Raw genomic sequence first — 49526 nt, 5'->3', positions numbered from 1 at the left:
AGTATACGGGCTGACGCCTGCCCGGTGCTGGAAGGTTAAGGGGAGTGGTAAGTCCTTCGGGGCGAAGCTATGAACCGAAGCCCCAGTAAACGGCGGCCGTAACTATAACGGTCCTAAGGTAGCGAAATTCCTTGTCAGGTAAATTCTGACCCGCACGAATGGCGTAACGACTTGGGCGCTGTCTCAACGAGAGATCCGGTGAAATTTTAATACCTGTGAAGATGCAGGTTACCCGCGACAAGACGGAAAGACCCCATGGAGCTTTACTGCAGCTTGATATTGAATTTGGGTACGATCTGTACAGGATAGGTGGGAGCCTAAGAGACTTGAGCGCCAGCTTGAGAGGAGGCATCCTTGGGATACCACCCTGATCGTATCTAGGTTCTAACTTGGTACCGTGATCCGGTACGAGGACAGTGTCAGGTGGGCAGTTTGACTGGGGCGGTCGCCTCCTAAAGAGTAACGGAGGCGCCCCAAGGTTCCCTCAGAATGGTTGGAAATCATTCGAAGAGTGCAAAGGCAGAAGGGAGCTTGACTGCGAGACCTACAAGTCGAGCAGGGACGAAAGTCGGGCTTAGTGATCCGGTGGTACCGCATGGAAGGGCCATCGCTCAACGGATAAAAGCTACCCTGGGGATAACAGGCTTATCTCCCCCAAGAGTCCACATCGACGGGGAGGTTTGGCACCTCGATGTCGGCTCATCGCATCCTGGGGCTGAAGTAGGTCCCAAGGGTTGGGCTGTTCGCCCATTAAAGCGGTACGCGAGCTGGGTTCAGAACGTCGTGAGACAGTTCGGTCCCTATCTGTCGTGGGCGTAGGAAATTTGAGAGGAGCTGTCCTTAGTACGAGAGGACCGGGATGGACGTACCGCTGGTGTACCAGTTGTTCCGCCAGGAGCACCGCTGGGTAGCTATGTACGGAAGGGATAAGCGCTGAAAGCATCTAAGCGTGAAGCCCCCCTCAAGATGAGATTTCCCAGTATGTAAGACCCCTTGAAGACGACGAGGTAGATAGGTTGGGGGTGGAAGTGCAGTAATGCATGGAGCTGACCAATACTAATCGGTCGAGGGCTTATCCTAAGATAAGACGCAATGGAGTTTCGGATCCAGTTTTCAGGGTGTAACACCTTGAAGGTATGTAGAAGATGCATACGACAAGCGCATGGCTATTCATTCACACAATAGGTGATGAAGCGAATAACCCTACGGTAGAATTTGCACAGCAAATTCATGTTTGGTGGCGATAGCGGAGGGGTTCCACACGTACCCATCCCGAACACGACCGTTAAGCCCTCCAGCGCCGATGGTACTTGGACCGCAGGGTCCTGGGAGAGTAGGACGTCGCCAAGCAAAAGCAAGAAGGACCATGATCTCCTTGAGATTGTGGTCCTTTTTTTGTACATTTTTACTATAACTATCTGTTCCTAAGGTTGACAGAGAACCAAGGCTTTGCGACACTCTAAAGGTGTGATCTTTTTGTGGAAGTCCAAGTATGCGAGCGAGGTGACAAACTTATGGAAATCAGGCAATTACAACGTGAGGAATTTGAAGCCGCTATTGAGTTGTCTCAATATGCGTTTCAGTTCACATTATCCCCGGAGGATCTGGAGAAATCGAAGAAGAAATTCAAACCAGAACAAACTTGGGGGATATTCGACGGAACGGACTTGAATGCGAAGCTGACTTTGTTACCGCTACAGGTATACATACAAGGTCAGGTTTTTGACATGGGGGGCATCGCTGGTGTGGCAACGTGGCCGGAAAAACGGCGCGGGGGTCTGGTTTCACGCCTTTTAACGCATGCGCTTGAAGAGATGAAGGATGCGGGGCAGAGTCTTTCTTTTTTACATCCTTTCTCCTTTGCCTTCTATCGTAAATTTGGATGGGAAACGTATATTGAATACAAAAAGTATATCATTCCGATCGATAAATTCCCTGCCAAGCTTAAAACTGAAGGTACGGTCAAACGGGATGTGAAGGATATTTCTGAGCTGGACCAAGTGTATCAAGCCTACGCTTCGCGTTATAATGGTACACTGGTACGAAACAAGGAATGGTGGCAAGAGCGGACATTAAATAAAAACTACCGGACCGCAGTGTACTACTCTGAAGCAGGCGATCCTCAGGGATATGCTTTATACAAAATTGAAGATAAGCAATTGAATTGCGACGAACTGGTATATATTAATGAAACGGCACGGCGGGCGTTGTGGACGTATTTTGCCAATCATGATTCGATGATAACCCAAGGTAAATTTATTTACATTCCGGCCGATGATAATCTGCCATTTCTACTGGATGATCCACGAATTCAGCAGGAAACAGTGCCTTATTTTATGGGCCGCATTGTAGATGCTGCTGCTTTTGTGGAGAAATATCCTTTTGAGGCCATTGGAGAGGAAACACGTTTGACCTTACATCTAACAGATCATTATGCTCCATGGAATGAAGGAATATGGACATTGACGGTTAACGTGGAAGGGCAAGGACATCTGGACAGAGTGGATTCAAGCAGTTCTTCCGAGGACCGTATAGAAACTGACTTGAGTGTGAGTATCCAATCGCTGACCACCCTGATGCTTGGCTATCAGCGGCCTGATGCTCTGTATAAGTGGAGTCGTATTAAAGGGCGCGGCGAGTCTGTATCTGCATTAGAACGTGTAATACCGGTAGCACAAACATTTTTGCTGGATTTTTTCTAATTGTAACGCTCTTAAATGCTCTTGAATCTTCATTTTTTAGGGAATTTAGCTTTAAATACCTATTATAAGGTGTGGATGATTTTACGATATTTTTCAGAACTCTTTCCGTAAAGGGAAGAGTTTTTCTTATATTGTATAAAATGTAATTAGATTGCGAAAAATGATATTGACCCCTTGGCAAAAATATATTTTGTGCTATAATGTGATTATAGTCAAAGAAAGTCAAAGTCAATGGAGCCTGTAGTGCTTCATTAGAATGGTGTGAATACGCTGAGTTTTTAGTCGTATATAATACATTGACACCAACACAGCATGAAAAGATAGACCTGATTTGTTGATAAACATTCACTGTAATCTCATGAGCGTGAGGAAAGGTGTATGGTCTATTACGATTAAAGGTCACACTAGAAGCTAAACGGGATGTTTTTAGGTGAGGACGGAGGGTGAATTAGCTCTGCTACTGGCTTAGATTCGTGACTTTACCGTTTGGTTAAGTTCAATATACGGCGGACTCTGTGGAGCGTGAAATGTACTGAATATTTGCGTTTCCGTTAGTGGAGGATGATGAAATGCGCAATGTTTCCGATATTATTGAACAATATTTGAAGAGCATATTGCTGGAAAGTCCCAAAGGCTTAGTGGAAATTCAGCGTAATGATTTGGCTGACCGCTTTTCCTGCGTGCCGTCGCAAATTAATTATGTAATCAGTACCCGTTTTACGCTGGAAAAAGGCTATGTGGTGGAAAGTAAGCGCGGTGGTGGGGGGTACATTCGCATTCAGCGAATTCAACTGCCCGCACAGCATGCGATCCACACCCATCTCCATCAAAGCATTGGAGAGGAAATTAGTCAATCGGCAGCGGAAGGGCTGATTTATCAGCTGGAGGAAGCTCATTTTTTAAGCAAAAGGGAAGCTGTTTTAATGAAGGCTGCTTTATCAAGGGACACATTATTGCTGAAACTTCCCTATCGTGACCAGCTACGGGCAAGGCTGCTTAAGGCTATGCTGATTTCGTTGCTGGTGGCCAGATAGCGTGTGATTCAAGATTTGGATGTAGGGATTTGTAAAAATCCTGACGCTGAAGGAGGTGCTTTTATGCTGTGCCAAGAATGTAATAAACGGCCGGCAACTTTGCATTTCACCAAAATTGTGAATGGCGAAAAGACAGAGTTTCATATTTGTGAGACGTGTGCGAAGGAAAAAGGGGAGATGATCCCTGGTACACCTAATGGCTTTTCAATTCATAGCCTATTGTCGGGTATGCTGGATTTCGAATCCAGTACAAAGAGCCAGTCGCCAGGCCATAGCGGTCCGCAGAACCTGCAATGCAAGGAGTGTGGCATGACCTATGCACAGTTCAGTAAGCTGGGGCGCTTTGGGTGCCCGTCGTGCTATCAATATTTTGACAGCCGTCTGGACCCGTTGTTCAAGCGTGTGCATGGCAGTACGAGCCATGTGGGCAAGGTTCCAGTTCGCACCGGAGGTCGATTGAAGGTTAAACGGCAAATTGACGATCTGAAAAAAGAGATGCAACAACATATTGTACAGGAAGAATTCGAATCAGCCGCTGAGCTTAGGGATCAAATCAGAGAGCTTGAAAAAGAAATGACTGAAGAGTAAAGTTTGTGAAGAGTAGGAGGGGATGCGTAATGCCTAATATCCGGTTTACGGAAAAGCCGCTAAGTGATTGGATGCGTGGTGATGCTGCGGATTCAGAGATTGTCATTAGCAGCCGGGTGAGAATTGCGCGTAACTTGCAGCATCTGCCTTTTCCCATGCTTGCTACCAACCAGCAGTCGGAAGAAGCACTTCAACGCTTGACGGATATCCTTCAGTATGATGATTTAGGACGCTTTGGTACCTTTCATACCCTGAAAATATCCGAGTTGGATGAGATCGACAAGCAGGTGCTGGTTGAGAAGCATTTGATTAGCCCTAATTTGGCGAACGAATCTCGTAACGGTGCTGTTTTGATTAGCGATGATGAATCGGTTAGTGTTATGATAAACGAAGAGGATCATCTGCGTATCCAGTGCTTATATCCGGGATGTCAGGTTAGAGAAGCTTGGGAACGTGCTATGGTTATTGATGATGCATTTGAGGCGCATGTCGATTATGCATTTGATGATCGTAGAGGCTTTCTGACCAGCTGTCCGACGAATGTTGGCACAGGGATGAGAGCTTCAGTGATGATGCATCTGCCCGCACTGGTCATGACTCATCAGATTAACCGCATTTTGTCTGCTGTTTCACAGGTAGGTCTTACCGTTCGCGGTATTTATGGTGAAGGCAGCGAAGCGGTCGGCAATCTGTTTCAGGTATCCAATCAGATTACATTGGGACAAACCGAAGCGGAAATTATCGAAAATCTGCATGGCGTCGTGCTGCAAATTATAGAGCACGAACGTTCCGCCAGGGAACGGCTGATGAATGAGTCCATGCTGCGGATTACGGATCGGGTGATGCGTTCATTCGGTATTTTGTCATATGCAGCGGTACTGGATTCCAAGGAGGCCGCACAGCGATTGTCGGATGTACGTCTTGGCGTGGACTTGGGGATTTTGGAGCGTCCATCCACCGCAGCGATGAATGAGCTGAATGTGATGACACAACCCGGATTTCTGCAAAAAAGCTTTGGAGATAAAATGAATACCGACGAGCGCGATATGTACCGGGCGAAGCTGATCCGGCAAAAATTAGGCACAACCCTTTAATATATAGAATGATCTGAAATACACACTGTGGAGGTGCAGGATATATGATGTTTGGAAGATTTACGGAACGCGCACAAAAAGTGCTTGCCTTGGCTCAGGAAGAAGCTGTTCGATTGGGACACAACAACATTGGCACGGAGCACATTTTGCTCGGCCTCATTCGTGAAGGTGAAGGAATTGCAGCGAAAGCCTTGATTGGTTTAGGGCTGGGACTGGAAAAAATTCAGGATGAAGTGGAAACGCTGATTGGACGCGGTCAAGAACAACCGACGAACATTGCCTATACTCCACGCGCCAAAAAGGTTATCGAGCTGTCTATGGATGAAGCTCGTAAGCTGGGCCATACCTATGTAGGTACAGAGCATATTTTGCTCGGTCTTATCCGTGAAGGCGAAGGTGTAGCAGCCCGTGTACTGAATAACCTGGGTATCAGTCTGAATAAAGCACGTCAGCAAGTGCTTCAATTGCTCGGCAGCAGCGAGGCTGTTTCCAGCCATCACGGTGCTCCGGCTAATGTCAGCACACCAACGCTGGACAGCTTGGCACGTGATTTGACGGCATCTGCGAAGGAAAACAACCTGGACCCTGTCATTGGGCGTAGTAAGGAAATTGAGCGTGTAATTCAGGTACTCAGCCGCCGTACGAAGAACAATCCGGTTCTGATCGGTGAGCCAGGGGTAGGTAAAACGGCAATTGCCGAAGGACTGGCGCAAAAGATTATTGCCAATGAGATTCCCGAAACGCTGCGTGACAAGCGTGTTATGACACTGGATATGGGTTCTGTGGTAGCAGGCACCAAATATCGTGGTGAATTCGAGGATCGCCTGAAAAAGATTATGGACGAGATTCGTCAGGCTGGAAATATCGTATTGTTCATTGATGAGCTGCATACGCTGATCGGTGCTGGTGGAGCGGAAGGTGCAATTGATGCTTCCAATATCCTGAAGCCTGCTCTGGCACGTGGTGAGCTGCAATGCATCGGTGCAACAACGCTGGACGAATACCGCAAATATATTGAGAAGGACGCCGCTTTGGAACGTCGCTTCCAGCCGATAACGGTAGATCAGCCTTCTCCAGAAGAAGCTATTCAAATTCTGTACGGTCTGCGTGACCGTTATGAAGCGCATCATCGTGTGAAAATTACGGATGAAGCCATTGAAGCAGCAGTAAAATTGTCGGATCGTTATATCACCGACCGCTTCCTGCCGGATAAAGCAATTGACCTTATTGATGAAGCGGGTTCCAAGGTAAGGCTGAATTCCTACACGGTACCGCCAGACCTGAAACAGCTGGAAAACCGTCTGGAAGATATCCGTAAGGAAAAGGATTCGGCTGTACAAAGCCAAGAGTTCGAAAAGGCGGCTGCACTGCGTGATACAGAGCAGAAAATTCGTGAAGAGCTGGATGTTACGAAAAACCAATGGAAAGAGCAACAGGGACGTACAGATTCCGAAGTAACACCGGAGGATATTGCTCAGGTCGTTGCGATCTGGACAGGTGTTCCGGTCAGCAAGCTGAAAGAGGAAGAAACGCATCGCTTGCTGAACATGGAAGAGTTGTTGCATGAGCGGGTCATTGGGCAGGATGAAGCAGTTAAGGCAGTTAGCCGGGCTATTCGCCGGGCACGTGCCGGACTGAAAGATCCGAAGCGTCCAATCGGCTCCTTTATTTTCCTCGGTCCAACCGGGGTTGGTAAAACCGAACTGGCACGCGCGTTGGCTGAATCCATGTTCGGAGATGAAAATGCGGTTATCCGAATCGATATGTCCGAATACATGGAGAAGCATTCCACGTCCCGTCTGGTAGGAGCGCCTCCAGGATATGTTGGATATGAAGAAGGCGGTCAATTGACTGAGAAGGTACGTCGTAAACCTTACTCTGTCGTACTGTTGGATGAGATTGAAAAAGCACATCCAGAAGTGTTCAACATTCTCCTGCAAGTGCTGGAAGATGGACGTCTGACGGATTCCAAAGGTCGTGTCGTCGATTTCCGCAACACACTTATCATCCTGACATCCAATGTGGGTGCACAGGCGATCAAACGCAACTCAACGCTGGGCTTTACAGCTGTTGTGGACGCTGGAGCGGATTACGATAACATGAAGGGCAAAGTGATGGATGAACTGAAGAAAAGCTTCCGTCCCGAGTTCTTGAACCGGATTGATGAAATTATCGTTTTCCATTCTCTCGAAGAAAAACATATCGCCGAAATCGTGTCGCTCATGTCCGAAGAGCTGCGTAAGCGTCTGAATGAGTACGAGGTTGATTTTGAGTTGACAGACAAGGCTAAGGCATTCCTTGCGAAGGAAGGCTTTGATCCGGCATATGGTGCGCGTCCATTGCGTCGTGCAATCCAGAAGCATATCGAGGATCGTCTGTCCGAGGAGCTGTTGTCGGGTAATATCACTAAAGGCGATTCTCTCTTTATTGATGAGAAGAATGGTGCGTTGACCGTTACGAAAAAGGATAACGTATCCGCGAAGTCCTGAACATTGTACTGAGCAGGCAATAAAAGTTAATGATAATCATCGGCTTTTGCCCAAAAAGGACAGAGGTACGATAGGTTAGCACAATAAAAGTGGTTAGAAAGGGTGTCTCGCAGGCTGAAAAGCTGTGGCGAGGGCACCCTTTTTGCGTATAAAGCACTGTGGAGTGGTCGGATAAGTGCTTTGGAAAAGTTTGTGATATCGCTTTACGTCCGCCAAGCTTCAATGGTAAACTTTTATTATTACAGCTCTTTCCGGGCTGTGTGATGATAAATCCGACATTGATCGTTGTCATATAAGGAGCCAAGGAATAAAGTATGGCTAAAGTGAAAACTAAATTTTCCTGTACGGAGTGCGGTTATGAATCGCCCAAATGGTATGGAAAATGTCCCGGATGCCAGGCATGGAATTCCATGGTGGAGGAAACGGAAAGCGTTGTTAAAACTCAAGGACTGGGTTCTTCCCTTCTTACTCATAGCACAAAAGATAAACCGCTCCCTATTATCGAGGTGGAGAGTGGCAAAGAAGCACGAATTTTGACGGGAATTGGCGAATTGAATCGCGTGCTTGGAGGAGGCGTGGTGCCGGGTTCACTCGTTCTGGTGGGCGGTGATCCGGGGATTGGAAAGTCTACCCTTATGCTACAGACATCAAATGAGCTGGCTTTAACCGGTTTAAAGGTGCTTTATGTGTCAGGTGAGGAATCCGTTCGTCAGACGAAGCTGCGTGCTGACCGTCTCGGTGCCTTGTCCCCCAACCTATACGTATTATGTGAGACGAATTTGGAGACGATTGAAGAAGCGGTAGACAGCTTGAAACCGGAGTTTCTGGTGATTGACTCTATCCAGACTGTATATTTGCCTGAGGTGACGAGTGCGCCGGGGAGTGTAGCACAGGTACGGGAATGTACTTCACGTTTTATGCGGATTGCCAAGGGATTAGGGATTGCAACGGTGCTGGTTGGACATGTGACAAAGGAAGGGGCCATTGCAGGCCCGCGTCTGTTGGAGCATATGGTCGATTGCGTGCTTTATTTTGAAGGAGAGCGCCATCATACGTATCGGCTGTTGCGTGCGGTTAAGAATCGTTTTGGCTCTACGAATGAAATTGGTATTTTTGAAATGGCTGAAAGCGGCTTGCGTGAGGTGTCGAATCCTTCCGAGCTGTTCTTGTCCGAACGACCTCTGGGGGTGGCTGGTTCCACAGTCGTCGCCAGTATGGAAGGGACCCGACCTGTATTAGTTGAGCTGCAAGCGCTGATTGCGACTACACATTTTCCTTCTCCGCGTCGAATGGGTACAGGGGTTGACCATCACCGAATGGGATTGATTATAGCCGTGTTGGAAAAGCGGATGGGTATGTTTTTGCAAAATCAGGATGCGTATCTAAATGTGGCCGGGGGCGTAAAACTGGATGAACCAGCGGTGGACCTGGCTATAGCGGTGAGTATTGCTTCCAGCTTTCGGGATGCGCCTACCAAGCCGTACGATGTGATTTTTGGCGAGGTGGGGCTGACGGGTGAGGTGCGTGCTGTATCCAGAGCGGAGCAGCGTGTGCGTGAAGCAGAGAAGCTCGGTTTTAAACGGGTGATTATGCCGGAGAAGAGTCTGAAGGGCTGGACGCATCCGAAAGGGATACAAATTGTAGGAGTAGGAACGGTGGCAGATGCATTGGCAGCCGCATTAGATTAGGGGGCAATGAGAATGAAAGAAGCGAGCCAACTGGATAAAATGAATGATTTGCTGCGGCTTGTGGCACCGGGAACTCCCTTTCGCGACGGACTGGAAAACGTGCTGCGCGCCAAAACGGGCGCTCTTCTGGTCGTTGGCTATAGCCCGGAGGTAATGGAGGTCGTGGACGGCGGCTTCTCGATTAACTGTGATTTTTCGCCGAACTATTTGTATGAACTGGCTAAGATGGACGGTGCCATCATACTGAGCGAGGATTTGAAACGGATTTTATACGCAAATACGCAATTGATTCCTGATTCTTCTATCTCATCGATTGAAACGGGTATTCGTCACCGGACAGCGGAGCGGGTTGCCAAGCAAACTGGCAAGTTAGTCGTATCTATTTCTCAGCGGCGTAATATTATTACATTGTATCAGGGAACGCTGAGATATGCGCTCAAGGAAATTGGAGTTATTTTAACCAAAGCCAATCAGGCCATTCAGACGCTGGAAAAGTATAGATCTGTGTTGGGGCAAGCCTCGACGAATTTGACGGCCTCCGAATTTGAAGAATTAGTGACCATGCCCGAAGTGGTAAATGTTATCCAACGGATCGAAATGGTGCTGCGCATCAAAATGGAAATCAAACGATTTATTAACGAGCTTGGGAATGAGGGCCGTTTAATTTGCATGCAGATGGATGAGCTTGTCAGTAATATCGAGGAAGAGGCTTGGCTACTGTATAAGGATTATGCCAAAGACGATAGCGATGAGAAAATTCGTGGCATCATATTGGGTCTCAAGCGTTCCACGGACGATGACCTGCTGGATGCAAATCATATTGTGCGTTTGCTGGGATACCCGTCTTCGGCTGCGACATCAGAAGAATATATCGTGGCGCGCGGTTATCGGGTGCTGAACAAGATACCACGTCTACCGAATGTGATCATTCACAATCTGGTGGAGCGGTTTGGACGTTTTCCGCATGTTATGACAGCGACGATTGAAGAACTGGATGAAGTAGATGGCATTGGAGAAGTCCGTGCGCGTACCATTAAAGAGGGACTCAAACGATTGCAGGAACAAGTTTTCATTGACAGGCAAATGTAAATGTAATACAGTGAAAGGATTATAATGGAACAATTCATACATTGAGGTGAAGAGATGATTACCAAATCAATTCCGAACATGTGTACCTTGGGTAACTTGTTTCTCGGAATGATCGCCATTTTATTGGCCGTAGACGGAAAATACAGTCTTGCCGCTATTATGGTTATTGTCGCCATGTTGTTGGACGGACTGGATGGACGAATGGCCCGGGCGCTAAATGCCCAGAGCGAATTCGGTAAAGAACTGGACTCCTTATCAGATATGATATCTTTTGGTGTAGCTCCCGCAGTTATTATGTACATGGTTGCTTTTCATGATGCTAATTCGGCTTTGGCCTGGACGGTTACGGCTATTTTTCCGATGTGCGGAGCGTTACGTTTGGCTCGTTTTAATGTACGTCCCGGTATACCGGGTTATTTTACAGGCTTGCCGATTCCGGCAGCAGGTGGAGTGCTGGCGACTTTATCTTTGTTTCATAATGATGTCTCCATGTTATACATGTCGGTTGCGATGCTACTTGTCTCTTATTTGATGGTCAGCTCGATGAAATATCCGAATTTAAAAAAGGTGGGCCTTCCGAAGAAAGCGATCTGGATCGCTCCATGGGTTGTGGTTGCTGCCGTTGTACTGGCAGTTAAATTCCCGGATCAATTATCGAAGCTGATTTTCGTACCGTTGGTGCTGTATGCATTGTATGGCATGAAACTTAATATCCGTAAGCTGTCACGTAGACGTGGGCGCGGACGGGGACGTTCCACTCAGGAAGAACAGGATGATCAATATCGTCATTCACAGCATTAGAATTAAGCGAGAAAACAAATGAGCATTTATTTCCTTGAATCATTTCAGGGAGATAGATGCTTTTTTTTATGCATAAAAAATCAAAAACATAGGGTTAGTTGCGTGAGAATTGGATCATACTGGTAAGGAAAGTGATGTATATCCAATAAATATCAGGATGTAAAAAGAAAACAAAGGAGGTATAGAGACTTGATGTGGAGAAAGGCTATTTTAACTTTTACAGGATTGTGCGGAGCATGGTTCGGCTATACGTTATACCATCGGGTAGGAGGTATCGTATCATGGCTGCCCGAGTGGTTGAGTGATGGTTCGTTACCGGGAATGGCTGTTTGGATGATTGCGGGAGCTGTGTTATTTATGGCTGGATGTTCGCTCGCCGGAACAGCTGTGGCGAATCGTTTACACCAGGGGATCGAAGGTTTGGTACGGATTCCAATGAATGAGATGATGGCAGGTGCGATTGGATTAGCGGTGGGCTTGATCCTTTCCTTAGCAGTTTACCCGCTCTTGTCATGGCTGGGGGCACCAGGTCAACTGATTCAAACGGCCGTCACCATCGTATGCGGATATGTGGGTGTGATGGTCGGACTGGAAAAGCGGGACGAGCTGTCCTCATTTTGGAGTTCGGGATTTTTTGGTCGAGGTACCGGTGTGGAAGAACGCAAGCTGGAGGAACATAAAATTTTGGACACCAGCGTTATTATAGACGGACGTATTGCGGATATTTGCAAGACGGGTTTTATCGAAGGAACGATTGTTATTCCCGAATTTGTGCTGGAGGAGCTTCAGCATATTGCAGATTCGTCGGATTTGCTCAAGCGTAACCGCGGGCGGCGAGGTCTGGATATTTTGAACAAGATTCAAAAAGAGTTGGATGTAAATGTATTGATTTATGAAGGCGATTTTGAGGAGATTTCAGAGGTCGACAGCAAGCTGGTCAAGCTGGCAAAGGTGCTACAGGGTAAGGTGGTAACGAACGATTTTAACCTGAATAAGGTGTGCGAGCTTCAAGGTGTATCGGTGCTGAATATTAATGACTTGGCAAATGCTGTAAAGCCTGTAGTGCTGCCTGGTGAGGAAATTATGGTGCAGATTATCAAAGACGGCAAGGAGCATGGGCAAGGTGTGGCCTATCTGGATGATGGTACAATGATCGTTGTGGAAGGCGGTCGAGACTACATTGGTTCTCTGATGGAGGTGTTGGTAACGAGCGTACTTCAGACCTCTGCGGGCCGTATGATTTTTGCCAAACCGAAATTATTGGAAAAAGCTCAATAAACGCGGTATGATGAAGTAGATGTGTAATCATACGGATCGTCCAGATGCGATCAAGGCAGGAGTCATTTCAATGAACAATCGGGTAGGAGTCGTCATTGTGGCGGCCGGGCGCGGCTCCCGTATGGGAACGCCGGAGAGCAAGCAATTTTTGCTTTTGCGGGACAAGCCCATCTTCATACATACACTTGAAATATTCGCAGCCATGCCCGAAGTGGATGAAATGGTGATGGTGACGGGGGCGGAAGATGTCGAGCGCTGCCAAGAGTGGATTCGTCAATACCGGATCGGCAAGGACGTACAGGTGGTGGCTGGAGGCAGTGAACGCCAGCATTCGGTATATCGCGGTCTGAGCCACCTGCAAGCAGATTGGGTGATGGTGCATGATGGTGTGCGTCCACTCATTCAGCCTGAGCTTATACGTTCATGCCTGGAGACAGCTATGCGTACCGGTGCTTCTGTAGCGGCGGTGCCTGTAAAGGATACAGTCAAGCAAGTGAACGGGGATGGTATCATTACAGCAACGCCGGATCGCCGAAGTCTGTGGAGTATTCAAACGCCACAGACTTTTCGTCTTTCCGATCTGCTGCGGGCCTATGAGAAAGCGGAGCAGGCAGGATTTTTGGGGACAGACGATTCTATGCTGGTGGAGCGATTGGGGATTCCGGTCACTGTGGTTCAGGGCAGCTACAAAAATATTAAAATTACCACGCCTGAGGATTTGGATATGGCGGCGTTATGGGTAAAGACAGAGGGAGAGGATATCAGATGATCAGAGTGGGACAAGGGTTTGACGTCCACCAGCTGGTGGAAGGAAGACCTTGCATTATCGGGGGCGTGAATATTCCTTATGAAAAGGGATTGCTGGGTCATTCCGATGCTGATGTGCTGCTGCATGCGATTAGCGATGCCATTCTGGGCGCGCTTGGTCTGGGGGACATCGGGAAGCACTTTCCGGATAACGACCCGGAATTCAAGGATGCCGACAGTCTCAAGCTGCTGGAGCATGTATGGAGTTTGGCCAAAGAGCGAGGATATCGATTGGGGAATATTGATTCTACGATTATTGCACAAAAGCCCAAAATGGCATCTTACATCCCGCAGATGAATGAAGTAATCGCTCGTGCGCTGGAAGCGGAGGACCCTTCCCAGGTGAACGTCAAGGCGACTACGACAGAGCAGCTCGGCTTTGCTGGGCGGGGTGAGGGGATCGCAGCTCAATCGGTTGTCTGTCTTGTTAAGGGTATGCTATCATCTTGAGAACTTAGATTTGGAGGAGATTTTATGAGCACGGAAGTTCGTGTACGTTATGCCCCAAGCCCAACAGGGCATCTGCATATTGGAAATGCCAGAACGGCATTATTTAATTATTTGTATGCTCGGAACCAAGGTGGCAAATTTATTATCCGTATTGAAGATACAGATGTGAAACGTAATATTGCAGGCGGGGAAGAAAGCCAGCTTAAATATCTGAAATGGTTGGGTATGGATTGGGATGAAAGCGTGGATGTCGGGGGCGAGTATGGACCTTACCGTCAGACCGAGCGCCTGGATATATACAAAACGTATTGGCAGGACCTGCTGGATCGTGGCTTGGCTTACCGCTGTTACTGCACCGAAGAAGAACTGGAACGCGAACGTGAAGAACAGACGGAACGCGGGGAAACACCACGCTACTCCGGGAAACACCGTGATCTGACGGAGGAACAGTGTCAGGCATTCGAAGCGGAGGGTCGTGTACCAAGTATCCGTTTCCGTGTACCAGAAGATCGCGAATATACGTTTAATGATATGGTCAAAGGCCAAATCACGTTTAATTCGAAGGAAAGCGGCGATTTTGTTATCGTCAAAAAAGACGGTATTCCGACATATAACTTCGCAGTGGCGGTTGACGATCATTTGATGAAAATATCGCATGTGCTGCGGGGCGAGGACCATGTCTCCAATACACCGCGACAATTGATGATCTTTGAAGCGCTTGGCTGGGAGCCTCCGATCTTCGGTCATATGACATTGATCGTGGGCGATGATCACAAAAAGCTTAGCAAACGCAACGAGTCCATTATTCAGTTCATGGAGCAGTACGACAAGTTGGGCTACTTGCCAGAAGCTATATTCAATTTTATTGCGCTGCTGGGCTGGTCCCCGGAAGGCGAAGAAGAAATTTATGACCGGGAGCAATTGATTTCGGTTTTCGATCCCAATCGTTTATCTAAAAGTCCGGCTGTCTTTGATACGCACAAGCTGGCTTACCTGAACAATCATTATATTAAAAAAGCCGATCCTGAGCGGATTGCTGGTATGGCGATTCCTCATTTGCAAGCAGCGGGGCTGTTACCGAATGAATTATCGGAGGAACAGCAGAATTGGGCTAAGGCTCTTGTTCGCTTATATCAGGAACAAATGACCTCTGCGTCCGACATTGTGGCTTTGTCTGAACTGTTTTTCCGTTCGCATCTGGAGCTTGATGCTGAAGCGGCAGCAGTGCTGGCCGAAGAGCAGGTTCCTGAAGTGCTTAAAGCCTTTGCTGGCAAGGTTGAAGTGAGCGAGGAATTTACCGCTCCACAAATGGCCAAGCTGATCAAGGAAGTTCAAAAGGAAACCGGTTTTAAAGGGAAACAGTTGTTCATGCCGATTCGTGTGGCCCTTACAGGTCAAACGCATGGACGCGATTTGAACGAAACGATCTTCCTGCTTGGACGTGACAAGGTGCTGGACCGTCTCAAGGCACAAATTAAAGGCTGATATTTCTTGTCAATTTGTTGTCTTTTCGCTATAATGACTCCATTGATACGGATTGATATTTACGTGTAAAGGCTGAGAACAGGAGAAGTACACTGCATAAGGGCATTTGCCAGAGAGGACGGCCGAGGGGAACCCCGGGGCTGGAAGCCGTCCAGATGACCTGCGGAGGAAATGCACCTGGGAGCCGTGCGCCTGAACCCTAATTAGCGTCGACTGCTGATATGGCAAGGGTGTGCCGAGTCGTTCTCGTTACCGGACGCCAAAGACAGGCTTTTCTGCTTATATGCAGCAGGTATGCCTGAAGCAGAGTGGGACCACGTTCATGCGTCTCTGCAGCTTAGGCTGCGGAGGCGCTTTTTCATTTTTATCAGACTCAAGCTCGTTAAAGGTGAAAAATGTCGAAGTGTGCTGACGAATGCGAAAATTGGCGAAACGCGGAGTGGTGTGGAGAGCGGCAAGGAAATGAAGGAAATAGGAGGGGCGACATGGTCAGACATATTAAATCCGACATTCAGACTGTTTTGGATAATGATCCGGCTGCCCGAAGCAAGCTGGAGGTTATTTTTACGTGTCCCGGTGTTCATGCACTTTGGGCACACCGAATCGCACATTGGCTTTATCTGCGAAATTGGTGTATTCTGGCCCGTGTTATATCTCATGTATCTAGGTTTATGACAGGAATTGAAATCCATCCCGGTGCTTCTATTGGAAAACGGCTGTTCATTGACCATGGCATGGGAGTTGTCATTGGGGAAACCTGTGAGATTGGTGATGATGTCGTATTATACCAGGGGGTCACTCTTGGAGGGACGGGTAAAGAGAAAGGGAAGCGTCACCCTACCATTGGGAATAATGTGGTTATAGGCTCCGGGGCCAAGATATTAGGCTCTTTTACGATTGGGGCGCATTCCAACATTGGCTCCAACTCGGTTGTGCTAAAAGAGGTACCGCCAAACAGTACGGTGGTGGGTATCCCGGGACGGGTTGTCAGACAGGACGGTAGACGTCCAGAACGGCTTAGTCACCAGCTACCCGATCCGGTCGTGGATTCTATACGGGAGCTTCAACTGGAAATAGAACGATTGCGTGCAGAAATATCTGATTTGAAGGATGGGCGATCCGCTCAGAAACATCAGGTGGCCCAAGAGAATAAAATACAAGGATGATTTTCATTAGGGAGGAACATAACGATGCCGCTTCAAATTTATAATACAATGACGAGAAGCCGGAACCCATTTGTGCCACTCGAGCCTGGAAAGGTTAAAATGTATGTATGCGGACCTACCGTGTATGATTACATTCATATCGGCAACGCACGACCTGTTATTGTGTTTGATGTGGTGCGCAGCTATCTGGAGTATTTGGGCTATGACGTGAATTATGTGGTGAATTTTACGGATGTCGATGATAAATTAATCCGCAAGGCTCGGGAACTGGGTATGGATGTTTCGGCCGTTGCCGAAAAATTTATTGCGGCCTATCATGAGGATTTGACGGGATTGAATGTCCCTGCAGCCAGCATGAATCCCCGTGTAACCGAGAGTATGGATCTGATTATTGATTTTATCAAAGAATTGGTAGATAAAGGCTATGCCTATGAAAATGATGGCGATGTGTTCTATCGGACCAAAAAATTCAAATGCTACGGTCAGCTGTCGGGTCAGAATCTGGAGGAGCTTCAGTTCGGGATTCGCATTCATGTGGATGAACGTAAGGAAAACGCTGAGGATTTTGTACTCTGGAAGGCTGCTAAGCCGGGAGAAATTTATTGGTCGAGTCCTTGGGGCAACGGTCGCCCGGGCTGGCACATCGAATGCTCTGCCATGGTCCGCCACTATCTGGGGGATACGCTGGATATTCACGGGGGCGGACAGGATTTGCAATTTCCGCATCATGAATGCGAATGCGCACAATCCGAGGTGATTACGGGTAAGCCATTAGCTCGCTACTGGATGCATAACGGATATATTCGCATTGATAATGAAAAAATGTCGAAATCACTCGGTAATGGTATTTTGGTAAAAGATTTGCGCGCTCGTCACAAGCCGGAGGCTGTACGCTATTTTATGCTTTCGACTCATTACCGGAATCCGTTGAATTACAACCAAGAGACTATGAGTCAGGCGGAGAATAGTGTCGAACGAATTGCCAATGCAGTTACCAACGTGAAGCATCGTTTAGCCAATGCGCTGGAAGGCAACAGGGAAGTGTCAGTGGAACTGCAAGCCAAGCTTGATGGGATCTTGCAGCAGTTTGGCGAAAAAATGGATGATGATTTCAATACACCTGACGCGATTACTGCTGTATTTGACTGGGTTAGCGAAGCGAATCATCTGTTGCAGCGCGATGTCGTAAATCAGGCGGAATTGAAGGCTGTATTGCATACCTTTCATACGATGAACAACGTACTTCGTATTTATGCGGAACGGAGAGAAGAATTGTTGGATGATGAAATTGAACAGTTGATTGCGGAACGTGTCGAGGCACGCAAAACCAAGAACTGGGGCAGAGCCGATGAAATTCGCGATCTGCTGGCTGCCAAAGGAATCGTGCTTGAGGATACAGCACAGGGTATGCGGTGGCGGCGAAAATGAGTGATAAGCCATTGCACGCGGGAGCTTCGGAAGGTGCGGGAAACTGGTTCCCGTATCCTGCGTCCAAGCCGGCCCGCCTGATGCCGCCGATTGCGCTGGCTTACATTGGCGATGCCGTGTATGAGGTCGCGGTGCGGCAATATTTGCTGGCGCAGCCCAATCTGCGCCCGAACCATTTACATCGGCGAGCCACAGGGCTAGTCTCTGCCAAGGCGCAGAGTCGTATGCTCACGCTGCTGGAGACGGTACTGACGGAGGAAGAACGTGATATTGTTAGACAAGGAAGAAATGCCAAGTCAGGAAGCCTGCCCAAAAATGCTGATGTGCTTGAGTATCGTCATGCTACTGCGCTGGAGGGACTGTTCGGTTTTCTTTATTGTGACGGACGTTTGGACAGAATGAGAGAATTGATTACGTACGGCATTGCACAAATGGAAAATACAGAAAAATCTTAATTGGGAACGAGCGGATCAAATGTATTGAGCATTGGCCGTTTTCCCGGGAGGAAGCTAGATATGGAAGAAGAATGGATTGCCGGTAAGCATTCGGTAACGGAGGCGCTTCGCTCAGGCAGAACGATAAATAAAATATGGATTGCGGATAATGCACAAAAGCACCTGACATTGCCCATTACGGCTGAGGCTAAAAAAGCGGGGATCATTGTGTTACAGGTGGACAAGCGTAAGCTTGATCAAATGGTTCCGGGAATACAGCATCAGGGAGTGGTTGCACAGGCTGCACCTTTTGCCTACGTTGAAGTGGAAGAACTGCTCGCAACTGCCCGTAGTAAGGGAGAAGAGCCGTTTTTGATCCTATTGGATGAGATTGAAGATCCGCATAATCTGGGGTCTATCCTTCGGACAGCAGACTGCACAGGGGCACATGGAGTAATCGTGCCGAAAAGACGTTCGGCGGCAGTAACTGTAACGGTGTCCAAAACATCGGCGGGGGCGGTTGAGTACGTTCCTGTGGCGCGTGTGAACAATTTGGGGCAAACCATCGACCGTCTCAAAGAGGAAGGCGTATGGGTAGTCGGCACAGATGTGACAGCTACGGACCCGGTTTTTGGAAATGGTGTATTCACAGGGCCAGTAGCTATCGTCATCGGTAACGAAAATAAAGGGATAGGCCGTTTGATCCGTGAGAAATGTGACGTACTCGTTAAGCTGCCGATGGCTGGGCAAATCAATTCCCTGAATGCTTCTGTAGCCGCAGGTGTCGTGATGTACGAAGTGTTGCGCGGACGACAGGCACGGGGCTGATGATATGGCTGACACGCGGGATGTTCTGCTTGTGGACGGTTACAACGTGATTGGAGCCTGGCCCGAACTTTCCGCACTGGTACAATCTGGTATGCAGGAAGCGAGGGACAGACTGCTTGAACGACTCGCGGATCATCAGGCGTATTCCGGCAGAAGAGTCATCGTCGTATTTGATGCTTACCGGGTGCCAGGATTGGGTAAAACGTATGCCCAAAGTAAAGTCCAGATTTATTTTACCAAAGAAAAAGAGACCGCTGACGAGTGTATCGAGCGATTGGTTCGGGAGCTAAGCAGCCGAAGAAGAAGCATTTATGTAGCAACAAGTGATCAGGTGGAACAACATGTCGCTTTTGGACAAGGAGCGCTCAGGGTGTCGGCGCGTGAACTTTTGATTGAGATTGAGGAATCTGAAAAGGAAGTGAAAAAGCGGATAGAGCAGGATAGCGCCAAATTGTCCCGCAATTCGCTGGATGCCAAGCTAAGCCCGGAGCTTCGAAAGCTGTTTGAGCGCTGGAGAAGAGAATAGTCTAGAGAAAAAAATCCAGTAATTGGACAGTTCTCCATTTTGAAACCATTGACAATTTTGTTAGTGCTCTTCTTTTTTAGGCTGTTGTGGTTGACGGTATCAGGTTGCATCGCGTATACTTGTCCTATATTTGAGAGAGTAACGGGTATCTTGCGTTGCAGCCGGAGGGATTGTTAGTGAGTGTGGACCTCAAGGATATCATGTTGTCAAAGTTTGATTACAAAATTGATGAAGACATTGTCGGAGCAGTCCATGAAGGTGATGGGGAGGCACTGGAGTTTCTGATTAATAAATATCGGAACTTCGTGCGGGCCAAGGCCAGATCCTACTTCCTGATCGGCGCTGATCGCGAGGATATTATTCAGGAGGGCATGATTGGTCTCTACAAATCTATTCGTGATTTTAAGGGAGACAAGCTTGCTTCGTTCAAGGCCTTCGCCGAGTTGTGCATTACAAGACAGATTATTACGGCAATCAAGACAGCCACACGACAAAAGCACATTCCTCTGAATTCCTACGTATCTCTGGACAAGCCCATTTATGATGAAGAGTCGGATCGGACGTTGCTGGACGTGATTTGCGGAACGCAGGTAAGTGATCCTGAAGAGCTGATTATTAATCAGGAAGAGTTTGTAGGCCTTGAGGACAAAATGTCCGAGATTCTGAGCGAGCTGGAACGGAAGGTACTTATGCTGTATCTGGACGGACGTTCATATCAGGAAATTGCCGAGGACCTTGACCGCCACGTGAAATCTATTGATAATGCGCTGCAACGGGTCAAGCGCAAACTTGAAAAGTATTTGGAAGTAAGGGATAGCTGAAAGTAGAGGCTGGCAGGGAAAAGGCTCGAGTCCGAGTCTTTTTTTATTCGTTAAGGGCAGGATATGCAGGTTTATATGTGTTAAGAATGATTTATACTGAAAAAGATGAATAATAGATATCGCATGGATCTTGGAGAGGTTTTTCAGAGATGATTTTTAAAGGATGAGCAGATGTTAAAATGCACCACAGCCGGGACTGCGAAATGTGTGCAAACATTCGTTGACATGGAAAACCGCGTGTGATAAAGTGTTTTAGGTAGGCCTAAATTCGCGGTTTTTTTTAGGATCAATTATGAGACTTCCGGTGTTGGATGTCTTCGGGAGGTGCACATCATGCGGGTAATTATTACTTTGGCTTGTACAACATGCAAACAAAGAAATTACACAACGACTAAAAACAAGCGTAATCACCCCGACCGCATGGAGATGAAGAAATTCTGTAAGTCCTGTAACGAACAGACTTCTCATCGGGAAACCAGATAGTTTTTTTGGAGGTGTAGTCGGCGTGAAACGCAGTTTCAAGTCTCTGTTTTCCTTTTTCTCTGAAAGCTGGGCTGAACTCAAGAAGGTTCGCTGGCCCAATCGTAAAGAACTGACCAACTATACGCTGATTGTCATTGGGACGATTGCGTTTGTCACGATTTATTTTTGGGTTCTCGATATCGGCATTTCCGCTGCGATCGAAGCGATTATCTAGGAAGGGTTCCAGGTGGCTTGATATGGAAAAAAGATGGTACGTCGTTCATACCTATTCAGGGTATGAGAACAAAGTCAAAGCCAATTTGGAGAAACGCGTTGAGTCCATGGGCATGGAGGACAAGATTTTCCGCGTTCTTGTTCCAATGGAAGAAGAACTGGTAACCAAGGACGGTAAGAAAAAGACCGTTATGCGTAAAGTTTACCCTGGTTATGTCTTGGTCGAAATGGTTCAAACCGACGACTCTTGGTATGTTGTGCGCAACACACCAGGTGTTACGGGATTTGTAGGATCAACAGGCTCGGGTTCCAAACCGACAGCTTTGCTTCCAGAAGAAGTTGAACAGATTCTGAAGCATATGGGCATGGTAGAGCCGAAACCGAAGATTGAATTCGATGTTAAGGAATCCGTGCGAATTAAAGTTGGTCCTTTTGCGAATTTTGTGGGCTCCGTGGAAGAAATTTTGGTTGAGAAGAGCAAGCTTAAGGTTCACGTCAACATGTTTGGACGGGAAACCCCGCTTGAGTTGGATTATACTCAGGTGGAGAAAATATAGATTTTTCTTACAGGTTTCTTGTGGGAGGATCATTAGGTCCGTCTACCACTATTGAGTCAAGGAGGTGTCATCCGTGGCAAAAAAGGTAATCAAAATGGTAAAACTGCAGATCCCTGCAGGTAAAGCTAATCCAGCGCCTCCAGTAGGTCCAGCTTTGGGTCAAGCAGGTGTCAACATCATGGCATTCTGTAAAGAGTTCAATGCTCGTACTGCTGATCAAGCAGGCCTGATCATCCCGGTTGAAATTTCGGTGTTTGAAGATCGTTCTTTTACGTTCATCACCAAAACTCCACCGGCTGCTGTGCTGTTGAAAGTTGCTGCTAAAATCGAAAAAGGTTCTGGTGAACCGAACAAAACGAAAGTTGCAACTGTAAATCGCGCTGCCGTTCGTCAAATTGCTGAGCAAAAAATGCCTGACCTTAACGCAGCTTCCGTAGAATCGGCAATGCGTATGGTTGAAGGTACTGCTCGTAGCATGGGTATCACCATCGTAGACTAATTTTTATTAGTCTTCGTGTGCCGGCAGTTTGACTGTCCGGCAAGTGTGGGAGGAATATCCGCTAATACCACATAAGGAGGAAAAGATTATGGCTAAACATGGTAAGAAGTACTTGGAAGCCGCTAAGCTGATCGACAGCGAAGCGACTTATGAGCCTTTGGAAGCCGTTGAATTGGTGAAAAAAGGCGCAACTGCTAAATTTGACGAAACTGTTGAAGCAGCAGTCCGTCTGGGCGTAGATTCCCGTAAACAAGACCAGGCTGTTCGTGGTGTTGTTGTCCTGCCACATGGTACGGGTAAAACACAACGCGTTCTGGTATTTGCAAAAGGTGACAAAGTGAAAGAAGCCGAAGCGGCTGGCGCTGATTTTGTTGGTGATCAAGATATGATCAACAAAATTCAACAAGGCTGGTTCGAATTCGACGTCTGCGTTGCGACACCTGATATGATGAGCGAGGTTGGTAAACTGGGTCGTTTGCTCGGTGGTAAAGGCTTAATGCCAAACCCTAAAGCAGGCACAGTTACTTTCGACGTTGCCAAGGCTGTTCAAGAAATTAAAGCCGGTAAAATCGAATACCGTCTCGACAAAGCGGGTCAAATTCATGCGCCAATCGGCAAAGCTTCTTTCAGTGCTGAACAACTGAACGAGAATCTTAAAGCTTTGATCGAAGCCTTGAACCGTGCGAAGCCAGCGGCTGCTAAAGGTATTTACCTGAAAAACATCGCTATTTCTTCGACTATGGGACCAAGTGCTCGTGTGAACGCATCTGTTTACAAATAATATTTTGATTGACACGTTCAATTGATTTTGTTATTCTGTAAAAGTTGTGAGTCCGTGTGACTGACCATTAAAGTTGAATATGCTTACCGTAGACAGTAGGTGCCTTCGGGCTTAATCTCCTACCGAGGTGTTATGATAGAACGTTTCATGTGGCGGGCTCGTCCCGTCCATGTAGATTTATCAAGCCTTCGTACTCTACGGAGGCTTTTTTCATGCTCATGAAGGTAGCTTTGAACGATCACCGGACAGGTTGGTCGAGCAAAGCGGATAAATTGATCAGGAGGTGTACAGTTTGGCAAATGCAAAAGTGATTCAAGCAAAACAAGAAGCTGTTGAAGTTGTAGCTGCAAAATTGCGCGAGAGCGTAACAACTGTGGTTGCTGACTATCGCGGTCTGAATGTTGCCCAAGTAACTGAGCTGCGTAAGCAGCTTCGCGAAGCCGGAATCGAATTTCAAGTGCTGAAAAACACGCTGCTCCGTCGTGCAACTGCGGCAGCAGAATTGACTGAACTGAACGCAGTATTGACAGGTCCTACTGCAATCGCGTTCGGCAAAGATGATGCAGTGTCTGCAGCTAAGATCTTGAATGATTTCGCTAAGAAAAACACTGCGCTGGAACTGAAAGGTGCAGTTGTAGAAGGCCGTGTTATCGGTGTTGAGGAAATCAAAGCGCTGGCAGAACTGCCATCCCGCGAAGGTCTCCTTTCCATGCTCCTCAGCGTGCTTCAAGCTCCTATGCGCAACTTCGCGCTTGCAGTTAAAGCTGTTGCAGAAAAAGAAGAGCAAAGCGCATAAGTTAGGGATTAAAGCTGCTGTATAGCAGATTGAAAACAAAAAATAAGAATTTAAATGGAGGTTCAACCATGAGTAAAGAGCAAATCTTGGAAGCAATTAAAGGTATGTCCGTATTGGAACTGAACGATCTCGTGAAAGCAATCGAAGAAGAATTCGGCGTAACTGCAGCAGCTCCAGTAGCTGTAGCAGGCGGCGCAGCAGGTGGCGCAGCAGAAGCTGAGCAATCCGAGTTCGACGTAATTTTGACAAGCGCTGGCGCTTCCAAAATCAACGTTATCAAAGCAGTTCGCGAAATCACGGGTCTTGGCCTGAAAGAAGCAAAAGAACTGGTTGACAACGCTCCAAAACCACTGAAAGAAAAAATCGCGAAAGAAGAAGCTGATTCCCTGAAAGCAAAATTGGAAGAAGCAGGCGCTTCCGTAGAAGTGAAATAATTGACTGCTATCTAGCAGACAATGCACTAAAACAAACCCCTTGAGGTGATCTTCAAGGGGTTTGTTGCTGTAAAACGGCAGTACAAGCATGTCTGAAACATTATAGTGAAGGCTATGATGGTATTACAAACCGAAGGAGGTGGTCATGAATGTCTGATCATTATTACTCCAAACGGCCAGAGACGGCGCACGAACGGCGGAGCCTGGAAACAGTGCTGCGGGGGCGGACATACCGTTTTGCCAGCGATTCAGGCGTTTTCTCCAAGCAGGGAATTGATTACGGTAGCCGTGTGTTAATTGAGGCGATGCAGCTTCCTGCGCAGGCTTCGGTGCTGGATGTAGGGTGCGGCTATGGACCGATTGGTTTGACGGCAGCTACGCTTGTACCGAATGGTCACGTTACAATGGTGGATATTAACGAGCGAGCCGTTCAACTGGCAATAGGGAATGCGGAACGGAATGGGATTACCAATGTGACCATAAAGCAAAGCGATCTGTTTGAGGAAGTGAAAGATGATCGTTTTGACGTGATTCTAACGAATCCACCTATACGTGCGGGTAAGGAAACGGTGCATACCATTTTCGAACTTGCTTATGAACATTTAAATGGAGGTGGAGCTTTGTGGGTAGTTATTCAGAAAAAGCAGGGTGCCCCTTCGGCAAGTGCTAAAATTGAGAGCCTTTTCGGACGTGTGGAGGAAGTTACGAAGGATAAAGGTTACCGTATTTTGAAGGCGGAAAAAAAGTTTTAGAAAAATGCAATAGGACCATTGACTTGAATCCTGGTCTGTGATATTATTATAAAATGTCAGTATTAGGATGCCCTCCATGGCTTTAGTTTGTTGAAATGTCAATAGGTTTATGCGTAGACGGGTATAGTATTTATGCCTATTACGTATAATACAATCATTTTGGGCAAATCTACAAGTGATGAAGATCTTCCGGTAAGAGGATTCTGCAGATACGTCGCTCTTTTTTCGAATGCATTCGAGTAAGGGCTTTTCTGTATTTGTGGATTGAATCTTCTGTCTGTGTCTTATTATAAGGTCACAAACAAAGGTTCGCAATGAATTTTTAAAGTGAGTAGACATGAGGGGTGAGTTTAAGTTGGCAGGACATCTTGTTCAATATGGTCGACGCACTCGGCGCAGTTATGCACGTATTAACGAGGTACTCGAGGTTCCGAACCTGATTGAGATCCAGCAAAAATCCTATGATTGGTTTTTGGAGGAAGGATTGCGGGAGATGTTTCGGGATATTTCGCCAATTCAGGATTTCACAGGAAATCTGATTTTGGAGTTTATCGATTATTCTCTCGGAGAACCCAAATATACCGTTGACGACGCAAAGGAACGCGACGTAACGTATGCAGCACCGCTTCGGGTAAAAGTCCGGCTTATTAATAAAGAGACCGGGGAAGTTAAAGAGCAGGAAGTATTTATGGGAGACTTCCCGCTGATGACTGATACGGGTACGTTTATTATTAACGGTGCGGAACGGGTTATTGTCAGCCAGTTGGTTCGCTCTCCCAGCGTCTATTTCAGCACAAAAGTCGACAAGAATGCGAAAACAACATACACCGCAACGGTAATTCCTAACCGGGGGGCTTGGCTCGAACTGGAGATGGATGCGAAGGACATTATCTATGTCCGGATTGACCGTACCCGTAAAATTCCGGTTACGGTGTTGCTGCGTGCGCTTGGCTTTGGCACTGATGCTGAGATTCTGGATTTGCTCGGCAATGACGAATATATCCGTAACACTCTTGATAAAGACAACACAGATTCTACGGAAAAAGCGCTGATTGAGATTTATGAGCGTCTTCGTCCGGGTGAGCCACCTACACTGGATAATGCAAAGAGCTTGCTCGTTGCACGTTTCTTTGATCCAAAACGTTATGATCTGGCCAACGTAGGCCGTTACAAAATCAATAAAAAGCTTCACATCAAAAACCGTCTTTTTAATCAACGGCTTGCTGAGACTTTGATTGATACGACAACCGGTGAAATCATCGCTGAAGCAGGACAAATGGTGGATCGTCGCCTGTTGGACGAGATTTTGGCCCAGCTTGAGGAATCGGTAGGACACCGAACGTATCATGTTGCTGCTGGCGTGCTGGAAAGCAATGATATTCCTCTTCAAACGATCGACATATTCTCGCCGATTGAGGATGGTAAAGTTGTAAAACTGATTGCCAACGGAAATATTGATAAATCGGTTAAAAATATTACGCCTGCCGATATTATTTCCTCCATCAGTTATTTTATTAACTTACTTCACGGAATCGGAAGCACGGACGATATTGACCATTTGGGCAACCGTCGTTTGCGCTCTGTAGGTGAATTGCTCCAGAACCAGTTCCGTATCGGTTTATCCCGTATGGAACGCGTGGTGCGCGAAAGAATGTCGATTCAGGATGCTAATGTGATTACGCCACAGGCGCTGATTAACATACGTCCGGTAATTGCTTCGATTAAGGAGTTCTTTGGTAGCTCCCAGCTCTCCCAGTTTATGGATCAGACGAATCCGCTTGCCGAATTGACACACAAACGTCGTTTGTCCGCACTCGGACCCGGCGGTTTGACACGCGAACGCGCGGGCATGGAAGTACGTGACGTCCATCCGAGTCACTACGGCCGTATGTGTCCTATCGAGACACCAGAGGGACCAAACATTGGTTTGATCAACTCCTTGTCTACCTTCGCGCGTATCAATGAGTACGGATTTATCGAAGCTCCTTATCGTTGGGTAGATCCGAAAACCGGAAAAGTTACAGACCAAATTGATTACCTGACGGCTGATGAAGAAGATAACTACATCGTAGCCCAGGCAAATGAGGAACTGACAGAGGACAGCACCTTTAAGGAAGAAGTCGTCATTGTCCGTTACAACAAGCAGTCTGATAACATCATTCCAATGGCAAGTAGCCGTGTTGACTATATGGACGTATCGCCTAAACAGGTCGTGTCCGTGGCAACTGCACTGATTCCGTTCCTGGAAAACGATGACTCCAACCGTGCGTTGATGGGTTCCAATATGCAGCGGCAGGCCGTTCCTTTGTTGATTCCGAAGTCTCCTTTGGTCGGAACAGGAATGGAGCACAAGGCTGCAAAAGATTCCGGGGTATGTATTGTATCCAAATACGACGGTGTGATCGAACGTTCTTCAGCTAACGAAATTTGGCTGCGCCGTATCGAAACAGTAGATGGTTCCGAAGTGAAGGGCGACATAGTTAAGCATAAATTACACAAATTTATGCGTTCGAACCAAGGAACATGCATTAACCAACGTCCAATCGTCAACAGAGGCGATGTGGTGAAAGCTGGCGATATTCTCGCAGATGGTCCTTCCACAGAGATGGGCGAATTGGCATTGGGACGTAACGTTGTCGTTGCCTTCATGACTTGGGAAGGTTACAACTACGAGGATGCGATCCTGCTGAGTGAGAAGCTGGTTAAGGAAGACGTATACACCTCCATTCATATTGAGGAATACGAATCCGAAGCTCGCGACACGAAGCTTGGACCGGAAGAAATCACCCGTGATATTCCGAATGTCGGTGAAGAAGCGCTCCGTAATCTGGATGAGCGTGGAATTATCCGCATTGGTGCCGAAATCGGCGCAGGTGACATTCTCGTTGGTAAAGTAACACCTAAGGGTGTAACGGAGCTGACAGCCGAAGAGCGCCTCTTGCATGCGATCTTTGGTGAGAAGGCACGCGAGGTTCGCGACACTTCTTTGAGAGTTCCTCACGGAACAGACGGGATTGTTGTGGACGTCAAAGTATTTACACGTGAGAATGGTGACGAACTGCCACCAGGCGTAAACCAACTGGTTCGTGTATATATTGCTCAAAAACGTAAAATTTCCGAAGGCGATAAAATGGCCGGACGTCACGGTAACAAGGGTGTCGTTGCCCGTATTTTGCCTGAAGAAGATATGCCGTTCCTGCCGGACGGTACACCAGTACAGGTCGTTCTTAATCCACTGGGCGTACCTTCACGGATGAACATCGGACAGGTGCTTGAAATTCATCTGGGTATGGCTGCAATGCGTCTTGGTATTCATGTGGCAACGCCGGTATTCGATGGTGCCAAAGAGTATGACGTTTTTGATACGATGGAAGAGGCAGGCATGCAGCGCAATGGTAAGACGGTGTTGTATGACGGACGTACAGGTGATCGTTTTGAACGTGAAGTTACTGTCGGTGTCATGCACATGATCAAACTGGCGCATATGGTTGACGATAAAATCCATGCTCGTTCTACAGGTCCTTACTCTCTCGTTACGCAACAGCCGTTGGGTGGTAAAGCTCAATTCGGTGGTCAGCGCTTCGGGGAGATGGAAGTATGGGCGCTGGAAGCCTACGGCGCGGCTTACACGCTTCAGGAAATTTTGACTGTCAAATCCGATGATGTGGTTGGACGTGTTAAAACATACGAATCCATCGTCAAAGGTGAAAATGTACCTGAACCGGGTGTGCCTGAATCATTCAAGGTCTTGATCAAAGAGCTGCAAAGCTTGGGTATGGACGTGAAGATTCTGTCCGGAGATGAACAAGAGATCGAAATGAGAGAGCTTGATGATGAAGATGATACAACCAGCGACAAGCTGAGTTTAAATCTGGAAGGCTCTGAGGTTGGCGTAGAGTAGTCTGTCTGCTGACTGAATCATATCAGCTTTGTTATATGCCTTGATCCATTCTCTACAGGATGGATCGGGCTTCTTGATACCGCCCGGTGCTGCCGGGCGGTATCAAACCTAAAAACTCAGGATTTGGTTAAGGAGGGTTGCTCCTTGTTGGACGTTAACAATTTCGAATATATGAAAATCGGGCTTGCTTCCCCCGAAAAGATTCGTTCTTGGTCCCGCGGAGAAGTCAAAAAACCGGAGACGATTAACTATCGTACGCTTAAACCGGAAAAAGAAGGACTATTTTGCGAGAAAATTTTCGGACCTACGAAAGACTGGGAATGTCATTGCGGTAAGTACAAACGCGTGCGCTATAAAGGTGTTGTCTGTGACCGTTGTGGCGTAGAGGTTACCCGCGCTAAGGTTCGTCGTGAACGTATGGGTCACATCGAACTGGCTGCTCCTGTATCGCATATTTGGTACTTTAAAGGCATTCCGAGCCGTATGGGTCTTGCTCTTGATATGTCTCCAAGATCTCTGGAAGAGATCATTTACTTCGCATCTTATGTTGTAACTGATCCGGGAGATACGCCGTTGGAGAAAAAGCAACTCCTGTCCGAGAAAGAATACCGCAGCTACCGTGAAAAATATGGCTACGGATTCCAGGCAGGTATGGGTGCTGAAGCGGTTAAGAAGCTCCTTCAAGATTTGGATATAGACAAAGAACTGGAATTCCTGAAAGAAGAGCTGCGTACAGCTCAAGGACAACGCCGCAACCGTGCGATCAAGCGTCTTGAAGTGATTGAGGCGTTCCGTAACTCTGGCAACCAGCCGGACTGGATGATCATGGACGTGCTGCCTGTTATTCCTCCTGAGCTCCGTCCGATGGTACAGCTGGATGGTGGACGTTTTGCTACCTCTGACCTGAATGACTTGTACCGCCGTGTTATCAACCGTAACAACCGCCTGAAACGCTTGCTAGATCTGGGTGCACCGGATATTATCGTACAAAATGAAAAACGGATGTTGCAGGAAGCTGTTGACGCTCTGATCGATAATGGTCGTCGTGGCCGCCCTGTTACTGGTCCGGGTAACCGTCCTTTGAAATCCCTCAGCCACATGCTGAAAGGTAAACAAGGACGTTTCCGTCAAAACTTGCTCGGAAAACGTGTTGACTACTCCGGTCGTTCTGTTATCGTTGTAGGTCCGTACTTGAAAATGTACCAATGCGGTTTGCCGAAAGAAATGGCGTTGGAATTGTTCAAGCCTTTTGTCATGAAAGAACTGGTGAACAAAGGTCTTGCACACAACATCAAGAGCGCGAAACGTAAAGTAGAGCGCGTGAGCGCAGAAGTATGGGATGTGCTCGAAGAAGTAATCAAGGAGCATCCGGTTCTTCTAAACCGTGCCCCTACGCTGCATAGACTCGGTATTCAGGCGTTTGAACCGATTTTGGTTGAAGGTCGTGCAATCCGTTTGCATCCGCTCGTATGTACGGCATATAATGCCGACTTTGACGGTGACCAAATGGCGGTTCACGTTCCATTGTCTGCGGAAGCCCAAGCAGAAGCTCGTTTGCTCATGCTGGCATCCGGTAACATTTTGAATCCGAAAGACGGCAAGCCTGTTGTTACTCCTTCCCAGGATATGGTCCTTGGTTCTTTCTATCTGACTATGGATAACAAAGAAGAAGAAGGCAGCAACATGATCCTTCGCAATATGAACGAGGCTATATCGGCTTACCAGCGCGGTACAGCGGGTCTTCATGCTCGTGTAGCTATTCCGGTTAAAGCTTTGAATAAAACGAGCTTTACGGAAAAACAACAGGATGCGATGCTGATCACCACGGTTGGTAAAATTATCTTTAATGAAATTTTCCCGGCCAGCTTCCCGTACATCAATGATGCTACCCGTGCCAACCTGCTTTATGGTACTGCGGAGGAATTCTTTGTTTACGAGAAGGGTGTAAATCTTACAGAAGCGATTCAAAATGCTCCGCAAGCTGGCGGGGTGGGTAAGGATTATCTTGGTAACATTATTGCCCGTTGCTTTGAAACTTACCATACAACAGAAACAGCTGTGATTTTGGATAAAATCAAGCAGCTTGGCTTTACGTATTCTACTCGTTCAGGTGTAACTGTTGCTGTATCGGACGTTATCGTGCCAGTGGAAAAACAAGAAATTCTTAAAGGTTCTGAGGACAAAGCGCAAGTCGTAACGAATCAATACCGTCGTGGTCTGATTACGAACGAGGAACGCTATGACCGGATTATTGATATTTGGTCCAAAGCGAAAGATGATATTACCGAAGTGCTGATGAAGTCCATGGATCGCTATAACTCCATCATGATGATGGTAGACTCCAAAGCGCGGGGTAACAAATCACAGATTACCCAGCTCGGCGGTATGCGTGGTCTGATGGCGAATCCATCCGGTCGCATTATCGAGCTCCCAATTAAATCGAACTTCCGTGAAGGTTTGACAGTACTCGAGTACTTCATCTCCACTCACGGAGCGCGTAAAGGTTTGGCGGATACAGCGCTTCGTACGGCTGACTCAGGTTACCTGACTCGTCGTCTTGTCGATGTGGCACAGGATGTTATCGTGCGTGAAGAAGATTGCGGGACTGACAAAGGCTTTACAGTAAGCCGTATTCAGGACGGTAAAGAAGTTATTGAGGACCTGTATGACCGTCTGGAAGGTCGCTATTGCTTTGAAACGGTACGTCATCCGGAGACTGGCGAGATTTTGGCTGGCCGTAACGAATTGATCGATTCCGACAAAGCTGAAGCAATTGTTAAAGCTGGTGTACAAAAGGTTCAAATTCGTTCTGTACTGAGCTGCCGTGCCAAACATGGCGTCTGCAAGAAATGCTACGGTCGCAATCTGGCTACTGGCAAACACGTTGAGATTGGTGAAGCAGTTGGTATTATCGCGGCACAATCCATCGGTGAACCAGGAACCCAGCTTACAATGCGTACATTCCACACAGGCGGTGTAGCGGGCGACGATATTACACAAGGTTTGCCGCGTATTCAGGAGCTTTTCGAAGCGCGTAATCCTAAAGGTCAGGCAACCATCAGTGAAATTGACGGTACAGTTAAAGAAATTCGTGAAGGTAAAGATCGCCGTGAGATCGATATTCAGGGTGAAGCTGAAACGAAAACTTATTCGGTTACGTATGGTTCTCGTCTGCGCGTAAGCGAAGGTATGACTGTTGAAGCCGGGGATGAACTGACAGACGGTTCGATTGACCCTAAAGAAATGCTGCGTATTAAAGGTATTCGCGGGGTGCAGAACTATATCCTTCAGGAAGTTCAACGCGTATATCGGAATCAGGGTGTAGAGATCAATGATAAGCACGTGGAAGTTATGATTCGTCAAATGCTGCGTAAAATCCGTATCCTTGATGCGGGGAATACAACGCTGCTTCCAGGCTCCTTTGTTGAAGTGCATGAGTATGAAAATGCGAACAAGACAGCAATTATCAGTGGCCAAGAGCCAGCGGTAGCCAAACCGGTTCTGCTTGGTATCACCAAGGCTTCTCTGGAAACTGACTCCTTCTTGTCAGCAGCTTCCTTCCAAGAGACCACTCGCGTGCTGACCGATGCGGCTATAAAAGGCAAAGTAGATCAGTTGCTTGGTCTGAAAGAGAATGTCATTATTGGTAAGTTGATCCCTGCGGGTACAGGTATGAATCGTTACCGCAGTGTGAAATTTGCCCAACCGGAAGGGGAGCAATCCTCGTCCGAAGAACTCGAACCGATTTCGGCCGAGTAATATAACGTTAATAAATGGCATGATGGGCCCGGAACATCGCATCTCTGATGAAGCTTTTAGATTATGGCTTTGTCAGACGGTGTTCCGGCGCTTTTTCTTGAAATGAAATATATTTCTTTGTTAAGCAAACTATAGTCGATAATTGTCTTGACATTGCTTATAGTCAATGCTAATATAGCAAAGGTGCGTGAGTAGCCTATATGCTATTGTGTCTTTTCGGAGGAATGAGATATGTCTAAAGAACAGGGACTGCAAGATGCTCATGTCAAAATCGGTACCAAACAAACCATTCGTATGGTCGAATTGGGCTTCGCCTCTGAAGTATATGTGGCGGAAGACGCAGATCCACGTCTCACTTCCAACATCATTGCTTTGTGCAACAAGCAAGGAGTCAAGGTGACTCTTGTAGATACAATGAAAAATCTCGGAGCTGCATGTGGGATTGAAGTGGGAGCCGCTATGGCTGCTATCGTAAAACAATAGGGTAAGGAACGTTTTTGTCTAAGAGAATGAATTCTTGGCGGCAAAGACTTTTCATTTGTTCTTTTATGAACCGCCTGGGTCTGTGGGCTTAGAAATGGTTTGTGAAGCAACAGGAAAAATTGAGGAAGGGGGTGGCAACCACAATGCCAACTATTAATCAACTGGTTCGTAAAGGACGTCAAGCCAAAATCGAGAAATCGAAATCACCGGCTTTGCAAAAAGGTTTTAACGCCTTGAAACGTGAAGCTACCGACATCAGTGCCCCGCAAAAACGCGGAGTATGCACTCGTGTAGGTACTATGACTCCAAAAAAACCAAACTCCGCACTTCGTAAATATGCTCGTGTTCGTTTGACGAACCGTGTAGAGGTGACTGCTTACATTCCGGGTATCGGACACAACCTGCAAGAACACAGCGTAGTGCTGATTCGCGGCGGTCGTGTAAAAGACCTTCCGGGTGTACGTTACCATATCGTTCGCGGTGCTTTGGATACTGCAGGCGTAAACAACCGCATGCAAGCTCGTTCCAAATACGGCGCAAAACGCCCTAAAGCTAAAAAATCCTAATGAATATAAACCGAATAAATCGGTTTAACATGTAAGAAAGGGGGATATCCATGCCACGCAAAGGTCCAGTTACCAAAAGAGATGTGTTGCCAGATCCGGTATACAACAGCAAGTTGGTTACCCGCCTGATCAACCGCATCATGCTCGACGGAAAACGAGGCGTTGCTCAAAGCATTCTGTACAATGCGTTCAAGCTTATCCAAGAACGTACGGGGAATGACCCGATGGAAGTTTTTGAAGCAGCTATCAAGAATATCATGCCAGTCCTGGAAGTTAAAGCACGCCGTGTCGGCGGTGCCAACTACCAAGTACCAATCGAGGTAAAACCAGAAAGACGTACTTCCCTGGGTTTACGTTGGCTCGTAAACTACTCCCGCAATCGCGGTGAGAAAACGATGGAAGAGCGTTTGGCGGCTGAAATTATTGACGCTTCCAACAACACAGGCGCTTCCGTGAAAAAACGCGAAGATACGCACAAAATGGCTGAAGCGAACAAAGCGTTTGCTCACTACCGTTGGTAGGATTCAGCTCAAAAAAATAACTTCAATTTTGAAGGGAGACCCATTTCATGGCAAGAGAGTTCTCCTTGACGAATACACGTAATATCGGGATCATGGCTCATATTGACGCGGGTAAAACCACAACAACAGAGCGGATCTTGTTCTACACAGGACGTACGCACAAAATCGGTGAAGTTCACGAGGGCGCTGCGACAATGGACTGGATGGAACAAGAACAAGAGCGCGGAATCACGATTACTTCCGCTGCGACGACCGCTGCCTGGAAAGGTCACCGCGTCAATATCATCGACACCCCGGGGCACGTTGACTTCACTGTTGAAGTTGAACGTTCCCTTCGTGTATTGGACGGAGCAGTTGGTGTTTTCAGTGCGAAAGAAGGCGTTGAGCCTCAGTCCGAAACCGTATGGAGACAGGCTGATCGCTACGGAGTTCCACGGATCGCATATGTAAACAAAATGGATATCATTGGTGCCGACTTCCTGAATGTTGTCTCCGACATGCGTGATCGCCTTCAAGCGAACGCAGTTGCGATTCAATTGCCAATCGGTGCAGAAAATGATTTTATTGGTATTATCGATATCGTTGAACAAAAAGCTCATATGTACAAAGATGATCTTGGTCAAGATATCGAAGAAGTAGAAATTCCTGCGGAATTCAAAGATCAAGTTGAAGAACTTCGTAATGAATTGATCGAGAAGGTTGCTGAACTGGACGAAGAATTGACAATGAAATACCTGGAAGGCGAAGAAATTTCGGTTGCCGAAATTAAAGCCGCTCTCCGTAAAGGTGTTGTAGATGTTAAAATCTTCCCAGTTATCTGTGGATCTTCTTACCGTAACAAAGGTGTTCAGCTGATGTTGGATGCTGTTCTCGACTACTTGCCGGCTCCTACTGACGTGCCAAGTATTCAAGGGCATTTGGAAGACGGTACGGAAGTTGAACGTCACTCTTCCGATGAAGAGCCATTCTCCGCGTTGGCCTTCAAAATCATGACGGACCCTTACGTTGGTAAGTTGACATTCTTCCGCGTATACTCCGGTGTTCTTCAATCCGGTTCATACGTATTGAATGCAACAAAAGGCAAGCGCGAACGTATCGGACGTATTCTTCAAATGCATGCGAACAGCCGTCAAGAAATCACTGTAGTTTACTCCGGTGATATTGCGGCAGCCGTAGGATTGAAAGATACAGGTACAGGTGATACACTGTGTGATGAGAAGAATCCAGTTATTCTCGAGTCCATGAATTTCCCTGATCCGGTTATCGAAATCGCGGTTGAGCCTAAAACCAAAGCTGACCAAGATAAAATGTCTGTTGCCCTCGGTAAATTGACCGAAGAAGATCCAACTCTTCGCGCTCATACTAACGAAGAAACAGGCCAAACCATCTTGGCAGGTATGGGTGAGCTTCACCTTGATATCATCATCGACCGTATGCGTCGTGAGTTCAAGGTGGAAACCAATGTGGGTAAACCACAGGTTGCATATCGTGAAACTTTCCGTGCTCCAGCACGTGTCGAAGGTAAATTCGTTCGTCAATCCGGTGGTCGTGGTCAATACGGTCACGTATGGGTTGAGTTCGAACCGCTTGAGCCAGGTACTGGTAGCCAATTCGAAAGTAAAGTAGTCGGCGGCTCTGTTCCTAGAGAGTACATCGCTCCTGCTCTTGCTGGTATTGAGGAACAAATGAAAAACGGCGTTATCGCAGGCTTCCCGCTTGTGGACGTTAAAGCTACAATCGTGGACGGATCATACCATGATGTTGATTCCAATGAAATGGCGTTTAAAATTGCCGGATCAATGGCGCTGAAAGCAGCGAAAGACAAATGTAAACCAGTATTGCTTGAACCGATTATGAAAGTTGAAGTAACGGTTCCTGAGGAATACATGGGTGACGTAATGGGTATGTTGAACTCCCGTCGCGGACGGATTGAAGGTATGGACTCCCGCAGTGGAGCTCAGATCATTCGTGCGAAGGTGCCTTTGTCCGAGATGTTTGGATACTCGACAACACTTCGTTCCGGTACGCAAGGACGCGGCGTGTTCTCCATGGAGCTTTCTCATTATGAAGAAGTTCCGAAGAGCATTGCTGAAGAGATCGTTGCCAAAACCAAAGGCGGCGAGTAATACAATGTATCAGCTGATCGGTATACCTCAAGGTTCGCCCATAAGGAATCCGACAGCCTAAAAATAAAACAAGTTATTGAGGAGGAATTGTTCAAATGGCAAAGGCTAAGTTTGAACGTAACAAACCGCACGTTAACATCGGTACTATTGGTCACGTCGATCATGGTAAAACTACTTTGACTGCTGCAATCACAACTGTATTGTCCAAAACTTACGGTGGTGCTGCTGTAGCATTCGACCAAATCGATAAAGCTCCAGAAGAGCGCGAACGCGGTATCACAATCTCCACAGCACACGTGGAATACGAAACACCTAACCGTCACTATGCACACGTTGACTGCCCAGGTCACGCCGACTATGTTAAAAACATGATCACTGGCGCTGCACAAATGGACGGAGCGATTCTGGTTGTATCCGCAGCTGACGGCCCAATGCCGCAAACTCGTGAACACATCCTGTTGTCCCGCCAAGTAGGCGTTCCTTACATCGTTGTATTCCTGAACAAATGTGACATGGTTGAAGACGAAGAGCTGTTGGAACTGGTTGAAATGGAAGTTCGTGACTTGCTGAGCGAATATGACTTCCCAGGCGACGACACTCCAATCATTCGCGGTTCCGCTCGTGAAGCTCTGCAAAACCCAGAGGGCGACTATGCTAAGAAAATCGTTGAAATGTTCGAAATAATCGACACTTACGTCCCAACTCCAGAACGCGACACTGAAAAGCCTTTCCTTATGCCTGTCGAGGACGTATTCTCCATCACAGGTCGTGGTACAGTTGCTACAGGCCGTGTAGAGCGTGGTACTGTTAAAGTGGGCGACGAAATCGAAATCATCGGTATTCAAGAAGAATCCCGTAAATCCGTAGTAACAGGCGTAGAAATGTTCCGCAAATTGCTTGACTCGGCTCAAGCTGGCGATAACATCGGCGCATTGCTTCGCGGTGTAGATCGTGCACAAATCGAGCGTGGCCAAGTATTGGCTAAACCAGGTTCTGTTAAACCTCATACAGAATTCTCTGCTCAAATCTACGTTTTGACTAAAGAAGAGGGTGGACGTCACAAACCTTTCTTCACTGGTTACCGTCCACAGTTCTACTTCCGTACAACTGACGTAACTGGTATCATCACTTTGCCAGAAGGTTCCGAAATGGTAATGCCTGGTGACAACATCACAGTTACTGTTCAACTGATCAACCCAATCGCTATCGAAGAAGGAACTAAGTTCTCTATTCGTGAAGGTGGACGTACAGTTGGCGCTGGTGCGGTAGCAACAATCACCAAATAAGAGGCTTTGGCCTTTAAATAAAGCAACATTGTACTGGAACGAGTAACATTGTATTGGAACGGAGCTAAAGGAAGCCCCCGCCCTGGTGCGGGGGCTTTTCTCTTGAATAAATCGCGAGCTGCGATTGCAATTGTATCTTTTGAAAATAAGATACATTGTTTTTTCGTTTTTGCTTGCAATAGGCAGAACTATTAGATATAATAACTAATGTTGTTTGTGACTGTGCGATGATGTGAGAGGTTACTGACACACCCGGCCCCTTTGCCATGGGAGGGATGTCGGAAAATTTTCACGGAGTATGTCCGATACCAAATTGGGCGATAGAAGGAGGGACTAAAATGGCAAAGCAAAAGATTCGTATTCGTTTGAAAGCTTACGACCACAGAATTCTTGATCAATCCGCTGAGAAAATTGTTGAAACAGCTAAACGTTCGGGCGCAGGTGTATCCGGACCAATTCCGCTGCCAACTGAAAAACAAATCATTACTATTCTCCGTGCGGTACACAAGTACAAGGATTCCCGGGAGCAGTTCGAAATGCGCACACATAAGCGTTTGATCGACATTGTTAACCCGACTCCACAAACTGTGGATGCCTTGATGCGCTTGGACCTGCCGTCCGGTGTAGATATCGAAATTAAATTGTAATTTGTGATTAGGAAAAGAAAAGAGGTGTCAACATGAAAGGTATCTTAGGAAAAAAACTCGGAATGACTCAAGTGTTTACCCCTGAAGGTAACGTACTTGCTGTTACGGTTATCGAAGCGGGCCCTTGTGTTGTTCTGCAAAAGAAAGATCTGGAAAACGATGGATACGAAGCTATTCAACTCGGTTTCTCTGATAAAAAAGAAAAAAGATCCAACAAACCTGAAGCAGGACATGCGAAAAAAGCAAATACTGCACCTAAGCGCTACGTTCGTGAACTTCGTGGCATCGACCTTGCTGCGTACGAGGTTGGCCAAGAACTGAAGGCTGATGTCTTCACAGAAGGCGAATTCGTTGACGTAACAGGTATTTCTAAAGGTAAGGGTTTTGCCGGCGTTATCAAACGTTGGGGACAAAGCCGCGGACCAATGGCACACGGCTCGCGTTACCACAGAGGTCCAGGTTCGATGGGCTCCATTCAAGCTAACCGCGTTCCTAAAGGTAAACACCTGCCAGGACACATGGGGCATGAAACGGTAACGATCCAACGCCTTGAAGTTGTTAAGATCGATACAGAACGTAATGTATTGCTCGTGAAAGGCTCCATTCCAGGACCTAAAAACAGCTTCGTTAAAGTACTAGAAACGGTGAAAAAATAAACAACTGAAGAAAGGAGGAACACGAAATGCCAAAAGTAGCACTTTTCAATATTAGCGGCAGCCAAGTTGGCGAAATTGAATTGAACGACGCAGTATTCGGTATCGAACCGAATAAACACGTTCTTCATGACGCTGTTGTTATGCAATTGGCTTCCCTGCGTCAAGGTACTCACAAAGTAAAAGGACGTTCTGAAGTACGTGGTGGCGGACGTAAACCTTGGAAACAAAAAGGTACTGGCCGCGCTCGTCAAGGTTCGATCCGTGCACCGCAATGGGTTGGTGGCGGTACTGTATTTGGTCCGACTCCACGCAGCTATGCTTACAAATTGCCTAAAAAGGTTCGTCGCTTGGCGATCAAATCGGCTTTGTCTTCCAAAGTGATTGAGAATGAAATCATTGTATTGGACGCTCTTACACTGAACGGACCTAAAACGAAAGAATTCGCAGCCATTTTGAACAACCTTAAAGCTGACCGTAAAGCATTGATCGTAGCTCCTAGCTATGATGATAATGTGGCTCTGTCCGCTCGTAATATTCCTGGTGTGAAGTTTGTATCCGCAGACGGCATTAATGTTCTTGACGTGCTTGGACACGACAAACTGATCATTACGAAGGAAGCAGTTCAGAAGGTAGAGGAGGTGCTCGCGTAATGAAGGATCCTCGTGATATTATCAAACGTCCGGTAATCACCGAACGTACGGCTGGTATGATGAATGACTTGAAATACGTTTTCGAGGTAGACATTCGTTCCAATAAAGTCGAAGTTAAAAAAGCAATCGAAGCGATCTTTAACGTGAAAGTAAGTAACGTAAACACGCTTCGTGTTCCTGCAAAACCAAAACGCTACGGCCGTCATTCCGGCTATACGAGCGAGTGGAAAAAAGCGTTCGTAACGCTGAGTAAAGACAGTAAGCCGCTTGAGTTTTTTGAAACGGTATAATTGAAACTGTAAAGTAAGGAGGGAAACTCAGTGCCAATTAAAAAGTATAAACCGACGTCCCCGGCCAGACGTGCTATGTCTGTATCTACTTTCGAGGAGATCACGACTAATCAGCCCGAGAAATCGTTGCTGGCGCCTCTGAGCAAGCAAGCTGGACGTAATAACCAAGGTAAAATTACGGTTCGTCATCAAGGCGGCGGACACAAACGTAAATACCGTATTATCGATTTCAAACGTAACAAAGATGGAATACCGGGCCGCGTTGCTACGATCGAATATGATCCAAACCGTACGTCCAACATCGCACTTATCCACTATGTGGATGGTGAAAAACGTTACATCATCGCTCCTAAAGGCTTGAAAGTAGGGGACGAAGTGGTATCCGGCGTAGGTTCCGATATCAAAATCGGTAACTCTTTGCCTTTGGAAAACATTCCAGTAGGTACGGTTATCCACAACATCGAATTGAAACCGGGCAAAGGTGGTCAACTCGTTCGTGCTGCCGGTACGGAAGCCCAGCTTCTTGGTAAAGAAGAGAAGTATGTAACAATTCGTTTGACTTCTGGTGAAGTTCGTCGCGTTCTGAAAGTTTGCCGCGCTACAATCGGTTCTGTTGGTAACGAAGACCATGAATTGGTGAAGATCGGTAAAGCCGGACGTAGCCGTTGGTTGGGACAACGTCCTGAAGTTCGCGGTGTTGTTATGAACCCTAACGATCACCCACACGGTGGTGGTGAAGGTCGCGCTCCAATCGGACGTAAATCTCCGATGTCTCCATGGGGTAAACCAACCCTTGGTTACAAAACACGTAAAAAAGGTAAAGCATCTGATAAATACATCGTTCGTCGTCGTACTAAGTAATAAGACGTGCGCTTAAGTCGCACGTTAACATATTAAGGAACGACAACGTTTTAACGAAGGGAGGATTCATACATGGGTCGCAGTCTCAAAAAAGGACCATTCGTTGATGGTTACCTGCTGAAAAAAGTAGAGGTTTTGAACGAATCGGACAAAAAAGTCGTGATCAAAACTTGGTCCCGTCGCTCTACGATTTTCCCACAATTTATCGGACATACGTTTGGTGTATACGATGGTCGTAAACACGTGCCAGTATACGTAACGGAAGATATGGTCGGACACAAATTGGGCGAATTCGCTCCAACACGTACCTATAAAGGCCATACGGATGACGATAAGAAAACAAGAAGATAATCAACACAGCGTAGTGTTTGAGAGGAGGTAAACTCAATGGAAGCAAAAGCACATGCTAAATCCGTACGGATTTCCGCTCGTAAAGTTAAACTCGTTATCGATTTGATCCGCGGTAAGCAGGTTGGTGAGGCGATTGCAATTCTTCGTCACACTCCGAAATCCGCTTCTCCGGTCGTTGAGAAGCTGTTGAACTCTGCTATTGCAAATGCAGACCACAACTACTCTTTGGACGTGAACAAGTTGGTAGTATCGCAAGTTTTTGTAAACCAAGGTCCTACAATGAAACGGTTCCGCCCGCGTGCAATGGGTCGTGCAAGCCGCATCAATAAACGCACCAGTCATATTACTCTGGTGGTATCTGAAAAATAAGGAGGGAAAACGTGTGGGCCAAAAGGTAAATCCCGTCGGACTCCGAATCGGTATTATCCGTGATTGGGAATCCAAATGGTATGCAGGCAAAGATTTCGGTGATCTTTTGCTGGAAGACGTTAGAATTCGTGAACATCTGAAAAAAAGATTGAAAGATTCCGCTGTATCCCGTGTTGAAATCGAGAGAGCAGCTAACCGCGTCAACGTAACGATTCACACTGCGAAACCTGGTATGGTTATCGGTAAGGGTGGTTCCGAAGTTGAAAACTTGCGTAATGAAATCACTAAAATCGCAGGCGGTAAAAAGGTACACATCAATATCTCTGAAATTAAAAATCCTGAGCTGGATGCAATCTTGGTTGCTGAGAGCATTGCACAACAATTGGAACGTCGCGTTTCTTTCCGTCGTGCTTTGAAACAAGCGATCCAAAGAACTATGCGTTCCGGAGCAAAAGGAATTAAAACTCAAGTAGGCGGACGTCTTGGCGGTGCCGAAATCGCTCGTTCCGAAGGGTACAGCGAAGGAACAGTTCCACTGCATACGCTTCGTGCTGACATTGACTACGGTACAGCGGAAGCTCATACTACTTACGGCCGTATTGGCGTAAAAGTATGGATCTATCGTGGAGAGGTTCTTCCTCCAGCTAAGAAACAAGCTCCTCAGGAAGGAGGCAACTAATCATGTTGGTACCAAAACGCGTAAAACATCGTAAGCAACAACGTGGTCATATGAAGGGTCGTGCAAAAGGCGGCACTACACTGAACTTTGGTGAGTATGGTTTGCAAGCTACTGAACCTGCATGGATTACTAACCGTCAGATCGAAGCTGCTCGTATTGCGATGACTCGTTACATCAAACGTGGTGGTAAGGTTTGGATTAAAATTTTCCCTGACAAACCAATTACTCAGAAGCCTCTTGAGGTTCGTATGGGTAGTGGTAAAGGTAACGTAGAAAAATGGGTTGCAGTAGTGAAACCAGGTAAGATCATGTTCGAACTTGCTGGTGTTCCGGAAGAGATTGCTCGTGAAGCAATGCGTCTTGCCGCTCACAAACTGCCAATCAAAACTAAGTTTGTGAAACGTGAAGAATTGGGTGGTGAAGCAAATGAAGGCTAGTGAATTTCGCAACCTAACCACTGCTGAAATTGAACAAAAGATCTCTGGGTTCAAAGAAGAACTCTTTAACCTTCGTTTTCAACTCGCTACCGGTCAGCTTGATAACCCGACTCGGATCGGCGATGTACGTAAGGAAATTGCTCGTGCTAAAACCGTGATCCGTGAAAGAGAACTTGGGATTAGCTAAGATATCAGACCGGGTGGAGATTCCGCCTGTAATTAGGAAGGAGGCCAACAATGAGCGAACGTAATGCCCGTAAAGTGTTAGTTGGTAAAGTAGTCAGCGATAAAATGGACAAAACGATTGTGATTGCTGTAGAAACTTACAAAAAACATGATCTCTACCATAAACGTATCAAAGTAACAAAGAAATTCAAAGCTCATGATGAAAACAACACCGCACAAATCGGTGATACTGTTAAAATCATGGAAACTCGCCCTTTGTCCAAAGACAAAAACTGGAGACTGGTCGAAATCATTGAAAAAGCTGTTATAATTTAATGTAGTGTAGTTTTTCCGAAAGGAGGATAAATAAATGATTCAACCATTTACACGTTTGACTGTAGCTGACAATTCCGGCGCGAAGGAACTGATGTGTATCCGTGTGCTCGGTGGTACGGGACGTCGTACAGCTCAAATCGGTGACCTGATCGTTTGTTCCGTAAAACAAGCAACACCAGGCGGCGTTGTCAAAAAGGGTGATGTAGTAAGAGCGGTTGTCGTTCGTACTAAACGTTCTATCCGCCGTAAAGACGGTTCCTATATCGGATTTGACGAGAACGCAGCAGTGGTCGTTAAAGAAGACAAGAGCCCACGTGGTACTCGTATTTTCGGACCAGTTGCTCGCGAACTTCGTGACAAGGACTTCATGAAAATCGTTTCCTTGGCTCCGGAAGTGATCTAAATTCACCTTAAAATGTGCCTGTAGGAGGTGTACGAAATGCCAAAAGTGAAAAAAGTTCTGGAATCCCATAACAACAAGCTGCACGTCAAAAAAGACGACACTGTTCTGGTGATTACTGGTAAAGATAAAGGTAAAAAAGGTCGCGTTATCGCTGCTTACCCTCGTCAAAACCGTGTGCTTGTGGAAGGTGTTAACATGATTAAAAAACACCAAAAGCCTAATCAGTTGAATCCACAAGGCGGCATCATCGAGAAAGAAGCTCCGATTCACGTTTCCAACGTTATGCACATTGATCCGAAGAGCGGAAAAGTAACTCGTGTTGGTTACAAAGTATTGGACAACGGAAAAAAAGTGCGCATTGCAAAACGTTCTGGCGAAGTGATCGACTAATTAATTTTCAAAGAAAGGAGGTCTATGATTCATGGCAACAACAAGAATGAAAGAGCGTTTCTTGAAAGAAATCACTCCTGCCTTGATGCAGAAGTTTAGTTATACATCAGTAATGCAAGTGCCTAAAATCGAGAAAGTTGTAATCAACATGGGTGTTGGCGACGCGGTCCAAAACTCCAAAGTGCTCGATTCGGCTGTGAGCGACATGCAGTTGATCGCTGGTCAAAAACCAGTAATCACTCGCGCAAAAAAATCTATTGCAGGTTTTAAATTGCGTGAAAACATGCCGATCGGTGTTAAGGTAACACTTCGTGGCGAGCGTATGTATTATTTCTTGGACAAATTGTTCAATATCACGCTTCCTCGCGTACGTGACTTCCATGGTGTTTCAACAAAAGCTTTCGACGGACGTGGTAACTACACGCTTGGTCTGAAAGAACAATTGATCTTCCCGGAAATCGAGTACGATCAAGTTGATAAAGTTCGCGGTATGGACATCGTTATCGTAACGACTGCCAAAACTGACGAAGAGTCCCGTGAGCTTCTGACTCAACTGGGCATGCCTTTCGCAAAGTAATGTTGGCATAACGTTTTGGGCGTCTGATATAAGAGACACCCTGTTCTCCGAAACTATTTAGGAGGTGTCAGGCTAAGTGGCAAAAACTTCAATGAAAGTCAAACAACAACGCACACCAAAGTTTAAAGTTCGTGCTTATACTCGTTGCGAGCGTTGTGGTCGTCCACATTCGGTACTGCAAAAGTTTAAGATCTGCAGAATTTGCTTCCGTGAATTAGCTTATAAAGGCCAGATTCCTGGCGTGAAAAAAGCAAGCTGGTAAAAAGTCCTGTTTGGGAAGGAGGTTTATACACAATGACTATGTCTGATCCAATTGCAGATATGCTTACTCGTATTCGTAATGCGAACACAGTTCGTCACGAAACAGTAGAAATGCCTGCATCTACAATGAAAAAACAAATCGCCGACATCCTGAAACGTGAAGGATTCATTCGTGATGCGGAATTTGTTGAAGATAGCAAACAAGGGATCATCCGTGTTTTCTTGAAATACGGTGCAAATAACGAACGTGTTATTACAGGTTTGAAAAGAATCAGTAAACCAGGTCTTCGTGTTTACACGAAGAGCAACGAAATTCCACGCGTTCTGGGTGGACTCGGGATCGCGATCATTTCGACATCCAAAGGTATTATGACCGACAAAGAAGCACGTCAGTCTAAAGCCGGCGGAGAAGTGGTTTGCTACGTTTGGTAAGATAACGTTTAAAAGATAGGAGGTGCAACAGATATGTCCCGTATTGGTCGTAAGCCAATCACAGTACCAAGTGGTGTTGACGTAACTTTGAACAACACAGCGATCACAGTTAAAGGTCCTAAAGGAACATTGACTCGTGAGCTTCATAAAGACATGTCCGTTACTGTGGAAAACAATGAAATCAACGTAATTCGTCCTTCGGACAACAAACTTCACCGCTCTTTGCATGGAACAACCCGCAGCGTTGTCAACAACATGGTAAGTGGTGTAACTGAAGGATTTTCAAAATCTCTGGAGCTGGTTGGGGTCGGATATCGTGCAAGCAAATCCGGAGATAAAATCGTTCTGAACGTTGGATACTCTCACCCGGTTGAAATCACACCGGAAGCGGGCATCGAATTCGAAGTTCCTTCGAACACTAAAATCATCGTTCGCGGAATTGATAAAGAGCGTGTAGGTGCCTATGCTGCTAAAATTCGTTCCGTTCGTGAACCTGAGCCGTACAAAGGTAAAGGGATTAAATACGAAGGCGAGCGCATCATTCGTAAAGAAGGTAAAGCCGGTAAGAAGAAATAAGTTTCTTACCGACTTTGTGCGGTCTTTCTGCTGGAAAGACTTCGTACTTCTTTTTTACCCAGTGCGTCTTAGTATAAAGCTTTAAAAGGCAAACTGAAGGGAGTGAAAACTTAAGATGATTACAAAACAAGATAAAAATAAAGCACGTGTCAGAAGACATCTGCGTGTACGTAAGAAAATCGAAGGTACGGCTTTGCGTCCTCGTTTGAACGTATTCCGTTCTTCCAAACATATCTACGCACAATTGATTGATGATGTAGCTGGTGTAACATTGGTATCTGCATCCACTATGGATAAAGAACTGAGCAGTGAGATCAAAAACGGTGGTAGCGTAGAGGCAGCTCGTAAGGTTGGCGAACTCGTTGCTAAACGTGCAAAAGAAAAAGGTCATGCTAACATCGTATTTGACCGTGGTGGATACTTGTATCATGGACGGATTCAGGCTTTGGCTGATGCAGCTCGCGAAGCAGGCCTTGAATTCTAAGACATTTCTCAAAAGGAGGTTAACGACTTGCGTGTAGATCCGAACACTTTGGAACTGACTGAAAGAGTAGTAAATATTAATCGTGTAGCTAAAGTTGTCAAAGGCGGACGCCGTTTCAGCTTTAGTGCTCTGGTAGTAGTAGGCGACGGTAACGGCTGGGTAGGCGCCGGAATCGGTAAAGCTGGCGAAGTACCTGATGCGATTCGCAAAGGTATTGAAGATGCTAAGAAAAACTTGGTTCACGTTCCGCTCGTAGGAACAACTATTCCTCACCTTGTTACAGGTAAGTTCGGTGCTGGCCGGGTTCTGTTGAAACCGGCATCGGAAGGTACTGGAGTTATCGCTGGCGGTCCGGTTCGTGCTGTACTGGAACTTGCTGGTGTAGGTGATATCTTGACAAAATCTCTGGGTTCTTCGAATTCCATGAACATGGTCAATGCGACATTGGAAGGTTTGTCCCGCTTGAAACGCGCTGAAGAAGTTGCAAAATTGCGCGGCAAATCCATCGAAGAGCTGCTGGGCTAAGGAGGGAATGTCATGGCGAAATTAGAAATTACCCTCGTTCGTTCGTTGATCGGTCGTCCTGGTACTCAAAGAACGACTGTTAAAACGCTCGGCTTGCGTAAAATCAACCATAAAGTAATTCAACCCGACAATCCAGCGATTCGCGGGATGATCAATCAAGTTAGCCATTTGGTTTCTGTTAAAGAAATCGAGGCATAGGAAATAAAGCATTTTAACAATAATCAAGGAGGTGCAACGAACGATGAAGTTACATGAGCTTTCCCCAGCTCCAGGCTCCCGCAAAGAACGTAAACGTTTGGGTCGTGGTCCTAGTAGCGGTACGGGTAAAACTTCTGGTCGTGGTCATAAGGGTCAAAACGCTCGTTCTGGCGGTGGTGTACGTCCAGGCTTCGAGGGTGGTCAAAACCCACTGTATCGTCGCTTGCCTAAACGCGGTTTCGTAAATCCTACTCGTAAAGAGTATGCGGTTTTGAATATCGAAGATTTGAACAGTTTTGCAGCGGGTACAGAAGTAAGCCCTGAGTTTTTGCTGAACAATGGCATTGTGAAAAACGCGAAATCCGGAATTAAAATTCTGGGTAACGGTGAAATCACTGTAAAATTGACAGTTAAAGCGAACAAGTTCTCTCAATCTGCGGTAGAGAAAATTGAAGCTGCCGGCGGTAAAACCGAGGTGATCTAATGTTCAAGACCCTGAAAAATATATGGCGGGTTGAGGATCTTAGAACCCGAATCCTGTTTACCCTGTTTATACTTTTTGTATACCGTATTGGCTCCTTCGTGCCGGTTCCCGGCGTGAACAAGCAAGTCTTTACTTCTCAGGATCAGGCAGGAAGCGAGTTGTTTGGACTCCTTAATACCTTCTCAGGGGGCGCTTTGTATCAGTTCTCGATCTTCGCCCTCGGGATTATGCCATATATTACAGCGTCTATCATTGTACAGTTGCTGTCAATGGACGTTATTCCGAAACTTGCGGAATGGGCTAAACAAGGAGAGCATGGTAAAAAGAAGTTGGCTCAACTTACACGGTATGGTACGGTAATACTGGGCTTGATTCAAGCATTCGGAACGTCGATCGGCTTTAATCGACTGTATGGTGCAGCGATGATTCCAGGAGCCACTTTTGCAGATTATCTGGTAATAGCTATTGTGCTTACAGCAGGAACTACGTTCCTTATGTGGCTAGGCGAGCAAATTACCGAAAAGGGAATCGGCAACGGTATCTCTATCGTTATCTTTGCAGGGATCGCGGCAGGTATTCCAAGACATATTCGGACGGTTGTAGAATCCCAGTTTATTCAGGCAGATCAACTGTTTATGAATATTCTGAAGGCAATTATTATTGCCTTGGTGATTATTCTGATTATTGTGGGTGTTATCTACATCCAGCAAGGTATTCGGAAAATCCCGGTACAATACGCCAAACGTGTAGTTGGTAACAAAATGTACGGTGGCCAGAATACGCATATTCCGATGAAAATTAATGCGGCAGGCGTTATTCCGGTAATCTTTGCGGTATCATTGCTGCAATTCCCGACAATTATTGCGAGTTTTTGGGCAGATCATGCTTGGGCGAAGTGGATTACCACTTACTTGTATTATGACAAGCCGCTGGGTATGGTTTTGTATGTCGTAATGATTATCGGTTTCACATTCTTCTATACCTTTGTACAGATGAATCCGCAGCAAATGGCCGACAACATGAAGAAAAACGGCGGTTATATTCCGGGAATTCGCCCGGGTAAAGCCACGGAGAAATACCTGACACGAGTAATGTCACGTTTGACAATGACAGGAGCTTTGTTCCTGGCAGTCATATCCGTATTGCCGGTATTCTTCGGTTCGCTTTCGGGCTTGCCTCGTTCCGTGCAAATTGGCGGTACTTCATTGCTCATCATTATCGGTGTAGCATTGGATACGATGAAGCAGATCGAAAGCCAACTGATCAAACGCCATTACAAAGGCTTCATCAACAAATAGGCAACAGGTTCCGGCTTAGGATGTTCGCATACTTACCGGCACCTTTTGTGCTGTTTCTTGTGTAGGGGTCGTCTTGAGGAGTGACAGATTGTGAATATTTTAATCATGGGCCCTCCGGGGGCTGGTAAAGGTACACAAGCAGATGTCATTGTGAAGGAATTCGGCATTCCTCATATCTCGACAGGTGACGCATTTCGCCTGGCGATGAAACAGGGAACACCTATTGGCATTAAAGCCAAGGAATATATCGACAAGGGTGAACTTGTTCCGGATGATGTAACGATTGGCATCGTTGAAGAGCGGCTGCAACAGCCGGACTGTAAGAAAGGTTTCTTGCTGGACGGTTTTCCTAGAACTTTGGCTCAGGCTGAAGCCTTGGATCAAATTTTGGGTCGTTTGGATACGAAGCTTGATGATGTCATCAACCTGAAAGTGGATCGTGACAAATTGTTGGTACGAATCACAGGACGGCGAGTTTGCAAAATCTGTGGAACTAGCTATCATGTTGTCTTTAATCCTCCAAAGGTTGAAGGCATTTGCGATAAAGATGGCGGGGAGCTCTATCAGCGCCCTGACGATAACGAGGATAGCG

56 protein-coding genes, 2 rRNA genes and 1 other annotated feature (2 of these 59 cut by a window edge) are annotated in these 49526 nt (G+C 46.7%); all 58 genes read left to right on the top strand.

The features are described from left to right. Window positions 1-1080 (top strand): 23S ribosomal RNA (locus AC0WRU_RS22035) (it extends 1848 nt beyond the left edge of the window). A gap of 153 nt (window positions 1081-1233) precedes the next feature. After that, a 5S ribosomal RNA gene (gene rrf, locus AC0WRU_RS22030) occupies window positions 1234-1350 on the top strand. A 164-nt stretch (window positions 1351-1514) separates the two neighbouring features. Next, complete coding sequence (locus AC0WRU_RS22025) at window positions 1515-2702, top strand: GNAT family N-acetyltransferase (RefSeq protein WP_476126288.1); 1188 nt, start codon at window positions 1515-1517, stop codon at window positions 2700-2702. A 569-nt stretch (window positions 2703-3271) separates the two neighbouring features. Further along, window positions 3272-3736 carry a CtsR family transcriptional regulator gene (locus tag AC0WRU_RS22020; RefSeq protein WP_476126287.1) on the top strand — a complete coding sequence of 155 codons (465 nt, stop codon included), beginning with the start codon at window positions 3272-3274 and terminating at the stop codon, window positions 3734-3736. Between the two features lie 63 nt (window positions 3737-3799). Continuing rightward, window positions 3800-4324 (top strand): UvrB/UvrC motif-containing protein, encoded by a 525-nt coding sequence (locus AC0WRU_RS22015; protein ID WP_025685962.1) that lies wholly within the window; start codon window positions 3800-3802, stop codon window positions 4322-4324. Between the two features lie 29 nt (window positions 4325-4353). Beyond that, window positions 4354-5418 carry a protein arginine kinase gene (locus AC0WRU_RS22010; protein WP_476126286.1) on the top strand — a complete coding sequence of 355 codons (1065 nt, stop codon included), beginning with the start codon at window positions 4354-4356 and terminating at the stop codon, window positions 5416-5418. A gap of 44 nt (window positions 5419-5462) precedes the next feature. Next, window positions 5463-7907 (top strand): ATP-dependent protease ATP-binding subunit ClpC, encoded by a 2445-nt coding sequence (gene clpC, locus AC0WRU_RS22005; protein WP_476126285.1) that lies wholly within the window; start codon window positions 5463-5465, stop codon window positions 7905-7907. A gap of 314 nt (window positions 7908-8221) precedes the next feature. Next, window positions 8222-9595: a DNA repair protein RadA gene (radA, locus tag AC0WRU_RS22000; RefSeq protein WP_025685959.1), complete on the top strand. Its 1374-nt coding sequence runs from the start codon at window positions 8222-8224 to the stop codon at window positions 9593-9595. Window positions 9596-9607: 12 nt separating this feature from the next. Then, window positions 9608-10684 carry a DNA integrity scanning diadenylate cyclase DisA gene (gene disA / locus AC0WRU_RS21995; protein ID WP_476126284.1) on the top strand — a complete coding sequence of 359 codons (1077 nt, stop codon included), beginning with the start codon at window positions 9608-9610 and terminating at the stop codon, window positions 10682-10684. A 54-nt stretch (window positions 10685-10738) separates the two neighbouring features. Then, the gene (gene pssA / locus AC0WRU_RS21990; RefSeq protein WP_476126283.1) at window positions 10739-11485 is read left to right on the top strand and encodes a CDP-diacylglycerol--serine O-phosphatidyltransferase; all 747 of its coding nucleotides are present in this window, start codon (window positions 10739-10741) and stop codon (window positions 11483-11485) included. Between the two features lie 192 nt (window positions 11486-11677). Then, window positions 11678-12763 carry a PIN/TRAM domain-containing protein gene (locus tag AC0WRU_RS21985; RefSeq protein WP_476128697.1) on the top strand — a complete coding sequence of 362 codons (1086 nt, stop codon included), beginning with the start codon at window positions 11678-11680 and terminating at the stop codon, window positions 12761-12763. Between the two features lie 70 nt (window positions 12764-12833). Then, window positions 12834-13532, top strand: a complete 699-nt coding sequence (gene ispD / locus AC0WRU_RS21980; protein ID WP_476126282.1) for a 2-C-methyl-D-erythritol 4-phosphate cytidylyltransferase — start codon at window positions 12834-12836, stop codon at window positions 13530-13532. Further along, entirely contained in the window at window positions 13529-14020 is a 492-nt protein-coding gene (ispF, locus tag AC0WRU_RS21975; RefSeq protein WP_025685954.1) for a 2-C-methyl-D-erythritol 2,4-cyclodiphosphate synthase, read from the top strand. The genes ispD and ispF overlap by 4 nt, the downstream gene beginning before the upstream one ends. Window positions 14021-14044: 24 nt before the next feature. Then, on the top strand, window positions 14045-15505 hold the full coding sequence (gltX, locus tag AC0WRU_RS21970; RefSeq protein ID WP_476126281.1) for a glutamate--tRNA ligase: 1461 nt from the start codon (window positions 14045-14047) through the stop codon (window positions 15503-15505). A gap of 485 nt (window positions 15506-15990) precedes the next feature. Continuing rightward, on the top strand, window positions 15991-16671 hold the full coding sequence (gene cysE / locus AC0WRU_RS21965; RefSeq protein WP_025685952.1) for a serine O-acetyltransferase: 681 nt from the start codon (window positions 15991-15993) through the stop codon (window positions 16669-16671). Window positions 16672-16695: 24 nt separating this feature from the next. After that, the gene (cysS, locus tag AC0WRU_RS21960; RefSeq protein WP_476126280.1) at window positions 16696-18099 is read left to right on the top strand and encodes a cysteine--tRNA ligase; all 1404 of its coding nucleotides are present in this window, start codon (window positions 16696-16698) and stop codon (window positions 18097-18099) included. After that, on the top strand, window positions 18096-18554 hold the full coding sequence (locus AC0WRU_RS21955) for a Mini-ribonuclease 3 (protein WP_025685950.1): 459 nt from the start codon (window positions 18096-18098) through the stop codon (window positions 18552-18554). The genes cysS and AC0WRU_RS21955 overlap by 4 nt, the downstream gene beginning before the upstream one ends. A gap of 60 nt (window positions 18555-18614) precedes the next feature. Then, window positions 18615-19361 carry a 23S rRNA (guanosine(2251)-2'-O)-methyltransferase RlmB gene (rlmB, locus tag AC0WRU_RS21950; protein WP_025685949.1) on the top strand — a complete coding sequence of 249 codons (747 nt, stop codon included), beginning with the start codon at window positions 18615-18617 and terminating at the stop codon, window positions 19359-19361. A gap of 4 nt (window positions 19362-19365) precedes the next feature. Then, window positions 19366-19887, top strand: coding sequence for an NYN domain-containing protein (locus AC0WRU_RS21945; RefSeq protein WP_025685948.1), 522 nt, complete (start codon window positions 19366-19368; stop codon window positions 19885-19887). A gap of 176 nt (window positions 19888-20063) precedes the next feature. After that, complete coding sequence (gene sigH, locus AC0WRU_RS21940; protein ID WP_025685947.1) at window positions 20064-20708, top strand: RNA polymerase sporulation sigma factor SigH; 645 nt, start codon at window positions 20064-20066, stop codon at window positions 20706-20708. A gap of 333 nt (window positions 20709-21041) precedes the next feature. Further along, window positions 21042-21191, top strand: coding sequence for a 50S ribosomal protein L33 (rpmG, locus tag AC0WRU_RS21935; protein WP_023990562.1), 150 nt, complete (start codon window positions 21042-21044; stop codon window positions 21189-21191). 22 nt (window positions 21192-21213) lie between these two features. Beyond that, entirely contained in the window at window positions 21214-21405 is a 192-nt protein-coding gene (gene secE, locus AC0WRU_RS21930) for a preprotein translocase subunit SecE (protein ID WP_044647199.1), read from the top strand. 22 nt (window positions 21406-21427) lie between these two features. Continuing rightward, window positions 21428-21961 (top strand): transcription termination/antitermination protein NusG, encoded by a 534-nt coding sequence (gene nusG, locus AC0WRU_RS21925; RefSeq protein ID WP_014278324.1) that lies wholly within the window; start codon window positions 21428-21430, stop codon window positions 21959-21961. A gap of 73 nt (window positions 21962-22034) precedes the next feature. Next, window positions 22035-22460, top strand: a complete 426-nt coding sequence (gene rplK, locus AC0WRU_RS21920) for a 50S ribosomal protein L11 (protein ID WP_007432595.1) — start codon at window positions 22035-22037, stop codon at window positions 22458-22460. 88 nt (window positions 22461-22548) lie between these two features. After that, complete coding sequence (gene rplA / locus AC0WRU_RS21915) at window positions 22549-23241, top strand: 50S ribosomal protein L1 (RefSeq protein WP_025685945.1); 693 nt, start codon at window positions 22549-22551, stop codon at window positions 23239-23241. 68 nt (window positions 23242-23309) lie between these two features. Beyond that, window positions 23310-23461: a sequence feature (ribosomal protein L10 leader region), on the top strand. A gap of 72 nt (window positions 23462-23533) precedes the next feature. Further along, entirely contained in the window at window positions 23534-24037 is a 504-nt protein-coding gene (gene rplJ / locus AC0WRU_RS21910) for a 50S ribosomal protein L10 (RefSeq protein ID WP_476126279.1), read from the top strand. Between the two features lie 68 nt (window positions 24038-24105). Beyond that, window positions 24106-24471 (top strand): 50S ribosomal protein L7/L12, encoded by a 366-nt coding sequence (gene rplL, locus AC0WRU_RS21905; RefSeq protein WP_025685943.1) that lies wholly within the window; start codon window positions 24106-24108, stop codon window positions 24469-24471. A gap of 149 nt (window positions 24472-24620) precedes the next feature. Continuing rightward, window positions 24621-25223, top strand: coding sequence for a class I SAM-dependent methyltransferase (locus tag AC0WRU_RS21900; RefSeq protein ID WP_476126278.1), 603 nt, complete (start codon window positions 24621-24623; stop codon window positions 25221-25223). 355 nt (window positions 25224-25578) lie between these two features. Continuing rightward, window positions 25579-29124 (top strand): DNA-directed RNA polymerase subunit beta, encoded by a 3546-nt coding sequence (rpoB, locus tag AC0WRU_RS21895; RefSeq protein ID WP_025685941.1) that lies wholly within the window; start codon window positions 25579-25581, stop codon window positions 29122-29124. 144 nt (window positions 29125-29268) lie between these two features. After that, entirely contained in the window at window positions 29269-32883 is a 3615-nt protein-coding gene (gene rpoC / locus AC0WRU_RS21890; protein WP_476126277.1) for a DNA-directed RNA polymerase subunit beta', read from the top strand. Between the two features lie 231 nt (window positions 32884-33114). Further along, window positions 33115-33366, top strand: coding sequence for a ribosomal L7Ae/L30e/S12e/Gadd45 family protein (locus tag AC0WRU_RS21885; protein ID WP_014278316.1), 252 nt, complete (start codon window positions 33115-33117; stop codon window positions 33364-33366). Between the two features lie 143 nt (window positions 33367-33509). Further along, a complete protein-coding gene (gene rpsL, locus AC0WRU_RS21880) occupies window positions 33510-33932 on the top strand; it encodes a 30S ribosomal protein S12 (RefSeq protein WP_007432587.1) in 423 nt (140 codons plus the stop codon). A 50-nt stretch (window positions 33933-33982) separates the two neighbouring features. Beyond that, on the top strand, window positions 33983-34453 hold the full coding sequence (rpsG, locus tag AC0WRU_RS21875; protein WP_007432586.1) for a 30S ribosomal protein S7: 471 nt from the start codon (window positions 33983-33985) through the stop codon (window positions 34451-34453). A 47-nt stretch (window positions 34454-34500) separates the two neighbouring features. Next, entirely contained in the window at window positions 34501-36579 is a 2079-nt protein-coding gene (gene fusA / locus AC0WRU_RS21870) for an elongation factor G (RefSeq protein ID WP_192512915.1), read from the top strand. A gap of 95 nt (window positions 36580-36674) precedes the next feature. Continuing rightward, on the top strand, window positions 36675-37865 hold the full coding sequence (gene tuf, locus AC0WRU_RS21865; protein WP_134912310.1) for an elongation factor Tu: 1191 nt from the start codon (window positions 36675-36677) through the stop codon (window positions 37863-37865). Window positions 37866-38203: 338 nt separating this feature from the next. Continuing rightward, window positions 38204-38512 (top strand): 30S ribosomal protein S10, encoded by a 309-nt coding sequence (rpsJ, locus tag AC0WRU_RS21860; RefSeq protein ID WP_005544556.1) that lies wholly within the window; start codon window positions 38204-38206, stop codon window positions 38510-38512. Window positions 38513-38544: 32 nt separating this feature from the next. Next, window positions 38545-39168: a 50S ribosomal protein L3 gene (rplC, locus tag AC0WRU_RS21855; protein WP_013312161.1), complete on the top strand. Its 624-nt coding sequence runs from the start codon at window positions 38545-38547 to the stop codon at window positions 39166-39168. Between the two features lie 26 nt (window positions 39169-39194). Then, entirely contained in the window at window positions 39195-39818 is a 624-nt protein-coding gene (gene rplD / locus AC0WRU_RS21850) for a 50S ribosomal protein L4 (RefSeq protein ID WP_025685937.1), read from the top strand. Further along, window positions 39818-40108 carry a 50S ribosomal protein L23 gene (gene rplW / locus AC0WRU_RS21845; protein ID WP_013312159.1) on the top strand — a complete coding sequence of 97 codons (291 nt, stop codon included), beginning with the start codon at window positions 39818-39820 and terminating at the stop codon, window positions 40106-40108. The genes rplD and rplW overlap by 1 nt, the downstream gene beginning before the upstream one ends. A 30-nt stretch (window positions 40109-40138) precedes the next feature. After that, window positions 40139-40969, top strand: coding sequence for a 50S ribosomal protein L2 (rplB, locus tag AC0WRU_RS21840; RefSeq protein ID WP_025685936.1), 831 nt, complete (start codon window positions 40139-40141; stop codon window positions 40967-40969). 72 nt (window positions 40970-41041) lie between these two features. Further along, window positions 41042-41320 carry a 30S ribosomal protein S19 gene (rpsS, locus tag AC0WRU_RS21835; RefSeq protein WP_025685935.1) on the top strand — a complete coding sequence of 93 codons (279 nt, stop codon included), beginning with the start codon at window positions 41042-41044 and terminating at the stop codon, window positions 41318-41320. Window positions 41321-41356: 36 nt separating this feature from the next. Beyond that, window positions 41357-41689, top strand: coding sequence for a 50S ribosomal protein L22 (gene rplV / locus AC0WRU_RS21830; protein WP_013312157.1), 333 nt, complete (start codon window positions 41357-41359; stop codon window positions 41687-41689). Between the two features lie 13 nt (window positions 41690-41702). Then, a complete protein-coding gene (gene rpsC, locus AC0WRU_RS21825) occupies window positions 41703-42368 on the top strand; it encodes a 30S ribosomal protein S3 (RefSeq protein ID WP_014278312.1) in 666 nt (221 codons plus the stop codon). 2 nt (window positions 42369-42370) lie between these two features. After that, on the top strand, window positions 42371-42805 hold the full coding sequence (gene rplP / locus AC0WRU_RS21820) for a 50S ribosomal protein L16 (RefSeq protein WP_007432576.1): 435 nt from the start codon (window positions 42371-42373) through the stop codon (window positions 42803-42805). Beyond that, window positions 42795-42992: a 50S ribosomal protein L29 gene (gene rpmC / locus AC0WRU_RS21815; protein WP_014278310.1), complete on the top strand. Its 198-nt coding sequence runs from the start codon at window positions 42795-42797 to the stop codon at window positions 42990-42992. Before rplP ends, rpmC begins: the two co-directional genes overlap by 11 nt. 50 nt (window positions 42993-43042) lie before the next feature. Next, the gene (gene rpsQ, locus AC0WRU_RS21810) at window positions 43043-43306 is read left to right on the top strand and encodes a 30S ribosomal protein S17 (protein WP_025685934.1); all 264 of its coding nucleotides are present in this window, start codon (window positions 43043-43045) and stop codon (window positions 43304-43306) included. 34 nt (window positions 43307-43340) lie between these two features. After that, the gene (gene rplN / locus AC0WRU_RS21805; protein ID WP_007432573.1) at window positions 43341-43709 is read left to right on the top strand and encodes a 50S ribosomal protein L14; all 369 of its coding nucleotides are present in this window, start codon (window positions 43341-43343) and stop codon (window positions 43707-43709) included. Between the two features lie 36 nt (window positions 43710-43745). Beyond that, window positions 43746-44099, top strand: a complete 354-nt coding sequence (gene rplX, locus AC0WRU_RS21800) for a 50S ribosomal protein L24 (protein WP_013312155.1) — start codon at window positions 43746-43748, stop codon at window positions 44097-44099. A 31-nt stretch (window positions 44100-44130) separates the two neighbouring features. After that, window positions 44131-44676, top strand: coding sequence for a 50S ribosomal protein L5 (rplE, locus tag AC0WRU_RS21795; protein ID WP_025685933.1), 546 nt, complete (start codon window positions 44131-44133; stop codon window positions 44674-44676). Window positions 44677-44752: 76 nt separating this feature from the next. Further along, window positions 44753-44938, top strand: a complete 186-nt coding sequence (locus tag AC0WRU_RS21790) for a type Z 30S ribosomal protein S14 (protein WP_013312154.1) — start codon at window positions 44753-44755, stop codon at window positions 44936-44938. A gap of 32 nt (window positions 44939-44970) precedes the next feature. After that, window positions 44971-45369: a 30S ribosomal protein S8 gene (rpsH, locus tag AC0WRU_RS21785; protein WP_014278308.1), complete on the top strand. Its 399-nt coding sequence runs from the start codon at window positions 44971-44973 to the stop codon at window positions 45367-45369. A 33-nt stretch (window positions 45370-45402) separates the two neighbouring features. After that, window positions 45403-45945, top strand: coding sequence for a 50S ribosomal protein L6 (rplF, locus tag AC0WRU_RS21780; RefSeq protein WP_014278307.1), 543 nt, complete (start codon window positions 45403-45405; stop codon window positions 45943-45945). Between the two features lie 115 nt (window positions 45946-46060). Continuing rightward, window positions 46061-46429 (top strand): 50S ribosomal protein L18, encoded by a 369-nt coding sequence (gene rplR / locus AC0WRU_RS21775; protein WP_025685932.1) that lies wholly within the window; start codon window positions 46061-46063, stop codon window positions 46427-46429. 27 nt (window positions 46430-46456) lie between these two features. Further along, window positions 46457-46954 carry a 30S ribosomal protein S5 gene (rpsE, locus tag AC0WRU_RS21770; RefSeq protein WP_013312151.1) on the top strand — a complete coding sequence of 166 codons (498 nt, stop codon included), beginning with the start codon at window positions 46457-46459 and terminating at the stop codon, window positions 46952-46954. A gap of 12 nt (window positions 46955-46966) precedes the next feature. Further along, window positions 46967-47152 (top strand): 50S ribosomal protein L30, encoded by a 186-nt coding sequence (gene rpmD, locus AC0WRU_RS21765; protein ID WP_014278305.1) that lies wholly within the window; start codon window positions 46967-46969, stop codon window positions 47150-47152. Between the two features lie 43 nt (window positions 47153-47195). Continuing rightward, a complete protein-coding gene (rplO, locus tag AC0WRU_RS21760) occupies window positions 47196-47636 on the top strand; it encodes a 50S ribosomal protein L15 (protein ID WP_013312149.1) in 441 nt (146 codons plus the stop codon). Continuing rightward, window positions 47636-48934 (top strand): preprotein translocase subunit SecY, encoded by a 1299-nt coding sequence (gene secY, locus AC0WRU_RS21755; protein WP_025685931.1) that lies wholly within the window; start codon window positions 47636-47638, stop codon window positions 48932-48934. The genes rplO and secY overlap by 1 nt, the downstream gene beginning before the upstream one ends. 90 nt (window positions 48935-49024) lie before the next feature. Then, window positions 49025-49526, top strand: partial view of an adenylate kinase gene (locus AC0WRU_RS21750; protein ID WP_134912318.1) — the 5' portion only. 143 nt of this gene lie beyond the right edge of the window; only the first 502 of its 645 coding nucleotides appear in the window; it begins with the start codon at window positions 49025-49027; its stop codon lies beyond the right edge, outside the window.

It is taken from the genome of Paenibacillus sp. 1-8, from assembly GCF_056316205.1.
This window is presented reverse-complemented; position numbering and strand designations above follow the sequence as displayed.

Coding starts and splice junctions, on each gene's coding strand:
- AC0WRU_RS22025 (WP_476126288.1), top strand. CDS start 1,515: ATGGAAATCAGGCAATTACAACGTGAGGAATTTGAAGCCGCTATTGAG.
- AC0WRU_RS22020 (WP_476126287.1), top strand. CDS start 3,272: ATGCGCAATGTTTCCGATATTATTGAACAATATTTGAAGAGCATATTG.
- AC0WRU_RS22015 (WP_025685962.1), top strand. CDS start 3,800: ATGCTGTGCCAAGAATGTAATAAACGGCCGGCAACTTTGCATTTCACC.
- AC0WRU_RS22010 (WP_476126286.1), top strand. CDS start 4,354: ATGCCTAATATCCGGTTTACGGAAAAGCCGCTAAGTGATTGGATGCGT.
- clpC (WP_476126285.1), top strand. CDS start 5,463: ATGATGTTTGGAAGATTTACGGAACGCGCACAAAAAGTGCTTGCCTTG.
- radA (WP_025685959.1), top strand. CDS start 8,222: ATGGCTAAAGTGAAAACTAAATTTTCCTGTACGGAGTGCGGTTATGAA.
- disA (WP_476126284.1), top strand. CDS start 9,608: ATGAAAGAAGCGAGCCAACTGGATAAAATGAATGATTTGCTGCGGCTT.
- pssA (WP_476126283.1), top strand. CDS start 10,739: ATGATTACCAAATCAATTCCGAACATGTGTACCTTGGGTAACTTGTTT.
- AC0WRU_RS21985 (WP_476128697.1), top strand. CDS start 11,678: ATGTGGAGAAAGGCTATTTTAACTTTTACAGGATTGTGCGGAGCATGG.
- ispD (WP_476126282.1), top strand. CDS start 12,834: ATGAACAATCGGGTAGGAGTCGTCATTGTGGCGGCCGGGCGCGGCTCC.
- ispF (WP_025685954.1), top strand. CDS start 13,529: ATGATCAGAGTGGGACAAGGGTTTGACGTCCACCAGCTGGTGGAAGGA.
- gltX (WP_476126281.1), top strand. CDS start 14,045: ATGAGCACGGAAGTTCGTGTACGTTATGCCCCAAGCCCAACAGGGCAT.
- cysE (WP_025685952.1), top strand. CDS start 15,991: ATGGTCAGACATATTAAATCCGACATTCAGACTGTTTTGGATAATGAT.
- cysS (WP_476126280.1), top strand. CDS start 16,696: ATGCCGCTTCAAATTTATAATACAATGACGAGAAGCCGGAACCCATTT.
- AC0WRU_RS21955 (WP_025685950.1), top strand. CDS start 18,096: ATGAGTGATAAGCCATTGCACGCGGGAGCTTCGGAAGGTGCGGGAAAC.
- rlmB (WP_025685949.1), top strand. CDS start 18,615: ATGGAAGAAGAATGGATTGCCGGTAAGCATTCGGTAACGGAGGCGCTT.
- AC0WRU_RS21945 (WP_025685948.1), top strand. CDS start 19,366: ATGGCTGACACGCGGGATGTTCTGCTTGTGGACGGTTACAACGTGATT.
- rpmG (WP_023990562.1), top strand. CDS start 21,042: ATGCGGGTAATTATTACTTTGGCTTGTACAACATGCAAACAAAGAAAT.
- nusG (WP_014278324.1), top strand. CDS start 21,428: ATGGAAAAAAGATGGTACGTCGTTCATACCTATTCAGGGTATGAGAAC.
- rplA (WP_025685945.1), top strand. CDS start 22,549: ATGGCTAAACATGGTAAGAAGTACTTGGAAGCCGCTAAGCTGATCGAC.
- rplL (WP_025685943.1), top strand. CDS start 24,106: ATGAGTAAAGAGCAAATCTTGGAAGCAATTAAAGGTATGTCCGTATTG.
- AC0WRU_RS21900 (WP_476126278.1), top strand. CDS start 24,621: ATGTCTGATCATTATTACTCCAAACGGCCAGAGACGGCGCACGAACGG.
- AC0WRU_RS21885 (WP_014278316.1), top strand. CDS start 33,115: ATGTCTAAAGAACAGGGACTGCAAGATGCTCATGTCAAAATCGGTACC.
- rpsL (WP_007432587.1), top strand. CDS start 33,510: ATGCCAACTATTAATCAACTGGTTCGTAAAGGACGTCAAGCCAAAATC.
- rpsG (WP_007432586.1), top strand. CDS start 33,983: ATGCCACGCAAAGGTCCAGTTACCAAAAGAGATGTGTTGCCAGATCCG.
- fusA (WP_192512915.1), top strand. CDS start 34,501: ATGGCAAGAGAGTTCTCCTTGACGAATACACGTAATATCGGGATCATG.
- tuf (WP_134912310.1), top strand. CDS start 36,675: ATGGCAAAGGCTAAGTTTGAACGTAACAAACCGCACGTTAACATCGGT.
- rpsJ (WP_005544556.1), top strand. CDS start 38,204: ATGGCAAAGCAAAAGATTCGTATTCGTTTGAAAGCTTACGACCACAGA.
- rplC (WP_013312161.1), top strand. CDS start 38,545: ATGAAAGGTATCTTAGGAAAAAAACTCGGAATGACTCAAGTGTTTACC.
- rplD (WP_025685937.1), top strand. CDS start 39,195: ATGCCAAAAGTAGCACTTTTCAATATTAGCGGCAGCCAAGTTGGCGAA.
- rplW (WP_013312159.1), top strand. CDS start 39,818: ATGAAGGATCCTCGTGATATTATCAAACGTCCGGTAATCACCGAACGT.
- rpsS (WP_025685935.1), top strand. CDS start 41,042: ATGGGTCGCAGTCTCAAAAAAGGACCATTCGTTGATGGTTACCTGCTG.
- rplV (WP_013312157.1), top strand. CDS start 41,357: ATGGAAGCAAAAGCACATGCTAAATCCGTACGGATTTCCGCTCGTAAA.
- rplP (WP_007432576.1), top strand. CDS start 42,371: ATGTTGGTACCAAAACGCGTAAAACATCGTAAGCAACAACGTGGTCAT.
- rpmC (WP_014278310.1), top strand. CDS start 42,795: ATGAAGGCTAGTGAATTTCGCAACCTAACCACTGCTGAAATTGAACAA.
- rpsQ (WP_025685934.1), top strand. CDS start 43,043: ATGAGCGAACGTAATGCCCGTAAAGTGTTAGTTGGTAAAGTAGTCAGC.
- rplN (WP_007432573.1), top strand. CDS start 43,341: ATGATTCAACCATTTACACGTTTGACTGTAGCTGACAATTCCGGCGCG.
- rplX (WP_013312155.1), top strand. CDS start 43,746: ATGCCAAAAGTGAAAAAAGTTCTGGAATCCCATAACAACAAGCTGCAC.
- rplE (WP_025685933.1), top strand. CDS start 44,131: ATGGCAACAACAAGAATGAAAGAGCGTTTCTTGAAAGAAATCACTCCT.
- rpsH (WP_014278308.1), top strand. CDS start 44,971: ATGACTATGTCTGATCCAATTGCAGATATGCTTACTCGTATTCGTAAT.
- rplF (WP_014278307.1), top strand. CDS start 45,403: ATGTCCCGTATTGGTCGTAAGCCAATCACAGTACCAAGTGGTGTTGAC.
- rplR (WP_025685932.1), top strand. CDS start 46,061: ATGATTACAAAACAAGATAAAAATAAAGCACGTGTCAGAAGACATCTG.
- rpmD (WP_014278305.1), top strand. CDS start 46,967: ATGGCGAAATTAGAAATTACCCTCGTTCGTTCGTTGATCGGTCGTCCT.
- rplO (WP_013312149.1), top strand. CDS start 47,196: ATGAAGTTACATGAGCTTTCCCCAGCTCCAGGCTCCCGCAAAGAACGT.
- secY (WP_025685931.1), top strand. CDS start 47,636: ATGTTCAAGACCCTGAAAAATATATGGCGGGTTGAGGATCTTAGAACC.